This window comes from Macrococcus sp. PK, from assembly GCF_022501545.1.
Classification (GTDB): Bacteria; Bacillota; Bacilli; order Staphylococcales; family Staphylococcaceae; genus Macrococcoides; species Macrococcoides epidermidis.
Genome location: NZ_JAEPRF010000008.1, coordinates 1 through 57671, shown reverse-complemented (window position 1 = coordinate 57671; position 57671 = coordinate 1). Strand labels below are relative to the sequence as shown.

The 57671-nt window shown below is 32.4% G+C and carries 50 protein-coding genes and 2 pseudogenes (1 of these 52 running past the window's edge); 18 read left to right on the top strand and 34 right to left on the bottom strand.

Annotation, left to right across the window (positions count from 1 at the left end):
• Positions 1 to 891 carry the 3' portion of an ATP-binding protein gene (locus JJJ02_RS06775; protein ID WP_239242264.1) on the top strand. 627 nt of this gene lie to the left of the window's left edge, so the window shows 891 of its 1518 coding nt (coding positions 628–1518); its start codon lies beyond the left edge, outside the window; it ends in the stop codon at positions 889 to 891.
• 57 nt (positions 892 to 948) lie between these two features.
• Here the strand turns inward: JJJ02_RS06775 and JJJ02_RS06770 are convergent, their stop codons facing one another.
• From JJJ02_RS06770 to JJJ02_RS06745, 6 genes are all read right to left on the bottom strand, one after another.
• A complete protein-coding gene (locus JJJ02_RS06770; protein WP_111714411.1) occupies positions 949 to 2292 on the bottom strand; it encodes a TrkH family potassium uptake protein in 1344 nt (447 codons plus the stop codon).
• A gap of 32 nt (positions 2293 to 2324) precedes the next feature.
• Entirely contained in the window at positions 2325 to 3851 is a 1527-nt protein-coding gene (locus JJJ02_RS06765; RefSeq protein ID WP_239242265.1) for a S1C family serine protease, read from the bottom strand.
• A gap of 76 nt (positions 3852 to 3927) precedes the next feature.
• On the bottom strand, positions 3928 to 4701 hold the full coding sequence (locus JJJ02_RS06760; RefSeq protein ID WP_111714409.1) for a TerC family protein: 774 nt from the start codon (positions 4699 to 4701) through the stop codon (positions 3928 to 3930).
• Positions 4702 to 4779: 78 nt separating this feature from the next.
• Positions 4780 to 6342, bottom strand: coding sequence for a peptide chain release factor 3 (locus JJJ02_RS06755; RefSeq protein WP_111714408.1), 1563 nt, complete (start codon positions 6340 to 6342; stop codon positions 4780 to 4782).
• An 11-nt stretch (positions 6343 to 6353) separates the two neighbouring features.
• Positions 6354 to 6593 carry a YueH family protein gene (locus tag JJJ02_RS06750; protein ID WP_096076963.1) on the bottom strand — a complete coding sequence of 80 codons (240 nt, stop codon included), beginning with the start codon at positions 6591 to 6593 and terminating at the stop codon, positions 6354 to 6356.
• Positions 6574 to 8070 carry a UDP-N-acetylmuramoyl-L-alanyl-D-glutamate--L-lysine ligase gene (locus JJJ02_RS06745; RefSeq protein WP_239242266.1) on the bottom strand — a complete coding sequence of 499 codons (1497 nt, stop codon included), beginning with the start codon at positions 8068 to 8070 and terminating at the stop codon, positions 6574 to 6576. Before JJJ02_RS06745 ends, JJJ02_RS06750 begins: the two co-directional genes overlap by 20 nt.
• 124 nt (positions 8071 to 8194) lie before the next feature.
• Between JJJ02_RS06745 and JJJ02_RS06740 the strand changes: the two genes are divergently transcribed.
• From JJJ02_RS06740 to ltaA, 4 genes are all read left to right on the top strand, one after another.
• On the top strand, positions 8195 to 8908 hold the full coding sequence (locus JJJ02_RS06740) for an ABC transporter ATP-binding protein (RefSeq protein WP_239242267.1): 714 nt from the start codon (positions 8195 to 8197) through the stop codon (positions 8906 to 8908).
• Positions 8908 to 10095, top strand: coding sequence for an ABC transporter permease (locus tag JJJ02_RS06735; protein WP_239242268.1), 1188 nt, complete (start codon positions 8908 to 8910; stop codon positions 10093 to 10095). The genes JJJ02_RS06740 and JJJ02_RS06735 overlap by 1 nt, the downstream gene beginning before the upstream one ends.
• A gap of 142 nt (positions 10096 to 10237) precedes the next feature.
• A complete protein-coding gene (locus tag JJJ02_RS06730) occupies positions 10238 to 11407 on the top strand; it encodes a diglucosyl diacylglycerol synthase (RefSeq protein ID WP_239242269.1) in 1170 nt (389 codons plus the stop codon).
• Positions 11385 to 12584, top strand: coding sequence for a lipoteichoic acid biosynthesis MFS flippase LtaA (ltaA, locus tag JJJ02_RS06725; RefSeq protein WP_239242270.1), 1200 nt, complete (start codon positions 11385 to 11387; stop codon positions 12582 to 12584). Before JJJ02_RS06730 ends, ltaA begins: the two co-directional genes overlap by 23 nt.
• 37 nt (positions 12585 to 12621) lie before the next feature.
• Here ltaA and galU read toward each other — a convergent pair whose 3' ends face one another.
• The gene (gene galU, locus JJJ02_RS06720; protein ID WP_111714402.1) at positions 12622 to 13497 is read right to left on the bottom strand and encodes a UTP--glucose-1-phosphate uridylyltransferase GalU; all 876 of its coding nucleotides are present in this window, start codon (positions 13495 to 13497) and stop codon (positions 12622 to 12624) included.
• A gap of 148 nt (positions 13498 to 13645) precedes the next feature.
• Positions 13646 to 14743 carry an AI-2E family transporter gene (locus JJJ02_RS06715; protein ID WP_239242271.1) on the bottom strand — a complete coding sequence of 366 codons (1098 nt, stop codon included), beginning with the start codon at positions 14741 to 14743 and terminating at the stop codon, positions 13646 to 13648.
• Positions 14744 to 14835: 92 nt separating this feature from the next.
• Between JJJ02_RS06715 and JJJ02_RS06710 the strand changes: the two genes are divergently transcribed.
• Both JJJ02_RS06710 and JJJ02_RS06705 read left to right on the top strand, forming a co-directional pair.
• Complete coding sequence (locus JJJ02_RS06710) at positions 14836 to 15558, top strand: alpha/beta hydrolase (RefSeq protein ID WP_239242272.1); 723 nt, start codon at positions 14836 to 14838, stop codon at positions 15556 to 15558.
• A 44-nt stretch (positions 15559 to 15602) separates the two neighbouring features.
• Complete coding sequence (locus tag JJJ02_RS06705) at positions 15603 to 16112, top strand: YjcG family protein (protein ID WP_111714399.1); 510 nt, start codon at positions 15603 to 15605, stop codon at positions 16110 to 16112.
• Between the two features lie 28 nt (positions 16113 to 16140).
• Here the strand turns inward: JJJ02_RS06705 and fabI are convergent, their stop codons facing one another.
• From fabI to JJJ02_RS06670, 7 genes are all read right to left on the bottom strand, one after another.
• A complete protein-coding gene (gene fabI / locus JJJ02_RS06700; RefSeq protein WP_240838143.1) occupies positions 16141 to 16914 on the bottom strand; it encodes an enoyl-ACP reductase FabI in 774 nt (257 codons plus the stop codon).
• Between the two features lie 153 nt (positions 16915 to 17067).
• Positions 17068 to 18906 (bottom strand): monovalent cation:proton antiporter family protein, encoded by a 1839-nt coding sequence (locus tag JJJ02_RS06695; protein WP_239242273.1) that lies wholly within the window; start codon positions 18904 to 18906, stop codon positions 17068 to 17070.
• 9 nt (positions 18907 to 18915) lie between these two features.
• A complete protein-coding gene (gene mgtE / locus JJJ02_RS06690) occupies positions 18916 to 20292 on the bottom strand; it encodes a magnesium transporter (protein WP_240838141.1) in 1377 nt (458 codons plus the stop codon).
• A gap of 25 nt (positions 20293 to 20317) precedes the next feature.
• Positions 20318 to 21178: an RluA family pseudouridine synthase gene (locus JJJ02_RS06685; RefSeq protein ID WP_240838139.1), complete on the bottom strand. Its 861-nt coding sequence runs from the start codon at positions 21176 to 21178 to the stop codon at positions 20318 to 20320.
• Positions 21175 to 21972, bottom strand: coding sequence for an NAD kinase (locus JJJ02_RS06680; protein ID WP_111714395.1), 798 nt, complete (start codon positions 21970 to 21972; stop codon positions 21175 to 21177). The genes JJJ02_RS06685 and JJJ02_RS06680 overlap by 4 nt, the downstream gene beginning before the upstream one ends.
• A 12-nt stretch (positions 21973 to 21984) precedes the next feature.
• On the bottom strand, positions 21985 to 22614 hold the full coding sequence (yjbM, locus tag JJJ02_RS06675) for a GTP diphosphokinase (RefSeq protein ID WP_111714394.1): 630 nt from the start codon (positions 22612 to 22614) through the stop codon (positions 21985 to 21987).
• 14 nt (positions 22615 to 22628) lie between these two features.
• Complete coding sequence (locus tag JJJ02_RS06670; RefSeq protein ID WP_111714393.1) at positions 22629 to 22973, bottom strand: UPF0738 family protein; 345 nt, start codon at positions 22971 to 22973, stop codon at positions 22629 to 22631.
• A 147-nt stretch (positions 22974 to 23120) separates the two neighbouring features.
• Here JJJ02_RS06670 and JJJ02_RS06665 point away from each other — a divergent pair, with 147 nt between their 5' ends.
• The 3 genes from JJJ02_RS06665 to JJJ02_RS06655 are packed head-to-tail and all read left to right on the top strand — an operon-like array spanning position 23121 to position 24923.
• Positions 23121 to 23708, top strand: a complete 588-nt coding sequence (locus JJJ02_RS06665) for a CYTH domain-containing protein (protein ID WP_240838137.1) — start codon at positions 23121 to 23123, stop codon at positions 23706 to 23708.
• 47 nt (positions 23709 to 23755) lie between these two features.
• Positions 23756 to 24121, top strand: coding sequence for a globin domain-containing protein (locus JJJ02_RS06660; protein WP_240838135.1), 366 nt, complete (start codon positions 23756 to 23758; stop codon positions 24119 to 24121).
• A 19-nt stretch (positions 24122 to 24140) separates the two neighbouring features.
• Complete coding sequence (locus JJJ02_RS06655) at positions 24141 to 24923, top strand: DsbA family protein (RefSeq protein WP_111714390.1); 783 nt, start codon at positions 24141 to 24143, stop codon at positions 24921 to 24923.
• A 331-nt stretch (positions 24924 to 25254) separates the two neighbouring features.
• Here JJJ02_RS06655 and pepF read toward each other — a convergent pair whose 3' ends face one another.
• The 4 genes from pepF to spxA form a co-directional block, all read right to left on the bottom strand.
• Positions 25255 to 27063, bottom strand: coding sequence for an oligoendopeptidase F (pepF, locus tag JJJ02_RS06650; protein ID WP_240838133.1), 1809 nt, complete (start codon positions 27061 to 27063; stop codon positions 25255 to 25257).
• Positions 27064 to 27099: 36 nt separating this feature from the next.
• A complete protein-coding gene (locus tag JJJ02_RS06645) occupies positions 27100 to 28092 on the bottom strand; it encodes a competence protein CoiA (RefSeq protein ID WP_240838131.1) in 993 nt (330 codons plus the stop codon).
• Positions 28093 to 28168: 76 nt separating this feature from the next.
• The gene (mecA, locus tag JJJ02_RS06640) at positions 28169 to 28837 is read right to left on the bottom strand and encodes an adaptor protein MecA (RefSeq protein ID WP_240838130.1); all 669 of its coding nucleotides are present in this window, start codon (positions 28835 to 28837) and stop codon (positions 28169 to 28171) included.
• Between the two features lie 143 nt (positions 28838 to 28980).
• A complete protein-coding gene (spxA, locus tag JJJ02_RS06635) occupies positions 28981 to 29376 on the bottom strand; it encodes a transcriptional regulator SpxA (protein WP_096076985.1) in 396 nt (131 codons plus the stop codon).
• A gap of 476 nt (positions 29377 to 29852) precedes the next feature.
• Here spxA and trpS point away from each other — a divergent pair, with 476 nt between their 5' ends.
• Both trpS and JJJ02_RS13440 read left to right on the top strand, forming a co-directional pair.
• A complete protein-coding gene (trpS, locus tag JJJ02_RS06630) occupies positions 29853 to 30839 on the top strand; it encodes a tryptophan--tRNA ligase (RefSeq protein ID WP_240838122.1) in 987 nt (328 codons plus the stop codon).
• An 824-nt stretch (positions 30840 to 31663) separates the two neighbouring features.
• Entirely contained in the window at positions 31664 to 31891 is a 228-nt protein-coding gene (locus tag JJJ02_RS13440) for a transposase (RefSeq protein WP_396614728.1), read from the top strand.
• Between the two features lie 253 nt (positions 31892 to 32144).
• Here JJJ02_RS13440 and JJJ02_RS06625 read toward each other — a convergent pair whose 3' ends face one another.
• Positions 32145 to 32585, bottom strand: a complete 441-nt coding sequence (locus tag JJJ02_RS06625) for a hypothetical protein (RefSeq protein WP_240838120.1) — start codon at positions 32583 to 32585, stop codon at positions 32145 to 32147.
• 449 nt (positions 32586 to 33034) lie between these two features.
• On the opposite strand from JJJ02_RS06625, the gene JJJ02_RS06620 reads away from it, so the two are divergent.
• Complete coding sequence (locus JJJ02_RS06620) at positions 33035 to 33994, top strand: IS30 family transposase (protein ID WP_240838118.1); 960 nt, start codon at positions 33035 to 33037, stop codon at positions 33992 to 33994.
• Between the two features lie 1316 nt (positions 33995 to 35310).
• On the opposite strand, the pseudogene istB reads toward JJJ02_RS06620, so the two are convergent.
• The 8 genes and pseudogenes from istB to JJJ02_RS06580 form a co-directional block, all read right to left on the bottom strand.
• A pseudogene (gene istB / locus JJJ02_RS06615) lies at positions 35311 to 36078 on the bottom strand (IS21-like element helper ATPase IstB).
• Positions 36071 to 37356 (bottom strand): annotated as a pseudogene (gene istA, locus JJJ02_RS06610) (IS21 family transposase). Before istA ends, istB begins: the two co-directional pseudogenes overlap by 8 nt.
• Before the next feature lie 480 nt (positions 37357 to 37836).
• Positions 37837 to 39498 carry a peptide ABC transporter substrate-binding protein gene (locus JJJ02_RS06605; protein ID WP_240838116.1) on the bottom strand — a complete coding sequence of 554 codons (1662 nt, stop codon included), beginning with the start codon at positions 39496 to 39498 and terminating at the stop codon, positions 37837 to 37839.
• Between the two features lie 339 nt (positions 39499 to 39837).
• Complete coding sequence (locus tag JJJ02_RS06600) at positions 39838 to 40764, bottom strand: ABC transporter ATP-binding protein (protein WP_240838225.1); 927 nt, start codon at positions 40762 to 40764, stop codon at positions 39838 to 39840.
• Between the two features lie 293 nt (positions 40765 to 41057).
• Complete coding sequence (locus JJJ02_RS06595; RefSeq protein WP_111714384.1) at positions 41058 to 42131, bottom strand: ABC transporter ATP-binding protein; 1074 nt, start codon at positions 42129 to 42131, stop codon at positions 41058 to 41060.
• A gap of 14 nt (positions 42132 to 42145) precedes the next feature.
• Positions 42146 to 43204, bottom strand: coding sequence for an oligopeptide ABC transporter permease (gene opp3C / locus JJJ02_RS06590; protein ID WP_240838114.1), 1059 nt, complete (start codon positions 43202 to 43204; stop codon positions 42146 to 42148).
• On the bottom strand, positions 43204 to 44130 hold the full coding sequence (gene opp3b, locus JJJ02_RS06585) for an oligopeptide ABC transporter permease (protein ID WP_240838112.1): 927 nt from the start codon (positions 44128 to 44130) through the stop codon (positions 43204 to 43206). The genes opp3C and opp3b overlap by 1 nt, the downstream gene beginning before the upstream one ends.
• 155 nt (positions 44131 to 44285) lie before the next feature.
• The gene (locus JJJ02_RS06580) at positions 44286 to 45923 is read right to left on the bottom strand and encodes a peptide ABC transporter substrate-binding protein (RefSeq protein ID WP_240838110.1); all 1638 of its coding nucleotides are present in this window, start codon (positions 45921 to 45923) and stop codon (positions 44286 to 44288) included.
• 318 nt (positions 45924 to 46241) lie between these two features.
• Here JJJ02_RS06580 and JJJ02_RS06575 point away from each other — a divergent pair, with 318 nt between their 5' ends.
• Entirely contained in the window at positions 46242 to 46604 is a 363-nt protein-coding gene (locus JJJ02_RS06575) for a DUF3899 domain-containing protein (protein WP_239242284.1), read from the top strand.
• A gap of 404 nt (positions 46605 to 47008) precedes the next feature.
• On the opposite strand, the gene JJJ02_RS06570 is transcribed toward JJJ02_RS06575, so the two are convergent.
• The 4 genes from JJJ02_RS06570 to JJJ02_RS06555 all read right to left on the bottom strand — a co-directional run bounded on the left by JJJ02_RS06570 (position 47009) and on the right by JJJ02_RS06555 (position 51268).
• A complete protein-coding gene (locus JJJ02_RS06570; protein WP_240838108.1) occupies positions 47009 to 47911 on the bottom strand; it encodes a nuclease-related domain-containing protein in 903 nt (300 codons plus the stop codon).
• Positions 47912 to 47992: 81 nt separating this feature from the next.
• A complete protein-coding gene (fabF, locus tag JJJ02_RS06565; protein ID WP_239242286.1) occupies positions 47993 to 49228 on the bottom strand; it encodes a beta-ketoacyl-ACP synthase II in 1236 nt (411 codons plus the stop codon).
• Positions 49228 to 50181, bottom strand: coding sequence for a beta-ketoacyl-ACP synthase III (locus JJJ02_RS06560; RefSeq protein ID WP_239242287.1), 954 nt, complete (start codon positions 50179 to 50181; stop codon positions 49228 to 49230). Before JJJ02_RS06560 ends, fabF begins: the two co-directional genes overlap by 1 nt.
• 64 nt (positions 50182 to 50245) lie before the next feature.
• Positions 50246 to 51268 carry a BMP family ABC transporter substrate-binding protein gene (locus JJJ02_RS06555; protein ID WP_239242288.1) on the bottom strand — a complete coding sequence of 341 codons (1023 nt, stop codon included), beginning with the start codon at positions 51266 to 51268 and terminating at the stop codon, positions 50246 to 50248.
• 88 nt (positions 51269 to 51356) lie between these two features.
• Here JJJ02_RS06555 and JJJ02_RS06550 point away from each other — a divergent pair, with 88 nt between their 5' ends.
• Positions 51357 to 51551 carry a YjzD family protein gene (locus tag JJJ02_RS06550; RefSeq protein WP_111745895.1) on the top strand — a complete coding sequence of 65 codons (195 nt, stop codon included), beginning with the start codon at positions 51357 to 51359 and terminating at the stop codon, positions 51549 to 51551.
• A gap of 25 nt (positions 51552 to 51576) precedes the next feature.
• On the opposite strand, the gene clpB is transcribed toward JJJ02_RS06550, so the two are convergent.
• Positions 51577 to 54159 carry an ATP-dependent chaperone ClpB gene (gene clpB, locus JJJ02_RS06545; protein WP_239242289.1) on the bottom strand — a complete coding sequence of 861 codons (2583 nt, stop codon included), beginning with the start codon at positions 54157 to 54159 and terminating at the stop codon, positions 51577 to 51579.
• Positions 54160 to 54333: 174 nt separating this feature from the next.
• Here clpB and JJJ02_RS06540 point away from each other — a divergent pair, with 174 nt between their 5' ends.
• Positions 54334 to 55029: a Crp/Fnr family transcriptional regulator gene (locus JJJ02_RS06540; RefSeq protein WP_239242290.1), complete on the top strand. Its 696-nt coding sequence runs from the start codon at positions 54334 to 54336 to the stop codon at positions 55027 to 55029.
• 31 nt (positions 55030 to 55060) lie between these two features.
• Here the strand turns inward: JJJ02_RS06540 and JJJ02_RS06535 are convergent, their stop codons facing one another.
• Positions 55061 to 55369 (bottom strand): metal-sulfur cluster assembly factor, encoded by a 309-nt coding sequence (locus JJJ02_RS06535; protein WP_096077000.1) that lies wholly within the window; start codon positions 55367 to 55369, stop codon positions 55061 to 55063.
• A 96-nt stretch (positions 55370 to 55465) separates the two neighbouring features.
• Here JJJ02_RS06535 and JJJ02_RS06530 point away from each other — a divergent pair, with 96 nt between their 5' ends.
• Together JJJ02_RS06530 and JJJ02_RS06525 are read left to right on the top strand one after the other, a co-directional pair.
• Positions 55466 to 56275, top strand: coding sequence for a Cof-type HAD-IIB family hydrolase (locus tag JJJ02_RS06530; RefSeq protein ID WP_240838106.1), 810 nt, complete (start codon positions 55466 to 55468; stop codon positions 56273 to 56275).
• Between the two features lie 11 nt (positions 56276 to 56286).
• Positions 56287 to 57606, top strand: coding sequence for a CoA-disulfide reductase (locus tag JJJ02_RS06525; protein ID WP_240838104.1), 1320 nt, complete (start codon positions 56287 to 56289; stop codon positions 57604 to 57606).
• Positions 57607 to 57671: the final 65 nt, after the last annotated feature.

The following is a 57671-nucleotide window of genomic DNA, read 5'->3' as shown; positions in this document are numbered from 1 at the left end:
AAATTTTTAAAAGTTGACTGGAATCTAACAATCAATTCGAATAAGAATGTTTATCGTGAAGTATTTGAAAAAGTTCTACTTGCAGCATTAGTATTTTCATTACTTATTGCGACATTACAACTTTTCTATCATAGCTATAAAGCACAGAAAGAAAGTGAATTATTACTTGCAGATATAAATTCTCAAAAGAAAGAATTGATTGGTCAACTTGCTGCTAACACTGCACATGAAATAAAGAACCCATTAACATCTATTAAAGGCTTTGTAGATCTACTGGAAATGCAATATGATGCTAAACATGAAAATCAATATTTTAAAATTGTAAAAACAGAATTAGAACGTATCAATTTAATAGTCAGACAATTCTTGTTACTCGGAAAACCTACAAAACTTGATGTAGAAATTGTAGATTTAAGAGATATTGTGAGAGAGACATTAACATTTCTAGAGTATGACTTATCGATGAACAACATTCGAACGATAAAAAGCTATACCAATCATCAAACGCTAGTTCATGTAGCTGTCGACCAATTTAAACAAATTATCATCAACCTTATTCAAAACGCAAAAGATGCTATGGTGGAACATAAACAAGGGATCATTGAAATCAAGGTGGACCACACGCATAATCAAGCTATTCTTTCAATACGAGATAATGGAAGTGGCATGAATGAGGAAGTACTTAAACAGTTATTTAACCCATTCTTCACAACTAAAGTCACTGGTACGGGCCTTGGATTACCAGTCTCTAAAAGTATCATCGATGCAAATAACGGTGAAATTGAAGTAATTAGTAAAGTAGATATCGGTACAACATTTATTATTAAGCTGCCACTAATCTCTATTCCTTCTGAATATGATCAAAATAATAATAAAATTAAAAGAGACTAGCAAACAAATGCTAGTCTTTCTTGCTATCAAAATATTTTCTATTTATATTAAATATTATTATCCAATCATAATTCTTTCTTTTGGATATCTAAATTTATCAGGTTCTGCTTTACCACCGAGCATAATAATAAATGAGATTAATCCAACACGACCTATAAACATCAATGCCATAATGACCAGCTTACTACCACTTGTTAAATCGCCTGTTATACCAAGTGATAAACCACAAGTTCCAAAAGCACTCATCACTTCGAAGAAAATTGAAAGTAAATCGAATTTATCATTTTCAAAGAATAATATAAATAATAAACCTGCAAAGCAGATAATAGTAGCAAGAACCATTACAGCAAAAGTTCTTTGAATATCAATGGGATCAATTTCTTTATTGAATACTTTAATGTTTGTTCTACCATTACTATAATTCAGTAAAAACAAAATTAGTATCGCAAATGTAGTTGTTCTAATACCTCCTCCTACTGAACTTGGACTAGAACCGATAAACATGAGTCCCCCCATAAAAAAACGTGTGGCCTCTGTTAATTGATTTAAATCTATCGTCGTAAGACCTGCACTTCTAGTTGTTGAAGATTGAAATAATGCATAAAAAAGACCTTTATGCCATGAAATATTTTTAAAAGCGTTATTATACTCAAATAAATAAATAACAACTGTTCCGACAATAAACAATAAAAAATATGTACTAATCGTTAGTTTTGCGAATAAACTAAACCTGAAATTTGGAATTTTGTTTGTTAAATAAGTTTTTATTTCAATAATAACAGGAAATCCAATTGCCCCTAATACAATTAGAAACATCGTAATTGTTTGTACAAAATAATCGTCGGCGTAACTATTAAGTGAATCGCCTGTTATATCTAAACCACCATTCGTAGTTGCAGAAATCGATGCGAATAACCCATGGAATAATGCATCTTTTATTGAATCCATATCTTTATAGAAATAAAATGCTAAAAATAAGGCGCCCAGAATTTCTATAAATAACATCGCCTTCACAATTTCAAGAATCATTGTTACAACGCCAGACATCTTATTTTGATTATGATCCACCATTATTAGTTGTCTTTCACGCATCCCAATCTTCTTACCAAGAATAACCCATAGCAAAGTACCCATCGCCATAACACCAATACCGCCAAGATTAAGAATGACAAGGATGACACACTGACCAAAAGTCGAATAAGTTTCTGCAATAGACACAGGTGACAAACCTGTTACACTGACACCAGACACCGCAACAAATAATGAATCAATGTAACTAATATCAACGTTTGGTTGATGTACATATGGCATACGGAGCAATAAGAAAGAAATGAATATTGCTACAAGATAATAGAGCACAATACCTTGTTGTGGTGTTAACTTTTGGAATAACTTGTTCATTATTTCACTTCTTTCTTAAATCAATGTAGATTTTATAACTTAATTTTAATATTTTTTTCAGCACCATTGCGAATGATTGTCAAAGTAATTGTATCCCCAATTTTCTTTTCATTAAATAGAATCTTTCTAAAATGAATTTTAGATTTAATTTCTTTATCATCTATTTTTTTAATAATATCGCCTAACTTTAATCCATTTTTCTCTGCTAAAGCGTTTGGTTCTATCTCCATAATTTCTACACCAGTTTGATCAGTCGGAGAGTTAGGATCATTAGGGTTGCTGTGCGTACCCACATCTTCAATCATAATACCCATTTTTGGACGATTTATACTACCTTTTTGTTCAAGCTCCTTTAATACTTTTTTTACTTCGTTCACAGGAATACTAAATGCAATACCTTCTACGCCTTCCATAGAAATCTTCATTGAATTCAGACCAATCATCTTTCCTTCTTTATTTAATAAAGGACCCCCAGAATTTCCTGGATTAATTGCAGCATCAGTTTGTAATACATGCATTTCCCAATCATAAATCTCATCACCATCAATGTCTACCGGTACATTACGTGATAAACCAGATATAATTCCAGAAGATGCACTTCCTGCAAACATTTGTCCTAAGGGACTACCTAATGCAATGACTTCTTGTCCAGGTTCCAAATGATTACTATTTGTCATCTCAATAACTGAGTTTATATTACCTTTAGGCATTGTAAGAATAGCCATATCAGTCCAGACATCATAGCCTATCATCTTTGCTTTTTCTTTCTTTCCTTCATAAGTCACTTCAATTGCATTAGCTTTTCCGACAACATGATAGTTTGTTAGTATATATGCTAAATTCTTTTCTGTTTTATAGATAATACCTGTACCAATCCCCACCTCTTCAGGCGCTTTCACTGCACTCTCAGGATCTATCGTCTCACTATCAGTAGCTTTTTGAAGATTTGTAATACTCACCACATTCTTAATATTTTTCTTAATTGCTTGTTCTGTAGAAGTTTTAACTTCAGATTGTTTAGATACTTCTTGTGGCTTCGAATTAAACAAGCTCATAAGTAATATACCGATCAATATTCCAGCAAGTGTACCCATCAAAATTTTTGGCAGTTGTGAACCAAAAGAACGATTTTCTTTACTATTTTTTAAATCGTCATTTATCTCATTTCTACTGAAAGATGCTTCTACTAATTCATTTTCCTCAGACGTTTTGTTTATATTATTTTCATGTTTTTGGGAATCATTAGTTTCAGGACTTTCTTCATTCTCAATATGCTTTGTTACATCTACAGTATTTTCCTTATCAATCGCTTCTTCTGTAGCAATTGAATTACTGTTGATCAGTGATTCTTTATTTTCATTAATATGATTTTCTTTGTCACTTTTTGTTATTGTATCATCCACAATTTCAATATCTTCTTTTGGTGCTATTTTTTCTAATATATTATCTTTTTTATGTAAATACGGATAAATCATTCTAACTTTCTGACCTTTAAAGAACAATCGTTTAGGTCGACTGTAATTTTTCTTTTTGATGACAATTTTATGTTTACGCTGCATGATTTCCTCCATAAAAAAACTTAGTGTATCTATTATAATATAGATACACTAAGTTTTATATGATATATCAAGTTTTTTATGCATTTGATTGTTTTTTCTTACCACTAAACCAACCTATTGCTAATATCAATAATAATACGCCCCAGAAAGTTAATTGCCATGGCATACTGTGTGGAAATTCGTGTGGCAAGATATGAATTGATTCATGGGCAAGTACCATCACGACTAACTTCACGCCAACCCAACCTACAATTGCAAAAGCTGCTGCTTCTAATGAAGGATTATCATGCAGAAGTTTTACAAACCATGTAGCTGCAAATCGCATAATAATTACTCCTAGCATACCGCCAGTGAACATCACTAAAAATTGTCCTAAGTTCATCCCACCAAATTGTGGTCCAACTTCTGGTAATGTTAAAGCAATTGCTATCGCTGCGAGCATTGAATCGATTGCAAATGCAATGTCTGCAAACTCTACTTTCGCAACTGTCATCCAGAAGCCACTGCCCTTTTTACTATATTTCTCTAGTTCTGCTTCTTCAGCTTCACTTGTGGCATCACCTGTCTTAAAATATTCATATAAATTTTTTATCGACATAAATAGTAAGTATGCAGCACCTAATGCTTGTATTTGCCAAAACTTAGCAAGATAAGCGATCGCAAACAATGATGCAAATCTAAACACAAATGCTCCGAGTAATCCATAAAATAACGCTTTCTTTCTTTCTTCTTCAGGTAAATGTTTTACCATTACTGCCATAACGATTGCATTATCTGCTGCAAGTAATCCTTCTAAAACGACAAGAACTATTACAACCCAAGCGTACGTTATCAATATTGACATATCCATCTTCTCACTCCGTATCATTAATAATAATGTTAATGACTGTATTATACGCTTTTAATTCATTTTATATTGTAAATCTGCTTATAACAAACTGTATAACTTAATCTCTGGAAACTTATCCAGGAACCAGCGTGTAGCAAATTCGTTTTCAAATAAAAATACTTTATTCCCATATCGATCATCTACTAATATTGAACGACTTCCGTTCATACTATCTTTAATATCTTCTTCATTTTCAATCCAGCGTGCTATTTTACGTCCAACTGGTTCCATAATGACATCAACATTATATTCATTTTTCATGCGGTGCTCGAATACTTCAAACTGAAGTTGTCCAACTGCTCCAAGTATAATTTGATTCGTATGCAGTGTTCTATAAAGTTGAATCGCACCTTCTTGTACAAGCTGCTCTATTCCTTTATGGAAATGTTTTTGTTTTAATACATTTTTAGGGCTAACTTTCATAAAGATTTCAGGTGTAAACTGAGGTAACTTTTCAAATTTAAATTTTTGATTCCCCCCTACGAGCGTGTCACCAATCTGGAAATTTCCTGAGTCATATAAACCGATAATATCGCCACTTACTGCATGATTCACCGTTTTTGTATCATCAGCCATAAATGATGTGGAACGAGATATTTTCATTTTTTTATCTGTACGTGTTAGTTTCACATCCATACCACGTTCAAATGCACCACTCACGACACGCATAAATGCAATTCTATCACGGTGTAAAGGATTCATATTTGCCTGAATCTTAAAGATAAATCCAGAAAAATCTGTTTCAAATGGAGATACAACTTCTCCTTCTTCTGTTTTACGTCCACTTGGCATCGGTGCATGATCAACATAGGCATTTAAGAAGTTCTGTACACCAAAGTTCGCTAATGCTGAACCAAAGAACACGGGTGTTAAATCTCCTGTTAATAATTTTTCATTATCGAACGTTTCACCTGCACCGTCAACTAACATCAATTCTTCAACTGCCTGTTCGAAAGCAGAATCATTTGAAATAGCATGCTCTTCAACAAGTTCGTAATCTTCATTTAAATGTAAAGTATTCTCTTCATCACGGAAAGGTTCAATCGTTTTCTCTTTACGGTCAATGATACCGAAGAATGATTGACCCATTCCAATCGGCCAGTTCATAGGATATGTTTCAATTTCTAAAGTCTTTTCAATTTCTTCTAATAATTCAAAGGGTTCTTTACCGACACGATCAAGCTTATTGATAAATGTAAAGATTGGAATACCACGCATCTTACAAACTTTGAATAACTTTAATGTTTGAGGCTCAATACCTTTAGCAACGTCTATTACCATGACCGCACTATCTACTGCCATTAACGTACGATACGTATCTTCTGAGAAATCTTCATGTCCTGGCGTGTCTAAAATATTGATTTTAAAGTTATCATAATCAAACTGCATAACAGAACTTGTTACCGAAATACCACGTTCTTTTTCAACATCCATCCAATCACTCGTTGCAAACTTACCTGTCTTTTTACCTTTAACTGTACCCGCTTCACGAATCGCACCACCGAATAATAACAACTTCTCTGTTAAAGTTGTTTTACCAGCATCCGGGTGAGAGATGATGGCGAACGTTTTTCTTATTTCTACTTCTTGTTTTAATGTCATATTTATACTCCTTATACTTCACTTGTCCACTGGGCGATAGATAAAGCCAGCTGATTTGCTTCTTTTTCGTCTAATATGTTAAATAAATGATGATACAGATGGTCAACTAATGCATCACCATAAATATCATAATCAAATTGAATTGAAAAGAATATATCCGGTACACTTACAAGAATTGTCTCTTCCTTTTTATTCTCATGGATATATACTTTGCATTGTAATGACTCACCATTATTCGTTCTTATTTTCATCCGTTTCTCTCCCATATTTTTCATATGCTGCTTCAAGACCAATTAAATCATCTCTATGCGGCACTTTTTTATAACCTGGCATTATCTGATATGGTTCACGACCTTTAGATGCAAGTACTATCATATCACCAGGTTCGCTCACCGCAATTGCATGACGTATGCCTTCAGCCCGATCTAAAAAAGAAATATATCGATTATGCGTAACACCTTTCTCTAATGCATCTGTTAACTTTTTAGGATCATCATTTGCCGGATTGTCCGGAGTGAATATCACATAATCAGCACGACAAGCAATCGCACCCATTTCAGGCGTCTTTGTTAAATCTCTTTCACCTGCCATACCTACTAGAAAAATAAGCTTTCCTTTCTTAAATGGTTCAACAGCATCAATTAACTTATTCATACCGTCAGGTGTATGTGCATAATCTATAATCAGATCAACCGGTAAATTTCTGTCTAAAACTTCCAGGCGACCTTCTACTGGATTTAAACGTTCAGTAGCCTGTGCTAGTGTCTCAATATCATGCCCTTGTGTCCACATCGCACATAGTGCTGCAAGCATATTATACACATTAAATCGACCAATATAAGGGCAACGAATTAGTGCTTTGCCATCCGGTGTCTGTAAATCAAACTGGATGCCCTCTAAGCTTTCATGTATATTCTCTGCTTTAAAATCACAGTCATTTTCAATTCCATATGTGATTATCTCTCTAGGAGAAGCAATGATAAGTTCAGATAAATAATCATCATCGCCATTGATAATAGCATATTTAGGTTTAGTATAATCATTGCCAAGTTGAGCAAACAATAAAGATTTATGAAATCCGTAACGTTCCATCGTCTGATGAAAATCTAAATGGTCTTGTGTCAGATTAGTGAATATTGCTGCATCAATATCAACACCATTTGTTCTGCCAAGCGCCAGACCATGACTACTCATCTCCATAGACATTGCCTTAGCACCTTTATGATATGCATCCTTAATATGTTGATTTAATGTTATTGTCTCTGGTGTGGAGTTAGAACCTTTAGCGACATCTTCGTTATACTGAAATCCATTTGTTCCTAAATAAGCTGAATTAATTTGTAAGGCTCTATGGATATGATGAATCATCGTGGCAACACTTGTCTTACCATTAGTCCCCGTCACACCATATGTCGTTAATTTCTGACTCGGAAAATCCATGAGAAATTGACCGAAGATATTTGCAACTTTAAGTGTGTCCTTAACAACAACCTGCCCAACATCCTGAGGTAATCCATCAATGAAATGATCAACAACAATCATTCTACAACCTTGTGCAATGACATTCGGAATGAATTTATGACTATCAACGGTATATCCATGACTTGCGACGAATACAGAATCTGCATTTGCCTGTCTTGAATCTACTACAATATTAGTAATTTGTTGAGGAAATTGACCATATATTTTCTTCGCTTTAATCACTTTCAATAGTTCTTTCGTATCCATTCAGTGACCTCCTTTAGTTCAATTCTTAATTATACACTTTTTTAAAACATTCGCCTATACAAGTTAAACATGTTCATTCAAAATAAATAAGCGTATAATAAAAATAAAATTAAGGGAGGTTATTATGTCAAAAGTAATTGTGAGTCAACTTTCAAAATCCTTTAATCATCAAAAAATACTTAATGATATCAGTTTTTCTGTAAATAGTGGTGAACGTATAGCTATAGTAGGCGCTTCTGGATCAGGAAAAACGACACTTATACAATGTATACTTGGTATATTAAAAAGTGATAGCGGTAATGTTACGATAGATGATCATTTTATGCCGCATCTTAATTCATTACGAAATATTGGTTATATGGCTCAGTCTGACGCATTATATGAAGATTTAACTGGTCTTGAAAACCTCAGATTCTTCGGTAAACTCTATCGATTGCATAAAAAAGAATTACAAGCAGCAATTGATAATGTAGCAAAAATTACTGAATTGACTTCACATCTCAATAAGCGGGTAGCTCAGTACTCTGGAGGTATGAAACGCAGATTATCACTTGCAATCAGTTTATTACATCAGCCACAACTTTTAATTTTAGATGAACCAACTGTTGGCGTCGATCCGATATTAAAACGTAAAATATGGCAATCATTGATTGATTTAAATAGAAACGGTACAACAATCATCATTACTACGCATGTAATGGAAGAAGCTGAAGCATGTGATAAATTACTATTGCTGTATAACAGTGAAATGATTGGTTTTGGTACACCTCTTCGTCTTAAATCACATTATCAGGTCGATACAATCGAGGATATATTTATTAAAGTAGGTGAATTGTAGTGAAAATATTAACAATCGCACAACGCATTATCACCCAAATCATTCGTGACAAACGGACGTTACTGCTTTTATTTATAGCACCTATTATGTTACTTACTTTACTTCATTATATATTTCAAACAGTTGATGAAGGAGAAGCACGTGTTGGAATATATCATATTCCTGAAGAACTTAACCGACAGTTAATAGAGAATGATATAGAACGCGTCAAAATCAGTTCGACAAAAAATTTAAAAAATACGATTGAAGATAAAAAACTTGATGGCATTATTATTTCTAATAAAAAAGATATTGAAATTTATTATACGAATCTAGATCCAAACAAAAATATAAAGTTAAAATCAGCAATACAAGGATATAAAATTAAAACAAAATTTTCAAAGTCCCAAATTGTTATTGATAATATGCAACAGAAATTTGAAGATATTAATCAGCAGATGGATAAATTAAAAGATCAATTAAAAAAATTAGGTCCTTTATTAGATCGTATTGGCATAGATTTGCCACAAACTAATAACAAAGACAATCAGATAGTTGTTAATGAAGATGTACTTTTCAAGACGCACTACATTTATGGCGATAAAAATAGTAATTACTTTGATATGATCAATCCAGTATTGATTGCTTTCTTTATCTTTTTCTTTACATTCTTAATTTCAGGAATTACATTGTTAAAAGAACGCACGACTGGTACATTAAATAAGTTACTTTCAACACCAATCAAAAGATATGAAATTGTAATAGGATATATGCTAGGTTTCTCTTTGTTTGGCACAATTCAAACTGTTATGCTAGTGCTATATGCAGTATATGTATTAAAAATGGAAGTAGCAGGTTCAATTTGGCTACTCATCATCAGTAACATTATACTTGCATTTGTTGCGCTTAGCTTAGGTTTATTTATCTCAACTTTTGCAAAATCAGAATTCCAAATGATACAATTTATTCCACTCATCATTGTACCTCAATTACTGTTTAGTGGTATTATACCTATAGAGAATATGCACAAACCTTTACAAATCATAAGTTATATAATGCCACTTAAGTTTGGTGCAGATAATTTATCACGTATTATGTTAAAAGGACAAAGTATTGAAATTATCCCTAATATAATTGTTTTAAGTTTTATGTTCATCTTTTTAATGATACTTAACATCGCATTATTAAAACGTTATCGCAACATATAACGTACTGATTTAACTTAATAGTATTGTTTTGTAAAGAATCAACAAAATTATTGTAATTTTTATGTAATTTTCAAGGAAAATTACCACATCAATGTGATAATAAGATAGCATTACAATAAATCAAATGAATCGGAGTGTCATTATGCTGATTAAAAATAAAAAAATACTGATTTTGACAGGTTCTTTCGGCAATGGTCATATTTCAGTGACAAATGCACTTGTTAATCAATTTAATAAAATGCACTTACCGAACGTTACTGTAATTGAACATGATTTGTTTCAGGAAGCTCATCCTATCATCAATAGCATCGCTAAAAAATATTATCTTAATAGTTATAAATATTTCAGAAAATCATATGAATATTTCTACTATGCAAGACCAGAGAGGACTGAATCTTGCTTTTATAAATATTATGGATTGAATAAACTTGTCAATCTTATCATTAAAGAAAAGCCGGATTTAATTCTCTTAACGTTCCCTACACCTGTTGTATCCATTTTAAAACGTGATTTCAATATTCATACACCAGTTTGCACAGTTATTACGGACTACCGTCTACATAAAAACTGGATAACACCTGACTCGGAACAATATTTTGTTGCGACAGAAGATTTGAAGCAAGAGTTAGTTGCAGTAGGTGTTCCTATTACAAATATTACCGTAACTGGCATACCTATCCATGAAAAATTTAATTTTTCCGTAGATAGAGATACATGGTTAACTGAACATGGTCTAGATCCAGAAAAGAAGACATTATTAATGGTAGCAGGTGCATTCGGGGTAATGGATGGTTTCAAAGAAATGCTTACTGCATTAGTTGATAAAAGTAATCACCAGTTTGTTGTTGTGTGTGGAAAGAATCAAACACTCGTAAACAATTTACAACAACATTTTAAAGGTAAAAATGTACTGGTTATGGGTTATACGCAGGAGATGGCTGAATGGATGTCAGCATGTGACCTCATGTTAACGAAGCCTGGTGGTATTACCATTACTGAAAGTTTATGTAAACATATCCCCCTTGTATTCTTTGATCCCGCACCTGGACAAGAAGGGGAAAATGCAGTTTATTTTAGCAATAAAGGCTATGCTCGTATTACCCATTCATATGCTGAGACAATTCATGTCACATTAGATTTATTAAATCATGAACGTGAGCTAGAACGCTTAATTCAAAATATGAAAAAAGATTACATTCCAAATTCTGCACAAAACATTTGTAGTTCTATTATCGAAATATTAAACGAATCACTAATCCACAATGATATTCAATCGAAAGCGAGATTATATGCGAGACTCTTCGCGAAGTAGATTTACAGGCAAAAACTTTTGGTTAATGATTTCGATTTTGTTTTTAATGGAATTTGCACGTGGAATGTATGTTTTGAGCTATCTCCCAGTATTGCCGACAACTAATTCTAAAATTACTGTTGGTATCGTTTCTTTTGCCATCACACTTCACTTTATCAGTGATGCGCTCACAAACTTTGGAATTGGATTTATGTTAAAAAGATTTGGTACGAAGAAAGTTTTAAATTTAGGATTTTTATTAGCATTTTTTGGTTTATCTATAGTGGTATGCTTCAATAACCCGATTGCACTAATTATTGCGGCAATACTGACAGGTATTGCTGTAAGTCCAATTTGGGTCATTATGTTAAGTTCAATTGATGATACAAAACGGTCAAAACAGATGGGATATGTTTATTTTGCATGGTTAGTCGGCATGATGGCTGGAATGATTGTTATGAACTTAATATTTAAAATCCATCCGACAAAATTTACTTTTCTCATGCCAGTATTTGTTTTGATTGCATGGTTGCTTTACTTTTTTGTACATGTAGAAGTCTCATTTTTTGAGAAGAAGTCTATAAAGACACAATTTGCCCACATTAAACATGTTATGATGCGACACTTAGTATTATTTCCTGGTATTGTTTTACAAGGACTTGCCATAGGTATGCTTGTACCTATATTACCAATATACGCAATTAAACACCTTCATGTAACAACACTTGAATATACCTATCTATTAATTGCAGGAGGTGTTGGTTGCACGATATCAATGCTATTTATTTCAAAATTTATGGATGAAGTTTCTAAAATTTATTCTCATATCGTTATATTAACTGGATTTGTCATCTTTGGTGTTGCTATATTTACTATGACGCAAATCAATAACTATTATCTGGTACTTATTGCAGCTGTGCTTATCGGTATCTTTTACGGCTTATTATTACCAGGATGGAATGCATTTATGGCGAGTCAGGTTGAAGCTAAATTGAAAGAGGAATCATGGGGTGTATTTAATTCCCTGCAAGGCATTGGCACCATGCTTGGACCTGTTATAGGCGGCATAATTACTGAAGTATTTCATAATACTAATTTTACTTTATTTACTTCAGCTAGTTTATTTTTAAGTCTTGCCTTATTTTACGGGATTTATTTTTTAAGAATGCACCATCAGAAAAACAGAGCTGATCATTAATGAATCAGCTCTGTTTTAATTTTTATTAGCTTGGTAATTAATTTTTGTATTTCTTAACGAGATCTTCTAAAAACGGAATAAGTTGATCTTTCATTTCTGAACGCATCGCGTATTCCATTGTTGTCTTAACAAATCCAATTTTATCTCCAACATCATAACGTTCACCTTCGAAATCATACGCATATACTTCATCATCTTCATTAACACGAGCAATTGCATCTGTAAGTTGAATTTCTCCACCTGCTCCAATATTCTGTTCTTCAAGATAATTGAATATATCTGGTGTTAAAACATAGCGACCCATAATTGCTAATCTAGAATCTGTCGTTCCTAATTTCGGCTTTTCAATTAAAGTATCGATCTCATATAAACGGCCATCCTGTGATTTGGATTCAATCATACCGTATCGTTCTGTATCTTCATATGAAACAGTTTTAGCACCGATTACTGATTTTTGTTTATCATCATAAACATCCATCAGTTGTTTAATTGCCGGTACTTCACCATCAACGATGTCGTCACCGAGTAAGACAGCAAAAGGTTCTTCACCGATAAATTGTTTCGCTGTCCAAATTGCATGACCTAATCCTTGTGGTGATTTTTGTCTCACATAAAAGATATTCGCTAGATTCGTTGAATGCTGTACTTTCTCTAGTAAATCATACTTTCCTTTTTCTTCTAAGTTAAATTCCAGTTCCATTTGGGCATCAAAATGATCTTCAATCGCACGTTTATGCTTACCAGTTACGATAATTATATCTTCAATACCTGCTGCAACTGCTTCTTCAACTATATATTGAATTGTCGGTTTGTCTAAAATCGGTAATATCTCCTTTGGCATTGCTTTAGTAGCAGGTAAAAATCTCGAGCCGATACCAGCAGCTGGAATGACAGCTTTTCTAACTTTTGACATATGAGAAACCATCCTTTACTCAAATTAAATTTTCTATTTTATATTCAATCTATTATAGTTTAACATACTTTAATCAAGGATTAATATTAAGAATTTATAAATAATAGAAGGACAACCAAATAAATGGTTATCCTTCTATTAAGTAATATTATTTCTGATGCTCGTTTACAGATTTAACTGCCTCATGAGTTATATCCTGACGATGCATATAGATGTTGCGTACAATTGTTTTTATGACTGCATATGTTGGAACAGCAACAAGTATTGCCATAAATCCTCCCAAATTACCAGCTGCTAAAATAACGGTAATAATTGTGAGCGGATGAATATTTAAAGATTTACCCATAATATTCGGTGTAATAACATTTCCTTCTAATTGTTGTGCAACAAACATAATGATGATGACATACACGACCATTACCGGATCTTGTATTAAAGCAATGATTATTGCTGGAATTATTGCAAGGTATGGTCCTAAGAATGGAATTAAATTCGTCACCATACCCCACATCGCTAAAATCAATGCATAGTCTAATCCAATGATTAGATAACCTATCAACAACAAAATACCAAGGATAACACTAACAGTAACTTGACCTTGTATGTATGATCTTAACGTTTTATCGATATCTTTAAATAAATTAACGACAAATAATTTTCTTCGTCCTGAAAATGGTGCAGCAACAAAAGGAATAAAACGATCATGATCTTTAAGCATATAAATTAAGAAGAAAGGTACTAAAATAATTAAAAATAAAGTCGAAATAAACTGAGTGATAAATGAAAATGCGTTTGAAACAATTTTTCCTGAAAAACTATTTAATTTTTCAATCCCATTATTGATACCATCCTTAACGTTTTCTGGTAGTTTTTCACGTTGATCTAATGCGATATTAACATAAGATTGAAATTCTTTTTGGATTGTTGGAAAATTATCTACAAAATTATTACCCTGTTTCATAATAATTGGTCCAACAAATGATAAAAATAGACCCGTTAATATAACGAGTGTTAACATAATTGTTGTTAAACTCTGCCATCGCTTGAGATTATATCTCTTCTCCAGTTTATCCTGAAATGGAACAGTTACATAGTAAAGAAAACCGCCTAGTAATAAAGGTAAGATAATCGACTTAACAATTACTATTATAGGGTAAAAAATATGATTAATTTCTAAAAAATACTTGATGATTAGAAATGATAATAATAATGCAACCCCGAATCTAAACCACACTTTTTTTGTCATAATGTCCTCCTAGAAATGATATAGTCTATTATACCCAAAAATAATGATATTATTAATTTAAAATAATAATTATATGAAAAGAGTTGATGATGATGAAAAATGGTCTTATAACACCATTTACTATGAATAGTGAACATTTAAATAGAACAGTAAAACTTGGCATATACTTTCCAGAAGATTACTCTCCATTCGTACAACACACATTGTTTATTTGTTTTGATGGACAGGATTTAAGTCAGATAGGAAGAATTCATCGTAAATATGAAACTTTAAAAGATGATTTTGATAACCCTTCAGTATTTCTTTTCGTACATTATAATAATGTTGATGAGAGAAAAGATGAATATCATCCAGAAGGTATACACCGTGAAAAATTCCAGAAATTTGTGTCTCAAGAATTGCTGGATTACATACAAGACACTTTTAATTTCGTGCATGATAAAAATAATACGATTGTTATCGGAGATAGTTTAGCAGCTAGTATCTCTTTAACACTTGCTATAGAATATTCTGAATTAACTTCAAAATGTTGTCTATTCTCTCCAATGATAACAAATAAAATATTAAATCAAATAAATAATCTTTCCCAAGAAAGAAAAAGCGAATTGAATCTCTATTTAGTTGTCGGTAAAGAGGAAGATTATTTTAAACTATTGACTGGAGATTATGCCGATTTTTTAACACCAATTAGACAATTACATCAAGTGCTAATAGATAATAATATTTCACATTATTATGATGAATTGGACGGTGGACACACATGGAAAACATGGCAAAAAGAAATAGAGAAATGTTTAAATTATTACTTAATTTGAAATTCTGATATAATTGAATTATCAGAAAAAAAGGGGGATTCATTATGAAACTAGGCATTGTATTATACCCATCAAAAGCATATCAGGATGAAATCAATCAGTATCGTAAGCGCTATGATTCTCATTATGCGTTAATCACACCACATATTACGATTAAAGAAGCATTTGAGGTAGATGATCATGACATTGACGCTGTTACTGATAAATTAAAAGAGGTAGCAAAAACTATACAACCAGTAGAAATTAACGTAGAAAAAGTATCAGATTTTGCACCTACTCAAAATATCATCTATTTAAAAGTTAATCCAAATGAAAATCTCGTTAAGTTATTCGAATTATTGAATGATGGTTCATTCTATGGTACGAACACATATCCATTCGTGCCACACTTTACAGTTGGACAGGGTTTTTCTTCGCAGGAATTCGAAGACTTAAAAGGTCAATTATCAATGAAAGATGTTACACACTCTGAAGTTATCGATAAGATTAGTTTATGTTATCAATTAGATAATGATACATGGAATGTAAAAGAAACATTTAAATTAGGGGAATAAAAAAAAGCCATTTCGGCTTTTTTTATTTTTATCCAACGATATGATATCCACCATCTACATGAATATTTTCACCAGTAACCCCACTTGATAAGTCAGTTAATAAATATAATGCAGTTTTACCTACTTCAATAGTATCAACATTTCTTCTTAATGGTGAATGCGCTTCAATTTCTTTTAGTATCGTATTAAAGCTACCGACACCTTTGGCACTCAATGTTCTGATTGGTCCCGCAGAAATTGCATTAACTCGAATACCATCTTGTCCTAAATCAGATGCTAAATATTTAACGTTAGCTTCTAACGATGCTTTCGCTACACCCATTACGTTATAGTTAGGAACAGCAAATTCTCCGCCGATATATGTTGTTGTAACGATAGTTCCACCTTCACGCATTAACTTTGAAGCTTCTCTAGCGACAATTGTTAATGAATATGAACTGATGTCCTGAGCCAGCAAAAATCCTTCACGACTCGTATCGATAAAGCGACCACGCAAATCTTCCATATTTGCAAACGCGATAGAATGAAATACACCATCAATTCGTCCGAATTTATCTCCAATTTGTTTAAATGCATTAACAACATCATCATCACTCTGTACATCACATTGTATCATTTCTGCATTCTGATTATTCTTAAAATTAGGTAGCAACTTCTCTAATTCATTCTTACTTCTTTCTTTACGATACGTAAATACAAGTTTACAGCCAACTTCATCTAAAACTTGTGCGACCCCATATGCAATACTTCTTTTATTCGCTATCCCCATTATCACGTAAACTTTATCCTTAAAATTTAACATCATCGTTCTCCTTTATATGCAACTTCTAGTATCTAGTACTAATTTATTTAACTATAACATAAATCATTACTCAAAAAAAGCGAATCATATCTTTCCTTTAAACAAAAAACAATCTGGCCATGTCTCTATGGGACATGGCCAGATTGTTGATACTTAAAATAATTCTAATTCACGTTTTATTTCATCTACATAGTTTCTTTCACCAGTAACAATTAATCGGTCTTTAAAGTGAAGTTCCGTTTCACCATGTGGCACAATAGAATCATTTCCACGTAATATTCGCACAAAGATAATATCACCTGAAAATGGGAATTCACGTAATTGCATCTCATGATATTTTGTATTTAACATTTCAATTTCATATAATGAAGTTTCAACGTTAGATAAAAGATTTAACATGTTTGGTGATTCGATTAAACCTTTTAATAACGTTTTTGTACTTTGGAATTCACTGAATACTTCAATACCTGCTTCAGTTAACTTATCGTCTTCCTGCAATGTTTCTAAACGGCAGATTACACGTGGTACGCCTTCTTGTTTCGCCATTTCTGCAACACTTCTATTAATTGATTCATCATTCGCCGAACAAACAACAATGTCAAAATCAAACAGACCAGATGCAGATAATGCCTCGTAACTATATTCATCAAGTTCAATTGTTTCCAGATCCTGAATCGTTCTTTTATCGACATTATTCTTTAAGTAGAATAACGTCGGTAAATATAAATCTGATTTAAAGCTTTGCGCGACAGGTATTGATAACTGGTTCTTACCGATAAATGCCACTTTAATCGTTTTTTCTTCAGTAATTGCAACCGGGAAAGTCTTCTTAAATAATATAGGAACAATGACACAAGTGATTACTGCTGCTAATATTAAAGTACCACTTGTAGCACCATCAATTGTACCTAATCGTTCAGCGATTTTTGCCGAAGCGATAACAAGTGATAGCGTTGATGTCAGTAAGAATGAAGACGCAATAACTGTTTTAGTATCATACCACTTTTTTAATATTGCTATCGGAATGACTTTAGTTAAATAGAATGCAATTAATAAGAATGGAATAATAATTAATCCTGAAGGATCTTTAAATAAAGCTGGTATATCTAAATCAACACCTACCATAATAAAGAACATCGGAATAAAGAAGCCATATCCAAAAGAATCTAGTTTATTAACCATATCTTTATCTGGACCTAGAAGACTCACAACACATCCAGCTAAAAAGGCGCCTAATATATTTTCAGCACCTACACCTTCTGCAAGTGCAACGAGCAGAATAATTAAGGCAAATACTGCACGAATTCCAATTTGAGTGGTCCCTGCCATCAGTTTTTCCAGGAATGGCGCTTTTTTGAAATTCTTACCGGTAATATAAAATAATCCGGTAAATACGATTAATATGCCAATTAACCAAATCGGTGAATCGCCTTCAGCATAAAGCGTACCATATAAGGTTAATAATAAAATTGTGGCTAAATCAGCGATTACTGCTACCAACAATATGATTTGTCCAATTGTAGTCTGCATAATATTCATTTCTTTTAAGGTAGGTACTACCACACCTAAAGAAATGGTAGAAATAATAATGATCATCAATAATACATCGTCTATAATACCCGTCCATTTAAATAAATAAGCTGCAATAATCGACAGTATCAAAATGCCGGTAAATATAATTGATGAGATTACAATTGGGTTTGGTTCTTTTTGTTTTGCTTTTTTCTGTTTCGGTGATGATTTAAATGCTTTAAAATCAATTTCTAAACCACTTAAGAACATTAAGAATATAAATCCTAAAGTTGATAACATATTTAACATCGCTGTACGATCTACCCAGTTAAATAGAGACTTTCCTACGATAATACCCATCAATATCTCTGCGACAACTACCGGTAAGAAATTAATACGTAATCGATTTAGTAATATTGGTGTTAAGAAAGCACAAACGACAACAATTACGAGTGATAATAATTCTGCATGATTTCCCATCTTTTCCTCCTAAGTTAAATAACTCATAAAAGTGGTTGCTAATCCGAAATAGATTAACATACTGATAATATCATTGGTAGTAGATATAAATGGACCACTGGCAACAGCAGGATCTATCTTTAATCGATGCATCACTAAAGGAACCATTGCCCCGGCTAATGTAGCTACCGTCATTGCAATCGTTAAACTAAAACAGACAATCAACCCGAGCACTGGTGTTTTATATAATACGCAAATGATAATAAATAACATAACTGAGCAGCTTAACCCGGTAATAAATCCCGATCCCGCTTCTCGCAATGCTAATTTAAACTTACTTTGTTCATCAATCTCGCCTGTTGAAATACCACGAACTACTACGGCTAAACTTTGCGTACCGGAATTACCTGCCATCCCACCGATAAGCGGAATAAATGCTGCAAGTAAAGCGACCTTACTTAATGTATCTTCAAACTGTCCTAATATTGATGCTGTGATCATTCCCATAACAGTTAATGCCATAAGCCATGGCAGACGTTTACGGGCTGTCGCAAACATAGAATCATCTGTAGAATCAATATCACTTACCCCGGCAAGTTTTGAGTAGTCTTCACTTGCCTCTTCATCAATAACGTCTAAAATATCATCGATAGTAATGATACCAAGCAAATGATTTTGATAATCTACAACAGGAATCGCTAAGAAATCATAGTCTTTCATAATATTAGCGACATCTTCCTGATCATCAGCAACATTCACGCTAATAACTCTCTCATTCATTATGTCTTCGATATATTCATCATTTTCTGCAACGATGAGATCTCTAAGAGAGATTACGCCGACAAGTTGTTTCTTTTCATTCAGCACAAAGATATAGTAAATCGTTTCCGCTTGAGGCGCTTGTTCCTTCAATTGAATCATTGCTTCACGCACAGTGCTTAGTGAAGATACTGAAATAAATTCAGTTGTCATCAAACCACCGGCTGTATCCTCTTCGTAATGTAACAGTGCTTTGATTTCACCTGCTGTCTCTTTTTCCATGAGCAGAAGCAAACTCGCTATCTTCGTCTTTGGTAGCATCTTTAAAATATCAACTGCATTATCGAAAGACATCTCTTCAAACATGCTGCTTGCATAACGTGCGTCCATTTCTTCAAAGATGTGATCATATTCATCATCTTCCATTTCAGTTGTTTCCATAAATTCTGCAACTTCTTTTGGAGATAAATAATGATAAATTTTATCTCGATATTCATCACTGGACTCGGTGAAATACTCACCTTGATCATATGTATGAAGTTCGAGGAATTCTTCTCTAAACTGGTCTATATCACCACTCAACAATAGTTCATCTAATGCTTCTTTGTTATACATTTCTTCTTCTAAAACAACTTCTTCTTCTGCCATAATCTCACCTCCAAAATACAATTTATTATAACACATCAAAAAAATGACTTAAATCTTTTGGTAATGATGACTTTATATTTATTTGATTACCGTAAATTGGATGATTAAATCGGACTTCGTTAGCATGAAGTGCATGTCTATCGATTTTTTTGTCATTCCCATACAATGTGTCACCAATCAGTGAATGTCCTAATGTGTAAAAATGGACACGTATTTGATGTGTTCTACCTGTGTGTAGACGTGCTTTTACCAATGATATATTCATGATTTTATTATATTGAAGTAATTGATATTCAGTTCGAGCATTTTGACCATAGACACTAACCTGCCTGGTGATGATTGAAGTGTCACTTCTTTCAATCGGTATGCAAATATTACCTTTAGGCTTCATTTCACCAAGACATATTAATAAATAGTGTTTCTCTATTTCATTCGTCAGCAAATGATGAATCAACTGATGTTTAGCAAATACTACAATACCACTCGTATTTCTATCAAGCCTGCTAACAGGATGAAGCACACTGTTATCAAATTTTTGTTCGAGATATCCATATACTGCTTCTAATAAACTATTATGTGGATGTAATTGAGAAGGTATTGTGTTCATAAAACTAGGTTTATTTACTATGATCATAAAAGAATCATCATATAATATTTCAATTGGAATGTGGTTTGTTATTAAGTATGGACTTCTTATTTCCTCAGGAAGTCGCACAGTTAATGTATCATCTTGAGATATATTTGCTCTAACAGTTACAGGATGATTATTTACAAGTAAAGCGCCATTTTGTTTAATGGCGCTTAATGATTTCTTGCTATAACGCTGACTTTGTAAAAATATTTTTACAGTTGTGGCTTCTTTAATCGTGTATCTAATTTGAATCAATCGTTTGCGATGAAAGAATCATGAACTCTTTTCCAGAATGGAAAAGGCCTAAATCTTGCAAAACGAACTTTCTCATCTGCAACACGATATTGTATCGAAGCCACACCTTTATGATCTGCTGTCAGATGATCAAAAGTAAGTTGTAAAGTACTAGGATTAGCTGGAACAACCTTACAAGTATGATGCTTTGGTAATACTAAAGGAGATCCTACCGTACGAAACACCCGATTATTAATCGATGCTATTTCTGTTATTTGCATCGCTTCTAATGAAGGATGGATCAATGCGCCGCCGAGTGCTTTATTATATGCAGTAGATCCACTCGGTGTCGATATGCATAAACCATCTCCTCTAAAACGTTCAAATTGATCCCCACGGATAAACAAATCAGCTACGAGTGTTGCTCCATTGTGTGTTTTCACTGTTGCTTCATTAAGGGCTAAATATCTTGAAGGTCTTCCCTCCTCATATCTAACAATAACTTCAACTAAAGGGTATTCTATGACTTGAAAAGAATCATTATTTATAGCAAGAATTAATTTTTCAACTTCGTGTGGTAGCCAGTCTGCATAAAAACCAAGATGTCCTGTATGTATTCCAACAAAACTTGTTTCACTCAATCGATGACTATATGTATGAAAGGCTTGTAATAATGTACCATCCCCACCTACAGAAATTACGATTTCGGGTGTTTCAACATCTTCAGTCATATTAAAATCTTTCATAAATCCTGTCATTTTCTGTTTTAAAGCATTGCTTTTTGAATCACCTTTAGACAATATATTAAAGCGCATTCTCTCACCCTCTTAGTCTCTAATCTCACTACGTTGTTCTGAGTAAAACTTTTGAGCTTCTTTTATTTCTTCTCGAATTTCAGACATTTCTTCATCTAATAGATATGCTGCTTCTGCTGCACGCTCTAAACGATTTTGAATTTCTGGTGGATAGTCTCCAGCATATTTATATCGTAATGTATGCTCAATAGTTGCCCAGAAGTTCATCGCTAACGTTCTTATTTGTATTTCTGCCAGTATAAATTTTTGACCTGTTAATGTTTCAATTGGATATTTAATAATGACATGGTATGAACGATAACCACTTTCTTTTGTGTCTTTAATATAATCTCGTTCTTCAACTACTTCAAAATCATGTCTATTTCGCAACATCTGTACAACAACATCTATATCATCTACGAATTGACACATCAGTCTAAGACCAGCAATATCGTACATTTCTTCACTTAAACGATCAAACGGAATACCTCGTGTATTTGCTTTCTCAATGATACTTGGTATCGGTTTAACTCTGCCGGTTACAAATTCTATCGGAGATGATTTACCTTCTGATTGAAATTGTTTACGGATACCCTTTAATTTAATTTTAAGTTCGTCGATTGCTTGTTTGTATGGTGATAAAAATAAATCCCATTGGTTCATAACAACACCTCATTCTATAGCTCAAATACCTCTTCAACACGTTCAACAAAAGGTTTACCATAATTAAAATTTCCTTGAATATTTTCAATGAGTTCATCAAATTCTTCTTTAAAATTAATCAGTTCAATTGTACCGTATAAAAACCACGGATATGATTCATAAGCTTTCATCATATGCCAGGTCTCTTCAACAAATCGTAAATTAGCGAAGCTCTCGCCACCATCTAATAAATAAACAAATTGAAAATTATCACTATCTACCACCATAGTACCTGTGGCTGTTGCTTCAATTGGTGATTCTTCTGTAAATATCATCACTTTATTTTCTTCTAATTTAATTTCATTGACATGTAAATTCATTTTTGTGTCATCTCCTTAACATGAATATTTTAACATAATTATTATAAATGTTTTAATGATTCTTGATTTAGTCATGAATAGAATGTAATATACTTTACTTCATATATTATGTTGTACATAATTAAAATATATAAAAGGGGGTTCACCATGGAAGAACTTGAAATTGAATTCAAGAATCTACTTGACTATTCAACTTACGAAAAATTAAAAAACGCGTTATTTATCGATGCGCCGATAATTACGCAAACCAATTTTTATATCGATACGAATCAATTCGATTTAAAATCGCAGAAATGTGCACTTAGAATTCGTGATAATGGAGCATCTAAAATGATGACATTAAAAATACCACAAACAATTGGTGTCATGGAGTATTCTGCTGTGATTGATGAGCGTATCTTAAATCAGGAATACATCGAACAACGTTACATCCCTGAAAATATTGAACAGCAATTAAAAAAAATGAATATAGCTGATAATTCACTTCGTGTATTTGGTGCGCTATCGACAGAACGTCGCGAAATAGAGTATAAATCCGGTCTACTTGTCCTTGATGCCAGTTATTATCTTGATACGAGCGATTACGAGCTGGAATATGAAGTAAACGACTACGAAGAAGGAAAAGTACACTTTGATGCGTTACTTGAATATTATAACATTGACAAACAAGAAACAATGAGCAAAGTGCAAAGATTTTATAACCACTACAGTAAACTTTCAAGCAAAATACTTTAAAATTGTAATATACATGCTATATTAGTATGAAAGTAAGGAGATGTCAGATGGATACGATTTATGATCGCATCGGCCAGGATAATTTATATCAAATGATAGATATCTTTTATTCTTATGTTAAAGAAGATGAACGTATTAATCATTTATTTCCTGGTGATTTTAATGAAACAGCTCGAAAGCAAAAGCAATTTTTAACACAATTTTTAGGAGGACCAACGCTCTATTCTGACGAACATGGTCATCCCATGATGCGTGCACGTCATATGCCTTTTGTGATTGGAGAATTTGAAAAAGAGGCATGGCTCGAAAATATGACGAAAGCTGCATATAAAGTACCGATGGATGAAGATGTTAGAACATACTTATTGCAACGTTTAACACTTACTGCTGAACATATGAAAAATGTCGATTAAAGGATGAAGGTGATGTAGAATGGGACAACTACAATTAATGGTAAATCAAACGCGAGAACAATTATCGCCTAATAAAAAAATAGAGATCTATTCTTTCTTTGATCCTTTTTGTAAAGATTCTTGGAAACTTAAAGCAACTTTACGTAAATTGCAAATTGAATACTATCAATTCGTAGATATTAAACAAATTCTACTTCCTACTTTGAAAGTACTTACAAAATGCCAGGCACAAAGTACAACTTGCGATGATAATATCGCTTTAGCATTTAAAGCAGCTGAATTACAAGGAAGAAAGAAAGCGAATCTATTTTTGAACTTTATACAGAATGAAATAATGCCAAAACAAGATATAATCACAAAAGAATTGATTATGCATTGTGCGCAAAAAGCAGGATTAGATATAGAAGTCTTCACTAATGACATACGTAGTAATCATGTTACTTCCTCATTAAAGTGTGACCAACATATCGCGAATGAAATGGATGTCAATGTTACACCTACACTTGTTTTCTTTAACGAAAATTATGAAGATGAAGGATTAAAAGTTGAAGGTATTCACGCTTATCATATTTACACATATATCATCAATGAACTTGTAGAAACACCGATAGAAAAAAAGTTACCACCAACGCTTTCAGAATATATTCGAGATCAGGAAATGGTAAGTGAACATGAACTCGAAACTGTTTATGAGTGGCCACATCATATTTTGATGAATGAGTTACGAAAATTAAAGCTCCAGAATATTATTGAAGATGTTTATTATGATCATGATTTATTCTGGCGTTATAAATCACTATAATATATCACACAAAAACCGATATCGTATACGATATCGGTTTTTGTGTGCTTGTTTTTCCAAAGAATTTATTAGTACAGTTTCATTGTTTTTCATAACAGTTATTTGTGCACTTAAAATATAATATTAAAAAATCTCATAAAAAAAATACCGTGTCTGATTACACGGTATTTAAACAAAGGGGATGGGAGAAATTTTTCACTCAAACAAAGGGGTATGTTTGGTATGTGATTAATTTCATGTACTTAATATAACACGTTATTTATTCTGTTTCAAATAAAATGGATACTGTTCACAAATTTGACATATTGCAAACGCATTCATTACTTATTTATTATTTTGATAACTTTATTAATCTTTCAAATTCATCTAATCTTTCTTCAAACACTTTACAAGCATTTTCAATAGCAGCGCTTGATGTCATATCGACACCAGCTTTTTTTAGCACTTCGATAGGATAATCAGAACTACCTGCTTTTAAGAAATGATTGATATAACGATCCACAGCAGGTGCGCCTTCTTCAAGAATTTGCTTGCTTAACGCAAATGCTGCACTATAACCTGTTGCATATTGATAAACATAATAGTTGTAATAAAAATGTGGTATACGGCTCCACTCATATTGAATATTATCATCCGTTATAACAGCATCTCCATAATATTTCTTATTCAATGCAGCATACTCTTTATTTAAACATTCAGCAGTTAATGGTTCATTATTTTCAACGATTGTATGGATGATATGTTCAAATTCAGCAAACATCGTCTGTCTGAATACAGTCCCTCTGAATCCATCTAATTGATAATTAAGTAAATATAACTTTTTCTTTTCATCTTCTAAATTTTTATACATATAATCTGCCAGTAATGCCTCATTACATGTTGATGCCACTTCAGCCACGAATATTGAATAACCTGACATATTAGACGGCTGATTCTTTCTAGAAAAATAGCTATGTGCACTATGTCCAAATTCATGCGTCAATGTAAATGTATTGTTTACATTATCCGTCCAGTTCATTAAAATAAATGGATTTGTTCCAAAAGTACCAGATGAATAAGCACCACTTCGTTTTCCTTTATTTTCGTAAACATCTACCCAGCGATTCGTTAATCCTTCTTTAATTACTTCAATATATTCACTACCCATCGGTTCAAGTGATGCCAGCATCCAATCTTTCGCTTCTTCATAAGTTACTTTGAATTCAACATCTTCTATTAAAGGCGTATACATATCATACATATACATCTCATCTAGACCTAATAATTCTTTACGTAATGCTGTGTAGCGATGTAATAATGGCAGATGATCATTAATCGTCTGAACTAACGTATCATATACAGACTCCGGTATATCATTGTTTGATAAAGCTTGATGACGAGCGCTTTCATAATTTCTTACTTTACTTGAAAATACGCTTGCCTTAACTTTTCCTGCGAGTGTTTGTGACAATGTATTATTAAACTCACCGTATTTAGCGTAAACCTCTTTATATGCATTTTCACGTAATACACGATCATCAGATTCTAAATAAGTAATATAGTTACCATGAGATAACGGTAATGAATTACCATCTTTATCTTTTATGTTATCAAAAGTTAAATCGGCATTGTTAAACATACTAAATGTATTACTTGAAGCAGAAAGTGCTTCCTGAGCTTCAGCTAATATCAATTCTTCCTTTTCACTAAGAACGTGTTCACGTCGTTTATTAATTTTTTCAAGATCAAATTTAAAACGTTCTAACCCTTTATGCTCTGCAATAAATGTATTTAACTGTGATTCATCAATTGTCATCAGTTCCGGTAACATAAAACTCCAAGCAGATGAGAATTGACTTGCAAGTGTTGCAGCACGTTGCTCAAAAGCAGTATACTTTGCATTCGTTGTATCTTCATCATGTTTAAGATGTGCATATACATAGACTTTACCTAATAGTTCATCAATTTCAGCATCTAATAATAATGCATTTAATAAAGTTTCACTTGAAGTACTTAGTTTACCTTGAAATGCTTTTTCTTTGCCAAGATACTCTGAAAGCTCAGTAAAGGCACTTTCCCACGCGTCATCGGATTTAAATATTGTCGTTAAATCCCATGTATTTTGCTCTTGTTGTTCGCTTCTTGTCATTAATTCTGTCATTTTAAATCCTCCATTTCATTAATACATATAATTTTCTCACTTTTCTGTTATTAATGCACGCATTTGACTTGATATATGCTGATAAACTTTTAAGATGTGTAAAGCGAGTTCAGGATGTGACATCATGAAGTTACTTTGTTCAGATAAATTTAAGCAATCCATCCACTTATGAAAATCAAACTGTTGATTGTGAATCATCACCATCAATTCAACCTGCCATTCAATTGGATGTTTATCAATATAAATCTGTTCAGGAATTACTATACGTAAGTATTCCGGAATATTTCTATGATCTATTCTCAGTTGATAAAGACCACTTAATGTGGGCTGCAGCACTGACTTTTTGGCTAAACAATTTTGAATATGCTTTTTCGTTTCTATCTTGCTCAATACACGATGTGTCAACATTAGCTGATTATCAGTAATAATAGAAAGTATCGCTTCTCCATTTATAATCCTAATAATTTTAATTTCAAATTCATTATGATTCAGTACACGGATAATCTGTAAGGCAAAAAAAGATTTTAACTGCGTATGATATGCAAACAATACATTACTTGCTAAATGAATTAATGATTTTTGAAAGTGTGTAAGTTTCATTTGAGTATCATTGATTTTAATATCTTCAAATTTAGCAATCCATATTACTTCTACACCGATTGAATTGTAGCCAGACGTTCTTGTAACAATGTGAGAAACTGGTATTACTGACATCTGCAGTTCAAATGCGATAGAAGAAGTATGATAACAGTCAGGTATCTGCTCAATTGATGACAAATAATATTCCATAAAACATGTAGAAGGATGAAACAAATCATATAAGCAATATTTACCTTCTATATGGGCCACTGTTTCTTTTTTGTATGTGTACATAAAACAATCTTTTAAAGTTTGATGTGCAAAATGCGGTAACTTAACTTTTCCTTTTTTTAATACAACAGGTCTGTTGCAAATTGGACAAGTGTATCGTCCTGGCAATGCACGATTTGCCTCAATTAATTCTCCGGCATCATTTAAAGCAACAAGCATAAAAAAGCACCTCCTACTTATATATAGTAGAAAGTGCTTAAAGTATTTTTTACAATTGTGTAAATATTGTAAATCACTACAATTTAAAATATTTTTGTACTTGATGTTTCACATTATGACTCATCACAACTTTTCCATACTCTTCAAGTTGTTCTTTAGAAATACGTGATTCATCAGCATACTCTAATACATGCGCAACATATGTATGTACTTCATCATCTGATAAACGTTCGTCAAACTGTACATAATAATAATATCTTCCTTCATGCATATAAAGCAGGTCTTCAATGTCAATTTCAAGATGATCATCATAACTGAACTGGATAACATGCTCAAGATCATCAAAGTGTGCAATAAATTCATTATCAATATCATTTATTTCAGATGCTTTCATTAATAAATCACGTAATTCTTTTTCATCCTGAACTGATTTGTTTAAGAAATCGTTTACCTGATATTCAAGATTTTCAGGTGATTCATCATCCGGTAAATGTAAAACATCATCTTGTTTAGTTTTTGTTACAACAAATTCAATACCTTTATCAAATGCATGGACTTGTATCCATAATGGTCCTTCAACAAAAAATTCTTCTTCTTCGTTGATTTCTTCCATCATAGACCAAAAGAATTCTTCACCAGCTTTACGGTTCGTCCATAAATCATCGCGTTTAAATCCTCGAGCCTCTATATCTGCATATGTTAAATAAAATTTTAATGTAGTGTCATTGACGCGTTCAATTCTCATGGTCTATTCCCCCTATCAATAGAATTGTAAGTCTATTGTACATTAAAGGGTATATCCTCACAATGAATAAACCTTAAAATGATACATAAAAAAGCTGTCAAATTCGTTCATGTGAACAAATTATGACAGCTTGTTAATTAAAATTAATCTACCATACGTTGTGCTTCTAATAATTGGAACGTGCGCACTTTACGTGGTAAGAAACGTCTAATTTCATCTTCATTGTATCCAACTTGTAAACGCTTTTCATCTAAGATGATTGGACGACGTAATAACCCAGGATTTTTTTGAATAATTTCATATAACTCCTGTAATGGTAATGCGTCAATATCAACATTTAATTTTTGGAATGTTTTTGAACGTGTAGAAATGATTTCATCTGTACCATCTTCTGTCATTCTTAAGATTGCTTTTATTTCATCAATTGATAAGTTTTCTGAAAATATATTACGCTCCGTATACGGAATGTCATGTTCTTGTAACCATGCTTTCGCTTTACGGCAAGATGTGCAACTTGGTGAAGTAAATAATGTTACCATACATCTCACTCTCCTAATTATGTTATTTATCGGTTAGATTATTATTTGCATAATTTATCTTAAACACTTAATTATATTTACCCTATACGTGTTAACTTAAACATTGTCAAATGATAAAACTTAAAAATAATTATAAAATTATATTAAGCAATCTAATGTTAAGATAAATGCTATAGATGTTTGTTCTAACCTGATATTGTTATTATATTATCTGAACATTAAAATTTAATGAGAATTCTCTAATAAAATGAAAATAATTATCTGAACATTCAATCATAAATCACTCAAGATAGTCTCACAAAATTTTATTATTTACTCTTACACTATACACCTTATAAATCCTTATTACAATACGTTTTCATCTATTTTCATTTTTGTCACATAATAAATTAATCATAATATTTATGATATCTGTTTATTTATTATATCCGTTTATATAGTACAATATACTTACTATTATTAAAGGAGTTTTATATATGCAAACATTATTTTCAGGAATTCAACCGAGTGGTGTTCCTACAATCGGAAATTACATCGGAGCATTACAACAATTTGTTGAAATTCAAAATGACTATGACTGCTACTTTTGTATTGTTGATCAGCATGCGATTACTGTACCACAGGACAAAGCAGCATTAAGGAAAAATATCCGTTCACTGGCAGCACTTTATCTTGCTAGTGGATTAGATCCGGAAAAAGTAACGCTCTTCATTCAATCAGAAGTACCAGCTCATGCACAGGCAGGGTGGATGCTGACAACGATTTCAACGATTGGTGAACTAGAACGTATGACGCAATTTAAAGATAAGGCAAAGGATCGTAAAGAAGGTATTCCTGCAGGATTATTAACTTATCCACCACTTATGGCTGCGGATATATTATTATATGGCACACATATCGTTCCTGTCGGTGATGATCAGAAACAACATCTTGAATTAACACGTGATCTCGCTGAACGATTTAACAATAAATATAATGATATATTTACGATTCCGGAAATTAGAATGCCTAAAGTCGGTGGACGCGTGATGAGTTTACAGGATCCAACGAAAAAAATGAGTAAATCTGATAGCAATACGAAAGGATATATATCTCTCCTTGACCCACCGAATACTGTAGCGAAAAAAATCAAAAGTGCAGTTACTGATTCTGAAGGCATCGTAAAATATGATAAAGAAAATAAACCTGGTATTTCTAACTTATTAGGTATTTATTCAATCTTCTCCGGTAAAACGATTGAAGAACTTGAAAGTATGTATGAAGGTAAAGGTTATGGCGACTTTAAATCAGATTTAGCAGACGTTGTAGTCGCATTTATTACCCCCTTCCAGGAAAAATATGAATACTACATGAATTCACCAGAACTTGATGAAATACTTGACCGTGGTGCTGAAAAAGCAGCATTTAAAGCAAATAAAATGCTTAAAAAGATGGAAAACGCAATGGGTTTAGGACGTAAATGATAAACCCTAAAGAATAAATTATAAAGGTACATTTCTGACAACCTTCAATGAAGTTCTCAGATTGTAGACAAACTCACTTTTAGGGTTTGTCTATTTTTTATATTTTTTATTTGATTTAGTCGTTTGAATCAAGTCCATCTCTATGTTCCTACTTAACATCTGCAAACTTTCTTTCAATAGTTTGGCATCTTAATCTTTAACCATTTCTTCCATTTTAAGTATGTCTTATTTCTTCTACATCTTCTAGATAATAATAGAATATATATCTTTGATTCTATTTTTTATATCTCTTACTTTTTTTACCCTGCTTAAGAAATGGATATGCTTTACATATAATCGGGTTTGAGTGATATACCTTAAAACCATCACAATCAGTATATATATTTAAGATGTTGATTGGTAGGGTAAATATATTCATTGTAATACTCATCACATACAAATTCTTTCTTCCTAAAACTATCTTTTGGATCATGTGGACTTGAATAAGACATAAATGGAATGATTGACTCATTTAATAAAAAGTATACATTAAAAGGTATTTTATATCCTAGATCAATAGCTAATATTTCTATTTTAATTACTTTGTTTTTTCATTCACAAACCCAAAGAGGTCAACTTTGTATTATCGTGTCCATTTTCTGGTGTAACATAACGTTTTACAAAAAAAGCCATTTCTATAACGTATTCATGTATACTAAAAGCAAATCGTTTTTCTCTCTTTTCTTTTTTATAATATCCAGCTTCAGAATTTGTAAGAATCTTTTTATTCTTTTATCTCAAAAATCTGACTTGAAGTAAAGCTTTTCTGTCTACTTGATGAATATATATACTGCCCCTTAAAAAGCCAGTATATAAAAGGAAATACTGAATTCAAAATTATTTCCAAAATTTCTAAAAATAAGAATAGGGAACAACATAAATTTAATATAAAAGAAAAACTTTTAGAACAAGAAAATGCTAACTACTACAGTCAAAGAAAAATTGATGTAGAACCACATTTTGGAAATCTGAAGGCAAATTTAGGTTTCACACGATTCACAGTCCGAGGTTAACAAAAGTTTATAACGAACTTGGCATCGTTTTAATCTCAACCAATATGAGAAAATATACTGCCCTAAGAACAGATTCTAATATAATAAATGAAAAAAAATAAAGAACACCACTTTAATTTTAATTTATAAGTGGTGTTCTTATCATTTAAGTTACCTATCTATCACCGAGTGTCTTTTTGGAACAGCAAAGTTGACGATTCAAGATAAGTATTTTCAATAATGATTATCAGAAAAATCTTAGTAATTTTTAATTCTAGTAAAATCCAGTTACGAAATCAGTTCTACCTTGAAAAGCTAAATCTGTAACTAGATGTAAATTTACTGATTGTGCATCAGAAGTATTAGCATCCCAAGAAAATGATTTTGAAGTTTTTGGCGCTATCATAATATTACTGTATCTACTTGTTGAATCACTATTCCTTTTATCGATATAAAAGGCTTTAGAGTATGGCGTTTGTCTAGAGCTGTTTTGGATTAACAAAGTCACTTTGTCAACATAAACAGGACCATTTGTTTTAGATACTTTATAGACTGTTGTCATCTTAACATAAATTGGCCCCGTAGAAGTTTGAATATACTTATCATTTACGAAAGTATGAGTTCCTACTGTTCTTGGAGCTTTTTTAATACTGTCTGCTGCATAGGCAGACTGACTAAATAAAATTACATTTGCCGCTAAAACTAAAGTAAACACTAATAGAAATGATTTTTTAAATATTTTATTCATTTCAATAACACCTCCTATTCACATATTATACTATTTTTTTAAAATTATTCTACATTATTTGAAAAAACTAGTATATAACGTAAAAATATTGAAATTACTTTCAAAAATTTTATGAAATTATGTCCAATATTCTGAATTCAATAAATTTTAAATAAAATTATTTTAACGAGAATGCTTTAAATTATGTTTGAAACTTAAAACGCTATACAAATCATTTTCAACAGCCAATAAACAACAATCATCATTGACTATTGACATAATCTGATAATTTAAGAATAAAACAAAGATAACACTATTAATAATTTGATTTTTTTAATATCGTCGATTGTAAAATTAAGCTAGACAACTAAAAAAGCCATCTGTGCTAAACTCAATATGTATTTCCGACCAAAGAAAACATAAGGAGTCAGTACAGAATGGCCTATAAACATCTTAACCTGGATGAACTCACGTTCATAGAATCATATTATCATCAAAATCTTTCGGTAAAAGAAATCGCAAAGAGATTGAAACAATCAAGACAGACAATTTATAACGTAATAAATGCACTTAAGACAGGCATAACTGCACTGGAAAATTACCAAGAGTATAAGCAAAGAAAATCAAATTGTGGCAGACATAGAATAGTACTTCCAGAAAATCAGTCAGCTTATATTCGAGAAAAAGTATTCAATGGCTGGACACCTGACACCATTATTGGCAGAGGTGAACACCCGATTGATTGTTCTGTAAAAACTCTTTATAGAATGTTTAAGAAAAACGTCTTTTCGGTACAATCTTTACCTATGAAAGGTAAAAGGAAGCCAAATGGTCATTATGAAAAAAGAGGTAGACAGGCTTTCAAAAGACACATTTCTGAAAGAATAGAAGAGTTTCCTTTCTTCTTTCAAGAATTTGGTCATCTTGAAGGTGACACTATCATTGGCCGTAATCATGGGAGTGCTGTCATAACCTTAGTAGAAAGAATCTCTAAGATGATTATCATTATACGACCTCAAGGTCGCAAGGCAGATGATATTGAAGATGCTCTTCACTCTATGTTTTCAGCTTTACCTCCTCATATATTTAAATCGATTACTTTCGATTGTGGTAAGGAGTTCTCCAACTGGAAAACAATCTGTAACCGACACGATATTTCGATATTCTTTGCTGACCCCGGCACTCCTTCGCAACGTGGATTGAATGAACATTCTAACGGGATACTTAGACGCAGTGGATTAGATAAAGAATTAGACTTTAATTCAGTCACTGATGATTATATCATTAGTGTTGCTCAAAATATTAATCATCGCCCCAGAAAATCGCTGGGCTATAAAACACCATTGGAAGTATTTATGAGTTTCATCGAAGATGAGAATTTGTCTAGCTTATTTTGACAAACGAAATATTTAAAAATTAATGGAACATAAAAAACATTAAGAATACTTTTTGCAATCTAAGCCTTAATTGAAAATGAAATTACTCTTATAAAGTAATTGAGGTGACCAAAAAAACAATTCTATAGAAAATATTGACGAATCCCGTATAAAAATCAAATTAAGTTATTATTATTTTGCAAAAACTGAATACACCTTATATGTGGAAATAAAATTACTTGTATAAAAAAACTTCCTTCCCACAATAATATTAATTTAAAGATAAGTATCATAAATGGTATGGTCGAAAATTGTTTTGAAATTGATATGTATCAGATATCCTTTCAATTCAGTATATTCTATAGGTCTATTAGATTCTAATAAATATAAAAAGATATCCAGAATCTTTAAAACTTCTACCATTATTTAAGAAATGCATTAACATAGTTAATCAAAAATGAAATTATAGAGGTTTTCTTCGTAAGCAATGATCAGTAATGGATTCCAGTACACAATATTTTCTCTGACACTTACATCCATCTAGATCTATCAAACCCCTTTGCACCAAAAAGTGTTCCCTAAAGAAAAACTGATATTTGAGATGCAGAACAGATTGCTCAATTAGTACATTGTGGATTAATAGATCCTTCAAATATATCTGATTAAGAAGAAGTGCAACTGAGATTATTAATACCTAGAAAGAAATATTTTGAAATACTACACAATGCGAATATGAAATTCATAATTTATTACAGCAAGCTAAAATAAAACTAACTTCAGTATTAGCAGATTTTTTTGGTAAATCAGTTAGAGAGTTACCAAAAATAATCATTAAGGGTGAAGTACCTGAAGTGAAACCTGTATTTAAATGTAAACACGGCAAAATGAGGACCATAACTCATATAATAGTTTAATCATAAGATGGAAAACTTCCATCAAATAGATGATTGGCTATTCAAAGAATCATTTGATGAGTTGAAATTAAATGGGGAAAGAATCAAAAGAGATTCGAAAGAAATTGGTTACTATAATAAAATACACTTCAAAGAGATGTATGAAAAGCTTCAAAGTGTTACTAGTGTCAGTAAAAGATGAAAGTCCTGATGTTTTAAATGAAATTGATCCGAATTTAGAGGCTTTTAAAAACAGCTGGAAATTTCACTTCATATTCGGGACTTCTTTCAAGTTTATATGAAAGCGCTGGAAATAGTAAATCATCTCATATATTCCTTGTGCTTCAACACTAAATAAATAGATTGAAAGAGGAATGATGAAGAATTTGTAAATGTCAAGTTCCAGATGTACAAAAACGTCTACTTAAGAATGTACAAAATTGCTTAATTATTTTCCTTCGGAAAATGATCTTTGAGTCTATATGATTTACCTGTTATTTTTACTACGTTTGAGTGATGTAATATTCTATCTAAAATTGCGTTTGCTATTTTAGGATCTTCAAATACTTCATTCCAAAGGTTAAAATTGATGTTTGTTGTAAATATCGTACTTTTCGTTTCATATCTCATATCAATAAGTTGAAAAAATAACTTTGCGTCATCATTTTCAATTGGTAAGTATCCAATCTCATCAATTATCAGTAACTTAAATTTCTATAATGTTTTAACCTAGATTCTAGTCTATTTTCAATCTTAGCTTTCTTTAAATTTTGCGAAAATTTTGTATTAAATCATGAAATTTAATAAAATATGTACTAACCCGCTTTTTAGCTGCAGCTATACCTATAGAGGTGGCTAAATGTGTTTTTCCAACGCCACTTGTTCCTAAAAATACAATGTTTTCATTTCTTTCTAAAAAGTCTAAGCTTGTATAATTTAAAATTTCTTGCTTATTGTTTGATGGTTGAAAATCAAAATCAAATTCATGTATTTCTTTTTTATGTGGAAAAGCAGCTACTTTAACCATTGAAACAATCATGTTTTGTTCTCTGACATCAATCTCATAGTTTGTTAATTTTACAAGTGTTTCTACCAAAGACAAATTATTTTTTATACTAAACTCTAATGATTCATCTAAAATTAACAACACTTGTTTGAGCTTCAATATTCTAAGTTTGATGTTAGTTGCTTATAGATAGTAAGATCATTCATTATACATCTCTCCAATTATATTTAAATTTTCTGTTGCCATAGATGTAATATCATCCATTTCTCCGTAGTAGACACGTAATGTTTCTATATAATCTTGTTTTCTATAATTTAATTTTCTTGTTGTGATTTGGTGTGTTGCGATTAATTTGATGTTATAATACACATAGATTTTGTTATCGTATACTTGAATTTCAACAAATTTATTATTGTATTCAGCGGGTACTGAATACTGATTTGATTTATAATTAATCATATTAGATTTGTTGACTTTTAAACGTCTACGCTTAACTTTATAAGAAGCTCTTATTTGTTCATGTGGTAGTGGCTGTAAGAGCTTCTTTTCTTGTTCCAATTCTATTAATGATATTCTGCCAGTTCCATTATGGACCGTACTGTTAGCTCTATTATTTATTCTACTAATTAATTGCGGGACTTCTTCTATTTTTATTTTCCTTGGTATGCATAAATCTCATCTAACAATTTCATTTGTGTTTCAAACTTGCCTTTCGTTCTTGGTTGTCCAGCAATACATGGTTATACATTGAAATTGTGATCATCGGCAAATTGCTGAAACTTATTATTAACCTCTCATGAAAACCTTTCAGTTCTTGGAATACCCATTACCGTCTTCATATTATCGAATACAATTTCATTTGGAACTCCACCTAAATTTTCAAATACCATTGTTAAGAAATCTTTTAGTAATGGCTGAGATTTACTTAAACTAACTTGCATAACTTTAAACCTTGATCTCGAAAGAACAAATACTGCTAGATTAAGTTTTACTTGTTCTCCGTCGCTAGTAATAAAGTTAATATTTTCTATCCAATCAAATTGTGCCTGCTTACCATATTTTGTTTCAAATTTAGTTGTTCCACTAATGCTTTTAACTGGTCGGTTATACTTAAAATAATCATTAAATTCAGGGACACTTGATATATAAGCTCGAAAAGTTGAATCTGCACATTCAAGTCCTTCATTATCTTTTAAGTACTGCCATAGAATACGTTTAGAATAATATTTTTGCCTATATTCATCAGAAAGAAGTTCTTTAATGACATCATAATAGTCATGGACTTTTGATCTTCTTTTTCTAGTGACCGAAGGTTCAAATCAATCCAAATACTTCTTAACAGTTCTCCTGTTTTTTTTCAATTGTCTTGCTACTTCACTAATATTAATTTTCATGTTCAAGTTATCCATTATCTCCTTGTACTTAGATAAATCTGATAATCTTTTCAAAGTAAATTCACTTTCCACATTTATAGATAATTTCATGATAGTCACCTCATGAAAAATTATCCTAGTCCTTCGGACTATTGTACATACTAAATCAATCAATAATGTACATTCTTAAAATAGCATTTATAAAGAATTCAAATATCGACATTTATCGACCTTAAAGAGAAGATATTACTAAAGCCAAATACATATACGAACTCTAGTCAAAAAAATTAAAAAGTATAAGGAATCAGTATTGATGAGATAAATTATCATATCCGAAACTGGATAAACAATTATCCTAGAAAAAACCTAGTTTATGAAACACATTAATACCTGTTTCAAAGTCTTTAAAAATCCGAAAGCTTAATAAGTGAACCTTTAAGTTACTATCTTTGTTAATTTGGTTGTTATAACTAACTCACTTTTGAAATTTTCGTCAAAAAAAGACAAACTCAAATTTCTAAAATGAGTTTGTCCTTAATTTCTTAATATAAAACTTAATTCAATTGTCATAGTATTAATTATACTTATTATTTATTTTTTACCTTCGATTGTAACTTCTTTTAAAGTAGTATCTCCAGCAAATTTATGAACAACATAGTTTTTGATGTAAGGTTGACGTAAACGTGCAGAACCACGTTGATACATTGGAATGATTGCTGCGTCATCTAGGAAGATTTGTTCAGCTTGTTGTAACGCTTTCCAGCGTTTTTCTGGATCTGCTAATAATGGACCTTTAGCATCTTTTACTAATATATCAAATTCTTTGTTTGACCAACCCATTTGGTTATGTGGCCCGTCAGTTACAAACATATCGATAAATGTCATTGGGTCTGGATAGTCAGGACCCCAACCAGCAAATGATAATTCATAGTTCTTTTTAGATTCTAATGCTAATTTTTGTTTGAATGGTTGTTGCTTAATTTTTAAAGTAACACCTGGTAAGTTAGTTTCGATTTGTTCTTTAACATACTCAGCATCTTTTTTAGATGTATCTTGATCATATGTTAAGAATTCAAAAGTAAACTTATCTTTACCTAATTCTTTTTTCGCTTTATCATAGAACTTTTTCGCTTCATCTTTATCGTAGTTTAATGGAGATTTAACACCTTCACTATAATCTTTTCCGTCCGGTCCTTTAACGAATTCTTTAGGCATTAAAGCATCTGTTGCTACAGAACCATTATTTAATAAATTTTTAACGTATTTATCTTTATCGATTGCTTTCGCTAAGGCTAAACGTAAGTTTTTGTTTTGTAAGTCTTTGTTTTTCGATTGGTTAATACGAACAAAAAATGTTGAAGAACCTAATTGAGTTGAGAATTGATCTTTGTATTTAGGATCATTTTTGTATTTATCTACGTTTTCAGCAGATAAACCTACAGCATCGATTTTACCAGTTGTATATAAGTTTAAAGCTGTTTGTGTTTCTTTAACAATTTGGAAGTTAACTTCTTTTAATTTCACTTTATCTTTATCCCAATATTCTTTGTTTGGTGTTAACTGGAAATTTTTCTCAGTATTCCATTCATGTAATACGAAAGGACCATTGTATAATGTATCTTCTTTAGTTGTACCGTATTTCTCACCTTTTTCTTTAACGAACTTTTCGTTTTGTGGTAAGAATGATCCGAATGCTAATAATTCCTGGAAGTAAGGAATATTTGTTTCTAATTGAATTTCTAATGTGTTATCGTCAATTGCTTTAACACCTAACTCATCAGGTTTCGCTTTACCTTCCATGATTTTGTTAGCATTTTTTAAATCTGCCATAATATATGCATATTCAGCACCTGTTTTAGGATCGATTGTACGTTTCCATGCATATTCAAAGTCTTTCGCTGTTACTGGGTCACCATTAGACCATTTTGCATCTTTACGTAATTTAATTGTCCATGTTTTTCCGTCTTTAGACTTTTCAGGATCTCCTTCTGCAACACCTGGTACAGCTTTATCGTCTTTATCTAAAGTGTAAAGACCTTCCATTACCTGGTTGAATACATTAAATGATACTTGGTCTGTAGCAAGTGATGAGTCCATAGATGGAATATCAGAACCTTCTACAAAGTTTACTACTTGGCTGTCTTTACCGTTTTCACCAGCAGATTTGTTATCTCCGCCAGAACTAGAACAAGCTGATACAAAGCCAGTTAAAGCTAATAATAAAACTAAAAACCATTGAAAATTCTTTTTCATTCAACTTCCCCCTACATATAAATTATTCAATCTGCTGTTTGAAATATTCAGAAGATTTGTATTAATTATATTTTATATTTCAGTGTATAGCAATACTTTTTTTATACATTTTTTGATTTTTTTGAATATTTTATTATTTTATATTTATACAATTTATTTTATTAAGTATAACTTTAAAACTCTTTATAAATGCTTTTATAACTAGAAGTTATATTTCTTACGTTTTGTTAACATTTATAAAGTGTAGATTTTCTGTTTTGCAACATATTATAATATTATAAAAATTTATGCATAAAAATAAAGGATATAGAGCGTATTACATCTCTATATCCTTTATTATTAATAATTATGATTGTATGATTTCTTTAATGCTTCGTATTCTTTAGGTGAGCAATAAACGTAATGATCAGGTGCTACTTCACGTAACTCTAACACATCATCAGCTGTATACGCATGTACATCAGGATTATATGTCTTACGTACACGCGTACGCTCAGATTCTGGATCTGGTAAAGGAATTGCAGATAACAATGACTTCGTATATTCATGAAGTGGATTGTTATAAATTGCATCCGCAGGTCCTACTTCTACTAATTTACCGAAATACATTACACCGATACGGTCTGAAATGTACTTAACCATTGATAAATCATGGGCGATAAATAAGAATGTAATGCCGCGTTCATTCTGTAACTTCTGCATTAAGTTTACCACTTGTGCCTGAATAGATACATCAAGTGCAGAAATCGGCTCATCGGCAATAATAAATTCAGGTTCAACTGCTAATGCACGGGCAATACCGATACGCTGACGTTGCCCACCTGAGAATTCATGTGGATAACGGTTAGCATGTTCTTTCGATAAACCAACAGTCTCAAGTAACTCATAAACACGGTTAGCTCGATCTTGTTTATTCTTTGCAAGTTTATGAATATCAATACCTTCTGCAATAATATCCATAACTTTAAGTCTCGGGTTAAGTGAAGCATAAGGATCCTGGAAGATCATCTGCATGCGACGATTAAACTTTAATAAATCCTTTTTATTTTTAATCGACTGAATATCAGTACCATCAAAGATAACTTCTCCGCCTGTTGCATCATACAATTTGATAAGTGTACGGCCAGTTGTTGATTTACCACAACCTGACTCACCTACTAAACCTAAAGTTTCACCTCGATAAATATCAAATGTGATATCATCGATAGCTTTGACTTCATTCTTCTTACCAACATTGAAATATTGCTTTAAATTTCTAACTTCGATTAATTTTGTTTTACCTTCAGCATATGGTTTAGTACCCGTTGCTCTTTTTTCAGATTCAGTAAGTTGTGTTTTATTTAATTCAGATGCACTATATTGTGACGCATCTTCTTTAATTGCATCTTCACTAACCTGAATTGGACCATCCTCAATTGTATGTTCTACTGTATGATCTACTACAGGTTCTGTGGTATGTGTAACAGTTTTTTCAACTTTAACATCTCGTGTTGTATTTCCTGTATCGTCAATTACTTTAACGCGACCTTCTGTATTGTTATGAACTCTATCGTCTCTCATTAGAAGCTAACCCCCTCAACACGTTTTGGTTCTGCATAGTCACCAGGCATAGGGCGCAGCTTTTGTTTAACCATTTCTGGTGGTTCAACTTTAGGTGCTTGCGGATCCATCAACCAAGATTTCACAAAGTGTGTATCTGAAACCTGGTACCAAGGTGGCTCCTGTTCAAAGTCAATTTGTAATGCGTAATCTGAACGTCGTGCAAAAGCATCACCGACTGGCGGTTTAATTAAATCTGGTGGTGTACCAGGAATGGCAATTAATTCTGTATCTTGATGTGTATCTAAACTTGGCATAGATGATAATAATCCCCATGTATATGGATGTTTAGGATTGTAGAATATTTCATCTACTGTTCCTGTTTCAACAATTTGTCCACCATACATTACTGCAACGCGATCTGCTACGTTTGCAACTACCCCTAAGTCATGTGTAATGAAGATAATTGAAGTATCAATTTTCTTCTGTAAATCTTTCATCAATTCTAAAATTTGTGCCTGAATTGTTACGTCAAGTGCTGTTGTAGGTTCATCAGCAATTAGAATTTTCGGGTCACATGCTAGTGCCGTTGCAATAACGATACGTTGACGTTGTCCTCCTGAGAATTGGTGAGGATAGTTATTGAAACGACCTTCTGGATTTGGAAGTCCTACTAAACGTAAAATATCTAATGCACGTTCTTTCGCTTCTGCTTTAGATAACTTTTGATGTTTAATCAGCGGCTCCATAACTTGCTTACCAATTTTCATTGTCGGATTTAATGAAGTCATTGGATCCTGGAAGATCATCGAAATATCTTTACCACGCACTTGCTGCATTTCTTTTTCTGATAGCTTTGCAATATCTTTACCATCAAACAAAATTTCTCCTTCTTTAATACGTGAAGGTGGTGATGGTAACAATCTCATAATCGCTTTCGTCGTTACTGATTTACCTGAACCAGACTCTCCAACGATTGCTAATGTTTCAGCTTTATCTAAGTGGAAATCAACTCCACGTACTGCCTGAACTTCCCCCGCGTTAATATCGAAGGAAACTTTTAAATTTTTAACTTCTAAAATTCTTTCTGCCATTCTAATTTCCTCCTTTATTTACGCATTTTTGGATCGAATGCATCACGTACACCGTCACCAAATAGATAGAAACATAAGATTAATAATGATAATACTGCAGATGGCACAAACATTTGGTATGGATGAATGAGTAACATTTTACGTCCATCGTTAACTAATGCCCCTAGTGATGTCATCGGCGGTTCTAAACCTAAACCGATGAAGCTTAAGAATGCTTCGAAGAAAATCGCACCAGGAATCGAGAACATCGCTGTTACGATAATTGGTCCTAGAGTGTTCGGTAAAATATGTTTAAAGATTAAACTCATGTTTGAAGCACCTAATGTTCTTGATGCTAAAATATATTCCTGACCTTTTAATTTTAAGAATTGTCCACGTACGATACGGCTCATTCCAATCCAGCCGGTAAGTGACATAGCTAGGATGATTGTCCATAGACTACCACCGAAAAGAATTACGAATAAAATCATGATGATTAAGTTAGGAATTGATGCAATAATCTCAATGATACGTTGCATCAAAGTATCAACCCAGCCACCAAAGAAACCTGAAATAGATCCGTAAGTAATCCCGATAACAACATCTAAAAATGCTGCTACGATACCGATAAAGATAGAAACTTGTGTACCTTTCCATGTACGTGTGAAGATGTCACGGCCAAGCGAGTCTGTACCGAACCAATAAGCTTCTTTAACATTTTTATTTTTATAAGCATCAAATCCATCTTTATCTTTTCCATCGAATGGTAAAAATCCAACATCTTTAAGTGCCATTATTTTGGGTGGTAAATTGATATGATCAGGATTTTGTTCTTTATATGTATGTCCACTTATCATCGGTCCAATCAATGCCATTAATGTTAATACGATTAATCCGATTAATCCAAAGATTGCAGCTTTGTTAGCTTTTAATTGTAACCATGCATCCTGCCAGAATGTTTTAGATTCTCGTTCAATTTTTTCTTCGTTGATTTCATCACGATTCGCTAATACAAATGAACCAGGAGATGTCGCTAAATTTTGATTTAAATTTGCATGACTAACATTTTCTTCTACTTCATTAAACTTTGCCATTAATCTTTACCTCCTTGAACACGGATACGTGGGTCAATGATGCCATATAAAATATCTACGATAAATAATACTGCTACGAATAAAGCACAGATAAATAATGTAAGTGCCATAATAACTGGATAGTCATTCATTTGAATAGAACGCACGAATTGATCACCAAGACCGGGAATACCGAATATTGTTTCAATCGTAAGTGCACCTGTTAAGATACCAACTGTCATTGGTCCAATTAATGTAATGATTGGAATTAATGCATTACGTAATGCATGGCCAAATAATACTTTTGAAGTTGAATTCCCTTTCGCACGTGCTAACGTAATATAATCTGAACTTAATACCTCAATCATTTCCGAACGGATATACCTTGCAATGGTCGCAATTACACCCGCTGATAATGCAATAGCTGGTAATACTGCATAATCGAAGCCTTCCCAACCTGCAACAGGGAACCATTGCACTTTAACTGCTAAGAAATATTGTAATAAAACGGCTAAAACGAATGATGGAACTGAAATAGCAAGTACAGAGAACACAGTTGCTAAGTAATCCACCCAAGTATTCTGTTTCACTGCTGCGATAACCCCTAATATAATCCCAAGCGTTACACCGATGATCATTGCGTAAAGACCAACTTCTGCAGATGGTCCTAGACGGGGGATAATTAATCCAACCACATCTTTATTATCATATTGGAATGAAACTCCAAAATCACCTGTTGCTGCTTTCTTTAAATAATTTAGATATTGCACACCAATCGGATCATTTAATCCATATTTTTCATTCACGATTGCTTTCTGTTCAGCTGATAACTTTTCATCGTTAAAAGGTGAACCTGGCATTAATTTCATTAAGAAGAATGTAGCCGTAGTAACAATGAATAATGTTAAGAGCATATAAGAAATTCGTTTAATCGTATATTTTAACATGCACTTCTTCCTCCTTATAATCATATAGCGCAAAATCATTTTTTGCTCTAATACTATAATAACTAAATTTTCTCATAATTCATACAACTTTTTTTATTTATTTAAAAAGAAGGATATAAGTTGCATATCCTTCCTTCTAAATTGGTTTCAAGATACTATTTCTTAATTTCAGTTTCTTTGAATGAATAATCTCCAGCAAATTTATGAGAAACAATGTTTTTCACGTATGGTTGCGTTAAGAATGCGCCACCACGTTGATAGATTGGAATAATTACTGCATCATTTAAGAATTCAGTTTCTGCTTTTTGTAATGTCGTCCAACGTTTTTCAACATCTGTTAATAATGGACCATTCGCTTCTTCAATTGCTTTGTCATACGTTTTTGAAGACCAGCCAGTTTGGTTATGTGGACCGTCAGTTACAAACATATCTAAGAAAGTCATTGGATCTGGATAGTCAGGACCCCAACCACCTAATGATAATTCATAGTTACCTTTAGATTCTAAATCTAATTTTTGTTTGAATGGCTGTTGTTTAATTTTTAATGTTACACCTGGTAAAGTTGATTCAATTTGTTCTTTAAAGTATTCAGCATCTTTCTTAGAAGACTCTTGGTCGAATGTTAAGAATTCAAAAGTGAACTTATCTTTACCTAAAGCTTTTTTCGCTTTTGCATAAGAAGCTTTTGCTGCTTTTGCATCGTAGTTTAATGGAGATTTAACACCATCAACATAGTCTTTACCTGCTTTGTCTTTAACAAAGTCTTTTGGCATTAATGTGTCAATTGCTACAGAACCATTATTTAAGTTGTTTTTAACGTATTTTTCTTTATCGATAGATTTCGCTAAAGCCATACGTAAATCTTTGTTTTGTAAATCTTTATTTTTTGTTTGGTTCATTCTAATGAAGAATGTTGAAGCATCTAATTCTGTAGAATAGTTTTTATCATTTTTGTATTTATCGATAAATTCTGCAGGTAAACCGACACGATCAATTTTACCTGTTGTAAATAAGTTAACACCTGAGTTAGCATCTTTTAAAACTTTGTAAGTAATTTTATCTAATTTTACTTTATCTTTGTCATAGTATTTATCATTTTTCGTTAAAGTAAATTTGTCTTCAGTTTTCCATTCGCTTAATACGAAAGGACCATTATATAATGTATCTTTTTCTGTTGTACCGTATTTTTCGCCTTTTTCTTTAACGAATTTTTCGTTTTGAGGTAAGAAAGTACCGAATGCTAATAATTCTTTGAAATAAGGCTTAGATTTTTCTAATTCAAATTCTAAAGTTGTATCATTAACTGCTTTAACACCTAATTCAGAAGGTTTCATTTTACCTGTATTAACAGCTTCTGCATTTTTTAAGTCGTACATGATGTAAGCATATTCTGCAGCTGTTTTTGGATCTAATGCACGTTGCCAAGCAAATACGAAGTCTTTAGCTGTAACAGGATCACCATTTGTCCATTTTGCATCATCGCGTAATTCTACTGTCCATTTTTTACCGTCAGCTGAAATTTTTGGTTCACCTTTAGCAATTGCAGGAACCGCTTTGTCATCTTTATCTAATGTATATAGACCTTCAATCGTTTGGTTATATACATTGAATGATACAGCATCAGTTGCTAAAGATGAGTCCATTGTTGGGATATCACTTGAAGCAACTAAACGTAATGTTTTATCGTCGCCACCAGTAGTATCACCAGAGCCACCTTTTTTACCTGAACATGCAGCAAGTACCATAGTAATTGCTAGAAATAAAACTAATAAAGATTTTACCTGTCTTTTCATTTCTTTCCCCCATTTCTAAAAATGCCTCTGTTAATTTTCAGAAGATTAACTTTATTATAAATGTTATAGTAAATAAATAGCAATAACTTTTTATACATTTTTCTTAATATTTTTAATACTTTTTATACATGTATAGTGCACTAAAGCGTTAAACGAAAGGTATATTTATACGTATTTTTGTATATAAAAATTATTGTATTGTCGTAATAATCGAGTTTTATATTATATTGTATAATGATTATTCATTTTTATAACATTTTATATGCATTTTATGAAAATAAGGATATAATAAATAAAGTTAATATAGGAGGAATAATTGTGAAAAATTACATTATTATTTTTGTGATAGAAGCAGGTTTAGCTATTATTTATGCATTATTTAGCGGACTGAATTTATTAAATTTTTTAAACGGTACCTTTACCGTTTCAATGATAGGGTTATGTATCGGATTATTTATGATGATGTATAGTGACGGGGCATATAGTATTATGGGCCATTCCTTTAGAAAGTTTAATTACATGATGGCACCTAAAAGAATTAAAGAAACAATGGATGAAGATCCAGACTTCAATAAAAAATTGCACATCAGACAGGAAAAGTACATGTGGACTAACCCGATTTTATTTGTATCGCTTGGATTAGTGATTATAAGTTTAATTGCTATGTATAGCATGGTGTAGAATATTGATGATGAAGTTGATGGCCGATATTTTTAGTTTATCGGCCATCATTTTTGGATTTGGACTAGTTTTGAGATTTCATGGCCGATATTTTTAGTTTATCGGCCATCATTTTTGGATTTGGACTAGTTTTGAGATTTCATGGCCGATATTTTTAGTTTATCGGCCATCATTCTTGGATTTGGACTAGTTTTGAGATTTCATGGCCGATATTTTTAATTTATCGGCCATTATTTCTGGGATTTGAACTTGTTTTGAGATTTCATGGCCGATATTTTTAATTTATCGGCCATCATTCTGGGATTTGAACTTGTTTTACGATTTCATGGCCGAAATTTTCGATTTATCGCCCATCATTCTGGGATTTGAACTAGTTTTGAGATTTCATGGCCGATATTTTCGATTTATCGGCCATTATTCTTTTTATAACTCCTATTTTTATTGCTCCCTTGAGAATGATAATTCTGTTTTAAAAACCTTCGCACACTTCTCTCTGGTACGCCGCTCCAATAAACTACGTCTTTAGTCTTAATAATACCTTGATTAATATGAAAGAGATCATCAATTATGTTGTGCAGCATCTCTGATTTCTCATACGTATGTCCGCATGCACATGATACAGTTTTATATTTGTTCAAAACTTCTACCTTATTAAATTGCAGACATTTTGGACAACGTGGACCTGATTTCATCTTTTCGAACGGATAATAATATATCCTTTCAAATGCTTTCGGATTATTTAATTCAACAAGTTTTTCTGCTACGTATAGATCTTTCTTATATGTTTTACTTTTTAATAAATACTGAATAAAACTATCGATTTGATTATGAAAGAGTATCAATGGATTACCATCATAATTTCGAATAGAAAATTGTTTATTAATAAATATTATTTTACTTTCCACTTTATATCCCCAATTGTTTAACTCCACAATTCTAATGAGTCTGTCATGTGCCGCATCGAGTTGTGCCATAATATTTTTATAATTCCGTCCATTTTCACTAATGAAATTATCATTTTTATATGTATACACACCACTAAAGTTCTTAACGTCAAAATGATAGATCACTTTATCAACTACTATAATAAAGTCATATTGTGATGACCCGTTATTTTCCAAAGTAATGTCCCAGATTTTTATACCTTCAAGTATAATTTTTAAAAGCTCGTAAAACATTCTTTCTCCAGCTACTCCCATCTTATATCTATATAGGTTGATGCGATCATTTTCCTGTAATGTTATTCTATCTTCTACTGCAAGTAAATATTGATAATAACTGTCTGGATGATGTGCTTTAATAAACATATATTCACCTCATCCATATTATAAAAATTAACATTTGTTAACACAAGAAAAAAGTGAGAAAAATTAATTTCTCACTTTTTCCTATTCACTATATTTTTTTAAGATTAATACTGCGTTATGACCACCAAATCCTAAACTGTTTGTCATCGCGTATTCAATGTCGCGTTCAACGCTTTTATTCGGTACAAAATTCAATCCAAATGCATGTTCATCTTCCTGATGGATCGTTGGTGCAATCTTTCCTGTTTCAATAGAAAGTGCTGTAATAATTGTTTCGATTGCACCTGTTGCACCTAATAGATGACCCGTCATTGATTTTGTCGAAGATACTAATAGATTTTCTGCATATTCTCCGAATGTTGTCTGGATTGCTAAGGCTTCATACTCATCACCAATCGGTGTACTCGTACCATGTGCATTTAAATAGTCGATTTTATCTGCTTCTATACCAGCATCTTTAAGTGCCATCTTCATCGTACGCACTCCACCTTCACCATTCGGTGCTGGTGCTGTAATATGATGTGCATCTCCATTATTACCGTAACCTACAACTTCTGCGTATATATGAGCGCCGCGCGCTAATGCAAGGTCTAAATTTTCTAGTACGACGACACCTGCCCCTTCACCCATAACAAACCCATCACGTCCTTCCTGATATGGACGACATGCTGTTTTTGGATCTGGATTTGTACTGAGTGCACGATTAGATGTAAAACCAGCGATACTTAAACGTGTGATTGGTGCTTCAGTACCACCTGCTATCATTACATCTGCATCTCCATATTGTATCATTCTAGTAGCATCACCGATAGAATTTGTTCCAGTTGCACATGCTGTAACAGTACATCCATTTGGTCCCTTTGCACCTAAATCGATAGATACTTGTCCAGCAGCCATATCAGGAATTAACATCGGTACAAAGAACGGACTAACACGTCTTGGTCCTTTATCAACTAAAGTTTGATGTGCAGTTTCAAAAGACTCGATACCACCAATGCCTGATCCAATCCAAACGCCAATACGATCACTATTGTCATCAGTAATTTCTAGTTTCGAATCATTTAATGCTTCACGTGCTGCGACCACCGCATATTGCGTAAATCGATCCATTCGACGTGCTTCTTTTAGAGGCATATGATCTTCAATATTGAAATCCTTCAATTCACCCGCTACTTTCACTGCCATATCATCATGCTCAATACGTGTAATAGGCGCTATGCCGTTAACGCCTTTCACAGCATTTTCAAATGTAGTATGTGCATCATTACCGATTGGGCTTAGTGCACCAATTCCAGTAATTACAACTCTATTTTTCATTATTTTCTCTCCTTATCTCCCCAAATTAATGTCATAGCACCATAAGTCAGACCTCCACCAAATCCAACAAAAACTAATTTAGAACCGTTCTTAATCTTCCCTTGTTCTAATTCATGGAATAATGAAAGTGGTATACTAGCTGCTGATGTATTACCATATCGATCAACAGTAACACTCATTTTCTCTGGAGGTATCCCTAAACGTTCACGTGCTGATTCCATAATACGTATATTTGCCTGATGTGGAATAAATATATCAATTTCTTCTGAGTTTAGACCCGCTTTCTCAACTGACTTCAATGAAACATCACCCATAACACGTACAGCAAATTTAAATACTTCACGACCGTTCATTTCAAGTAATCCTGTTTCCTTATTATCAAATAAATATTTACCGCCAGAACCATCGCTTCCCCATTCATGTGATAGGAAGCCATATCCTTCAGCAACTTCACTCACAATGACAGCTGCAGCCCCATCTCCAAATAAAATTGCTGTATTACGATCATTTAAATCTGCAATTTTAGTTAACTTTTCTGCGCCTACCACTAAAATATTTTTACATAACCCTGTTTTAATGAATTGTTCTGCTGTAATTAAACTATAGATAAAGCCTGTACATGCTGCGAGTTGATCCATTGCGGGAACATTTCTTAATCCAAGTTTATCCTGAAGCATCGTTGCTACAGAAGGGAATTTATGATCGCCTGTTGCAGTTGCTACAATAACCATATCTATATCTTCTTTATTTATTTTAGCATTTTTAATTGCATTTTCACATGCAATGAATGCTAAATCACTTACATCCTGGTCAGCTCTTGCAAATCTTCTTTCTTTTATACCTGTCATTTTTGAAATCCATTCATCTGAAGTATCCAAGTAACTTTCAAAATGTTCATTGGTTACTATTTTTTCAGGGATATAAACCCCGATTCCTCTTATACCTACATTCATGTGATGCACCTCTTATATCTACTTTTAGTATCTGGTACTAATTTAACATAAAAAATTAAGAACTTCAAATAGAAGTCCTTTGTTTTTCAGTATCACTTTCGAGATATACATTCACGTTATTTTCAGGTACTTTTTTACCATTTGGTAGTTTACCTGTTTTCTTATATTCCTCAATCAGTTTATCCATTTTTTCAATTGTACTTGATGTAACTAATGGCGAATAACCATGTACGCTAGTAATATTATCTTTCATGCCATAGTATTTAGTTCCGCCTATTAGTCTACCTTCCGAGTATTCTCTTGCAATATCCTGATACAACTTCGAAATATCCTGCTCAGTACTTGCCAGAACAAAGTCACCTAGATAGCTCTGGTCAGTTATATATCCGATTGCTTTACGATCATATTCTTTAACAATCCCCATAACTTCACTATTAATACCGTCGGCAGCCGGATAAAAAACATCGACGTCATTTTCTATCATTTTCTTTGTAATGACACCAACATCATTATTATACTCCCACGTCTTTACAAAAGAAGCCTGAATGATAGTCTTTTTATTTTCATAGTATGCACCGTCCATAAATCCCTTAATTTCAGGCTGATAATCAAAAGCTCCTATTACACCAATTTGATGAGTCTTTGATTCATGGCTGGCTAAGTACCCGGCAAAAAATCCCATACTATATGCTTCGATATTAAGTGCAGAAACATTTTTATGTTTACTTATCCCATTTGTAAAAACAAAATGAACATCAGGATATTTTTTTGCATATTCATTAAAAATTTTCTCATACATAGAACCTTGCCCATAAATAATAGAAACATCTCTATCAAGAAATTCATTCAGTACAAGTTTAGTTTTTTCTTCATCATCAATATTTTCCTGAATATAGAAGTTTGTATCATAATCCTGAACAATGTCTAATACTGCCTTATATCCTTCTGTCCCCCAAGTCTGATCATTGATTGATTCCGGGAAAATAAAACCAACACTATTTATTTCACTATATTTTGGTATTTTATAATAAACAATTGTACCAAGCACCGTTATAAGCACTACAAGAAAAACAAGAAATTTTTTCATTTTTAGTTCCTTTCAATGTCAGGGGTATACAATTGACGTACACTCTTTTATAATAATTAATATAACATCTTTCATGGGGGATAAACATATGCAATATATTATGACATTCGTTTGGGCATTTATTCTTGTTCAAATGGCAAACTTCGTTTTAATGAGTTTAGCAGGCGGTAATGACTTAAACTTACCATTCGCAACAATTATTAGTGTAATTTTTGGTATTTTAGCAATTATTATTGCACACGTAATTCCGAATGAGCCTATTCCAGCACACGAAGAGCATTAAAAAACGAGACATCTGTCTCGTTTTTTTATACCATAAATTTAACTTCATCATTAATGCGATCTACTTTAATTACTGATCCTTCTGAATAATCTTCTTTAATCAATAATCTTGCTAACGGTGTTTCGATTTCTTTTTGAACGAATCGTTTCAATGGTCTTGCTCCAAACTGTGGCTCATACGCTGTGTCGGCAATCCATTTCTTGATTTCATCCGTTAATTCAACTTTTACACCACGACTATCTAAACGCGTATTTAATTCACGCACTATTTTATCAACAATAAACGTCATATCATTTCTACTCAATGGTTTAAATAATACAATATCATCCATACGGTTTAATATTTCAGGTTTAAAGTGTAAATGTAATGCATCCATCACATTTGTTCTTGCTGTTTCTGTAATTTCTTCATTTTCAATACCGTCTAATAAATATTGTGATCCGATGTTACTTGTCATAATGATGATTGTATTTTTAAAATCAACGATTCTTCCTTTAGAATCTGTTAAACGGCCTTCATCTAATAACTGTAATAATACATTAAATACATCGCTATGTGCTTTTTCAATTTCATCTAATAAAAGCACAGTATAAGGATTTCTTCGAACCGCTTCCGTTAATTGTCCACCTTCTTCGTGACCAACATAGCCAGGAGGTGCACCAATCAAACGTGACACAGCATGTTTCTCCATATATTCACTCATATCGATACGTACCATATGTTTTTCAGAATCGAATAAAGTGCTGGCTAACGTTTTAGCAAGTTCAGTTTTACCGACCCCCGTTGGTCCTAAGAATAAGAAACTACCGATGGGACGATTTGGATCTTTAATTCCTGCACGTGCACGGACAACTGCATCTGCTACTAAATCAACGGCTTCATCCTGACCAACTACACGTTCATGTAGAATCTCAGATAATTTTAATAATTTCTCTTTTTCAGTTTCTACAAGTTTACTAACCGGAATCCCTGTCCACTGAGACACAATGTAGCCAATTTCTTCTTCAGTAACGACTTCTCGAATTAAACGGTCAGTGCCTTTCGTTTCTTCAATTAAACTATCTTCTAGATCAGCTAATTCTTTCTCAACTTGTGGTATCTTACCATATTGTAATTCAGATGCTTTACCTAAATCGTAGTTACTTTGAGCTTCTTCAAGCGCTGTACGATATTTATCAAGCTCAGCTCGTTTTTCCTGTACGACGCTAATTTGAGATTTTTCTTTCTCAACACGTGCCTGTAAAGTCTGCTGTTTCTCTTTCTCATCTGCAAGTTCACGTTGTAGTTCAGATAAACGGCTTTGACTCTTACTATCTGTTTCATTTTTCAATGCTTTTTCTTCAATCTCAAGTTGTAACACACGACGATTCACTGCATCAAGTTCAGTTGGATTTGAGCCCATTTCAGTACGAATCGTAGCACATGCCTGGTCTACAAGATCAATCGCTTTGTCTGGTAAGAATCTATCTGTAATATAACGGTCTGATAACTCAGCTGCTGCTACAAGTGCTGTATCCTGAATTCTTACACCATGATGCACTTCATAACGTTCCTTTAAACCACGTAAAATAGAGATTGTATCTTCTAAATCTGGTTCAGCTACATTAACTTTCTGAAAGCGACGTTCTAAAGCTGAATCCTTTTCAATATATTGACGGTATTCATTTAAAGTTGTTGCACCGATACAATGTAACTCCCCGCGCGCGAGCATTGGCTTTAACATATTACCTGCATCCATGGCACCATCTGTTTTACCTGCACCAACTAACATATGGATTTCGTCGATGAATAATAAAATTTTACCGTCTGATTCTTTTACCTCTTTCAACACTGCTTTTAAACGTTCTTCAAATTCGCCACGGAATTTTGCGCCTGCAACAAGTGCTGATAAATCAAGTTCAAATATCGTTTTATCTAGTAATGCATCAGGCACATCTTTTTTTACAATACGTTGTGCTAATCCTTCTACAATTGCTGTTTTCCCTACACCTGGTTCACCAATTAAAATCGGATTATTTTTTGTTTTACGGCTTAATATACGAATCGTATTACGCACTTCTTCATCGCGACCGATTACAGGATCCATTTTTCCGTTTCTTACTTCCTCTACTAAATCACGTCCATATTTCTTTAATACTTCATATTGAACTTCCGGATTTTGTGTCGTCACGTGGTTTCCCCCTCTAATCTGATTAATAATTTCTTGTATTACTTCAGCTTTATTACCGACAAACAATCTTGTAGGTTCATGCGTTTCAATTGCAGCCAAAATAATATGTTCTACAGAAATATAATGATCATCCATTTCATCCATCTTTTTTTCTGATGCATTCAGTAACTGATTAATTCCATTGCTTAAATATTGTCCATATTGGATATTACCCTCTACTCGAGGTATTTTTGTTAACGCTTCATTTAAAATTCTTTCGTATGCTTTAATTTCTAAATTACTGCGTTCAAATACAGTATTTAACATGCTGTCACTTTGCAATACAAAATGTTTCATTAGATTTTCTACTTCAATCGCCTGTAGTTTTTCTTCTACTGCGTCATTTTGAGCATACTCTAAGGCAGCCTGTACGTTATATGTCATCTTTTCTATATTCATGAAATCACCTCAAAAAAGTTTGACTATCTTTGACTATAATTTCATTATAAAACCATTTCATATAAAAAACAAATTATCCACCTCGAATCAAACACAAAGTAATAATTTTATAAGAAATCATTATTTCTTGTATGATATAATATAATAAATCTAATAAAGTTACGGGTGATACAAATGGTACATACTGAATACCATGAAGCAATAAGTATAATTAATTATATAACCGAAGAAGGAAAGCTTGAGACATATGATCAAAATCAATATATTTATCAGGCAGAGGATCCTGCGAATGCAGTATATGTCATTAAAAGTGGAAATGTAGTTATTCATCGTGTATTAGAAGATGGTAAAGAATTTTCAATGAAATTACTTGGCCCAAGAAATATCTTTGGTTCTACAACCTTATTTTGCGGATTAAAAAAACATTCTCTATTCGCTAAAACAAAGACAAAAGTCTCTGTTTATAAGCTTGATATTGAACAGTTTGAGAATGCTATATTAAATGACGAAGTATTAAACTACGAATGGTTATTGTGGATTCAAAATGAAAATGCTAAGCAGGAATATAAATTAAGAGATTTATACACATTGGGTAAGAAAGGTGCAGTATACTCGACTCTAATAAGACTATCGAATACTTATGGCATCACTACTGATGACGGCATCCAGCTTAATATTGATATGACGAATAATGAGTTAGCTACCTTTGGGGGTACAACACGTGAAGGCGTCAACCGAATTATCAGCGAGTTGAAGGTAAAAAATATCATAACAACTCAAGGTAAACGAATTACTATAAAACATATTGACTATTTAAAAGATCAGATTAATTGTGAAAATTGTCCAATCAATATATGTAAGATAGAATAAAAAAAAAGAGACATGAAATATGTCTCTTTTTTTAGCTTACACCTAATGCTATTTTAGCGTAACGGCTCATCATGTCTTTTGACCATACTGGATTCCAGACGATATTTACTTCAATATCTTTTACTTCTGGTAATTCTCCTAGAGCAGTTTTAACCTGATCGATAATTTGAGGTCCCATCGGACATCCCATCGATGTTAATGTCATATCTACATTTACTAATCCATCATCATCCATATCAACGTGATAAACTAGTCCTAAATTTACGATATCTATACCTAATTCCGGATCAATTACATTTTCTAATGCACCCATAATACTATCTTTCATTGCTTCTTCCATTTATATCACCTCATTCTTTGTTATAATCTTAATATAACAAATATCAGTCTTATTTCAAATTAATAAATTTTCATACTGATTAAAGGAGTTTTTACTTTGGAACAACATCTCATTTGCCTCGATTTAGACGGTACTTTACTCAATAGCAATCAACAGATTACACCCTATACAAAAGAAATAATAAAGAAAGTACAGGCTTTAGGTCATCATTTTATGATTTCAACGGGACGACCATATCGTGCAAGCCAGACATATTATACAGAACTTGGATTAACAACACCTATCGTTAATTTTAATGGTGCTTTCGTCCACCATCCTACAGATATGAACTTTGAAACTTTTCATCAGCCTTTAGACTTTAAAGTGGCACGTGAAATATTCGAAAAGATTCCACACTTAAATATTCAGAATATCGTCGCAGAAGTAAAAGATCATGTTTATCTTCATTATCATGATGCATATTTATTTGAAGGTTTTAGTATGGGTAACCCGTTAATTCAGGTCGGCAATCTTTTAGATAGTATTAAAGAACCACCTACTTCAATACTCATTCAGGCTGAAGAGAAAGAAATACCTAATATATATAAACATCTGGATGATGTTTATGCTGAGCATTTAGAACATAGACGATGGGGGGCTCCTTTCCCGGTTATTGAAATTGTTAAAAAAGGCATAAATAAAGCTGTCGGTGTTCAAATTGCACTAGATTATCTTAACATTAAAAGAGAAAATACAATTGCTTTTGGTGATGAAGATAATGATCATGAAATGATTCAATTTGTGAATACCGGTGTTGCAATGGGTAATGCGATTAATGATTTAAAAGAAATTGCAGATGATATTACCGATTCAAACAACGAAGACGGTATCGGAAAATACTTAGCACGTTATTTTAATATAGAATAGAGGCTTTAAATATGAAGGTTATTGTTATAGGCGCAGTAGCAGGCGGTGCTACTGTAGCCTCTCAACTCAGAAGATTAAGTGACGCAGAAATTACTGTATATGAAAAAGATCGTGATATGAGTTTTGCCAACTGTGGTTTACCTTATTATTTAGGTGGTGAAGTTGCACCTCGCAATAAGCTGATTGCTGCAACTGAATCTTCATTTAAGACGAATAAATCAATTACTGTGAAAACATATCATAAAGTTGTTTCAGTATCAGCTGAAAATAAGGAGATTGTTGTAAAAGATATTAAAAATGATCGTACTTTTACTGATACATTTGATTATTTAATCTTATCACCTGGTGCAACTCAAATTAAATTACCAGTATTACAAGGAAATCATGTATTTACGCTCCGTAATTTAGAAGATACTGATAAGATCGAAAGGTTTATCACTTCTGAAAATGTGAAAAATATTCTGATCATCGGTGGAGGATACATCGGTTTAGAAGTCATCGAAAATTTAAAAAATCGCGGCATAAACATTACATTGTTACATCGCAGTTCACATCTACTTAAATCTGTCGATGAAGATATGACAAAACATATACCAGAAATACTTGAAGCTAACGGTGTAGAAGTATTATTAAATGATGAAGTGGATACGCTGGAAGGCAAAACTGTGCATCTAAAATCAGGTCGCGAATTTAATTTTGATATGATTATTACAGCGCTTGGCATTAAACCCAATACACAATTTTTACAGTCTAGTGGCATAAAATTAACAGATAGTGGACATACTAAAGTTAATGAATATTTTGAAACGAATATCTCTTATATCTATGCTTTAGGTGATGCTATCCAGACGAAATATCGACATGTTGATTATCCAGCTCAAATAGCACTTGCCTGGGGTGCGCATCGTGCGGCAAACATTATTGCGCATAATATAGTAAAATCCCAGTCTGTACAGTTTAAAGGATTACTAGGTACAAATATCATTAGATTATTTGATTTTACATTTGCAAGTGTGGGTATTACACCGAATATGCTGGATAACTTCGAATATGAAATTGTTCAACAAACACAAAAGCATCATGCTGGTTATATGCCAGGTGCAGAACAAATTTCAATCAATGTCTATTTCGATAAGAAATCTCGTAAAATATTACGCGCTTCAGCCTTTGGCAGAGTCGGTGTAGATAAACGCATCGATATAATAGCTACAGCTATGATCGGAAATTTGACGATAGATGAATTTAAAGATATCGAAATCGCATATAGCCCCGTATATAGTAGTCCAAAAGATATTATCAATATGCTCGGCTATAAAGCAGAACAAAAATAAAAAAACCGCATTTGTAGTGAACCCAAAAAGTTGAACTTTTTATTAAGCTACTTTCATTAAAGCAA

Coding starts and splice junctions, on each gene's coding strand:
- JJJ02_RS06770 (WP_111714411.1), bottom strand. CDS start 2,292: ATGAACAAGTTATTCCAAAAGTTAACACCACAACAAGGTATTGTGCTC.
- JJJ02_RS06765 (WP_239242265.1), bottom strand. CDS start 3,851: ATGCAGCGTAAACATAAAATTGTCATCAAAAAGAAAAATTACAGTCGA.
- JJJ02_RS06760 (WP_111714409.1), bottom strand. CDS start 4,701: ATGGATATGTCAATATTGATAACGTACGCTTGGGTTGTAATAGTTCTT.
- JJJ02_RS06755 (WP_111714408.1), bottom strand. CDS start 6,342: ATGACATTAAAACAAGAAGTAGAAATAAGAAAAACGTTCGCCATCATC.
- JJJ02_RS06750 (WP_096076963.1), bottom strand. CDS start 6,593: ATGAAAATAAGAACGAATAATGGTGAGTCATTACAATGCAAAGTATAT.
- JJJ02_RS06745 (WP_239242266.1), bottom strand. CDS start 8,070: ATGGATACGAAAGAACTATTGAAAGTGATTAAAGCGAAGAAAATATAT.
- JJJ02_RS06740 (WP_239242267.1), top strand. CDS start 8,195: ATGTCAAAAGTAATTGTGAGTCAACTTTCAAAATCCTTTAATCATCAA.
- JJJ02_RS06730 (WP_239242269.1), top strand. CDS start 10,238: ATGCTGATTAAAAATAAAAAAATACTGATTTTGACAGGTTCTTTCGGC.
- ltaA (WP_239242270.1), top strand. CDS start 11,385: ATGCGAGACTCTTCGCGAAGTAGATTTACAGGCAAAAACTTTTGGTTA.
- galU (WP_111714402.1), bottom strand. CDS start 13,497: ATGTCAAAAGTTAGAAAAGCTGTCATTCCAGCTGCTGGTATCGGCTCG.
- JJJ02_RS06715 (WP_239242271.1), bottom strand. CDS start 14,743: ATGACAAAAAAAGTGTGGTTTAGATTCGGGGTTGCATTATTATTATCA.
- JJJ02_RS06710 (WP_239242272.1), top strand. CDS start 14,836: ATGAAAAATGGTCTTATAACACCATTTACTATGAATAGTGAACATTTA.
- JJJ02_RS06705 (WP_111714399.1), top strand. CDS start 15,603: ATGAAACTAGGCATTGTATTATACCCATCAAAAGCATATCAGGATGAA.
- fabI (WP_240838143.1), bottom strand. CDS start 16,914: ATGTTAAATTTTAAGGATAAAGTTTACGTGATAATGGGGATAGCGAAT.
- JJJ02_RS06695 (WP_239242273.1), bottom strand. CDS start 18,906: ATGGGAAATCATGCAGAATTATTATCACTCGTAATTGTTGTCGTTTGT.
- mgtE (WP_240838141.1), bottom strand. CDS start 20,292: ATGGCAGAAGAAGAAGTTGTTTTAGAAGAAGAAATGTATAACAAAGAA.
- JJJ02_RS06680 (WP_111714395.1), bottom strand. CDS start 21,972: ATGCGCTTTAATATATTGTCTAAAGGTGATTCAAAAAGCAATGCTTTA.
- yjbM (WP_111714394.1), bottom strand. CDS start 22,614: ATGAACCAATGGGATTTATTTTTATCACCATACAAACAAGCAATCGAC.
- JJJ02_RS06670 (WP_111714393.1), bottom strand. CDS start 22,973: ATGAATTTACATGTCAATGAAATTAAATTAGAAGAAAATAAAGTGATG.
- JJJ02_RS06665 (WP_240838137.1), top strand. CDS start 23,121: ATGGAAGAACTTGAAATTGAATTCAAGAATCTACTTGACTATTCAACT.
- JJJ02_RS06660 (WP_240838135.1), top strand. CDS start 23,756: ATGGATACGATTTATGATCGCATCGGCCAGGATAATTTATATCAAATG.
- JJJ02_RS06655 (WP_111714390.1), top strand. CDS start 24,141: ATGGGACAACTACAATTAATGGTAAATCAAACGCGAGAACAATTATCG.
- pepF (WP_240838133.1), bottom strand. CDS start 27,063: ATGACAGAATTAATGACAAGAAGCGAACAACAAGAGCAAAATACATGG.
- JJJ02_RS06645 (WP_240838131.1), bottom strand. CDS start 28,092: ATGCTTGTTGCTTTAAATGATGCCGGAGAATTAATTGAGGCAAATCGT.
- mecA (WP_240838130.1), bottom strand. CDS start 28,837: ATGAGAATTGAACGCGTCAATGACACTACATTAAAATTTTATTTAACA.
- spxA (WP_096076985.1), bottom strand. CDS start 29,376: ATGGTAACATTATTTACTTCACCAAGTTGCACATCTTGCCGTAAAGCG.
- trpS (WP_240838122.1), top strand. CDS start 29,853: ATGCAAACATTATTTTCAGGAATTCAACCGAGTGGTGTTCCTACAATC.
- JJJ02_RS06620 (WP_240838118.1), top strand. CDS start 33,035: ATGGCCTATAAACATCTTAACCTGGATGAACTCACGTTCATAGAATCA.
- JJJ02_RS06605 (WP_240838116.1), bottom strand. CDS start 39,498: ATGAAAAAGAATTTTCAATGGTTTTTAGTTTTATTATTAGCTTTAACT.
- JJJ02_RS06595 (WP_111714384.1), bottom strand. CDS start 42,131: ATGGCAGAAAGAATTTTAGAAGTTAAAAATTTAAAAGTTTCCTTCGAT.
- opp3C (WP_240838114.1), bottom strand. CDS start 43,204: ATGGCAAAGTTTAATGAAGTAGAAGAAAATGTTAGTCATGCAAATTTA.
- opp3b (WP_240838112.1), bottom strand. CDS start 44,130: ATGTTAAAATATACGATTAAACGAATTTCTTATATGCTCTTAACATTA.
- JJJ02_RS06580 (WP_240838110.1), bottom strand. CDS start 45,923: ATGAAAAGACAGGTAAAATCTTTATTAGTTTTATTTCTAGCAATTACT.
- JJJ02_RS06570 (WP_240838108.1), bottom strand. CDS start 47,911: ATGTTTATTAAAGCACATCATCCAGACAGTTATTATCAATATTTACTT.
- fabF (WP_239242286.1), bottom strand. CDS start 49,228: ATGAAAAATAGAGTTGTAATTACTGGAATTGGTGCACTAAGCCCAATC.
- JJJ02_RS06560 (WP_239242287.1), bottom strand. CDS start 50,181: ATGAATGTAGGTATAAGAGGAATCGGGGTTTATATCCCTGAAAAAATA.
- JJJ02_RS06555 (WP_239242288.1), bottom strand. CDS start 51,268: ATGAAAAAATTTCTTGTTTTTCTTGTAGTGCTTATAACGGTGCTTGGT.
- JJJ02_RS06550 (WP_111745895.1), top strand. CDS start 51,357: ATGCAATATATTATGACATTCGTTTGGGCATTTATTCTTGTTCAAATG.
- clpB (WP_239242289.1), bottom strand. CDS start 54,159: ATGAATATAGAAAAGATGACATATAACGTACAGGCTGCCTTAGAGTAT.
- JJJ02_RS06540 (WP_239242290.1), top strand. CDS start 54,334: ATGGTACATACTGAATACCATGAAGCAATAAGTATAATTAATTATATA.
- JJJ02_RS06535 (WP_096077000.1), bottom strand. CDS start 55,369: ATGGAAGAAGCAATGAAAGATAGTATTATGGGTGCATTAGAAAATGTA.
- JJJ02_RS06525 (WP_240838104.1), top strand. CDS start 56,287: ATGAAGGTTATTGTTATAGGCGCAGTAGCAGGCGGTGCTACTGTAGCC.